Source organism: Pseudomonas sp. B34(2017) (assembly GCF_002112915.1).
Classification (GTDB): Bacteria; Pseudomonadota; Gammaproteobacteria; order Pseudomonadales; family Pseudomonadaceae; genus Aquipseudomonas; species Aquipseudomonas pharyngis.
In genome coordinates this window covers 115,344-172,255 of the sequence record NZ_NEJA01000002.1, presented here as the reverse complement: position 1 = coordinate 172,255, position 56,912 = coordinate 115,344, and the positions used below count along the sequence as shown (strand labels likewise).

At 61.7% G+C, this 56,912-nt stretch carries 52 protein-coding genes (2 of these 52 cut by a window edge); 39 read left to right on the top strand and 13 right to left on the bottom strand.

Going from position 1 to position 56,912, the window contains the following annotated elements; all coding sequences use genetic code 11:
* From CAF80_RS06355 to CAF80_RS06335, 5 genes are all read left to right on the top strand, one after another.
* Positions 1-392, top strand: partial view of a glycosyltransferase family A protein gene (locus CAF80_RS06355; protein WP_085667014.1) — the final stretch only. The gene continues 562 nt to the left of window position 1, outside the view; 392 of the gene's 954 nt are visible here — the last part of the coding sequence; the start codon falls outside the window, past its left edge; it ends in the stop codon at positions 390-392.
* Positions 393-405: 13 nt separating this feature from the next.
* Positions 406-1,824, top strand: coding sequence for an oligosaccharide flippase family protein (locus CAF80_RS06350; protein WP_085667013.1), 1,419 nt, complete (start codon positions 406-408; stop codon positions 1,822-1,824).
* 29 nt (positions 1,825-1,853) lie between these two features.
* Complete coding sequence (gene galE / locus CAF80_RS06345; protein WP_085667012.1) at positions 1,854-2,909, top strand: UDP-glucose 4-epimerase GalE; 1,056 nt, start codon at positions 1,854-1,856, stop codon at positions 2,907-2,909.
* Positions 2,909-4,387 carry a family 16 glycosylhydrolase gene (locus tag CAF80_RS06340; protein WP_085667011.1) on the top strand — a complete coding sequence of 493 codons (1,479 nt, stop codon included), beginning with the start codon at positions 2,909-2,911 and terminating at the stop codon, positions 4,385-4,387. The genes galE and CAF80_RS06340 overlap by 1 nt, the downstream gene beginning before the upstream one ends.
* Positions 4,388-4,514: 127 nt before the next feature.
* On the top strand, positions 4,515-5,564 hold the full coding sequence (locus CAF80_RS06335) for an acyltransferase (RefSeq protein ID WP_085667010.1): 1,050 nt from the start codon (positions 4,515-4,517) through the stop codon (positions 5,562-5,564).
* Positions 5,565-5,675: 111 nt separating this feature from the next.
* Here the strand turns inward: CAF80_RS06335 and CAF80_RS06330 are convergent, their stop codons facing one another.
* The gene (locus CAF80_RS06330; protein WP_074690530.1) at positions 5,676-6,584 is read right to left on the bottom strand and encodes a helix-turn-helix domain-containing protein; all 909 of its coding nucleotides are present in this window, start codon (positions 6,582-6,584) and stop codon (positions 5,676-5,678) included.
* A gap of 161 nt (positions 6,585-6,745) precedes the next feature.
* On the opposite strand from CAF80_RS06330, the gene CAF80_RS06325 reads away from it, so the two are divergent.
* The 5 genes from CAF80_RS06325 to CAF80_RS06305 all read left to right on the top strand — a co-directional run bounded on the left by CAF80_RS06325 (position 6,746) and on the right by CAF80_RS06305 (position 12,992).
* Entirely contained in the window at positions 6,746-8,104 is a 1,359-nt protein-coding gene (locus tag CAF80_RS06325; protein ID WP_074690683.1) for a glutamine synthetase family protein, read from the top strand.
* Positions 8,105-8,268: 164 nt separating this feature from the next.
* On the top strand, positions 8,269-9,357 hold the full coding sequence (locus tag CAF80_RS06320; protein ID WP_085667009.1) for a polyamine ABC transporter substrate-binding protein: 1,089 nt from the start codon (positions 8,269-8,271) through the stop codon (positions 9,355-9,357).
* Positions 9,354-10,655, top strand: coding sequence for an FAD-binding oxidoreductase (locus CAF80_RS06315; protein WP_085667008.1), 1,302 nt, complete (start codon positions 9,354-9,356; stop codon positions 10,653-10,655). The genes CAF80_RS06320 and CAF80_RS06315 overlap by 4 nt, the downstream gene beginning before the upstream one ends.
* Positions 10,656-10,768: 113 nt before the next feature.
* The gene (locus CAF80_RS06310) at positions 10,769-12,424 is read left to right on the top strand and encodes an intermembrane transport protein PqiB (RefSeq protein WP_085667007.1); all 1,656 of its coding nucleotides are present in this window, start codon (positions 10,769-10,771) and stop codon (positions 12,422-12,424) included.
* A gap of 16 nt (positions 12,425-12,440) precedes the next feature.
* Positions 12,441-12,992, top strand: a complete 552-nt coding sequence (locus CAF80_RS06305) for a membrane integrity-associated transporter subunit PqiC (protein WP_085667006.1) — start codon at positions 12,441-12,443, stop codon at positions 12,990-12,992.
* Positions 12,993-13,006: 14 nt separating this feature from the next.
* On the opposite strand, the gene xerC is transcribed toward CAF80_RS06305, so the two are convergent.
* Positions 13,007-13,852: a tyrosine recombinase XerC gene (xerC, locus tag CAF80_RS06300; RefSeq protein WP_256578128.1), complete on the bottom strand. Its 846-nt coding sequence runs from the start codon at positions 13,850-13,852 to the stop codon at positions 13,007-13,009.
* Positions 13,853-14,299: 447 nt separating this feature from the next.
* On the opposite strand from xerC, the gene arnB reads away from it, so the two are divergent.
* The 10 genes from arnB to CAF80_RS06250 are packed head-to-tail and all read left to right on the top strand — an operon-like array spanning position 14,300 to position 25,259.
* Positions 14,300-15,448, top strand: coding sequence for a UDP-4-amino-4-deoxy-L-arabinose aminotransferase (arnB, locus tag CAF80_RS06295; protein WP_085667004.1), 1,149 nt, complete (start codon positions 14,300-14,302; stop codon positions 15,446-15,448).
* Complete coding sequence (arnC, locus tag CAF80_RS06290) at positions 15,445-16,467, top strand: undecaprenyl-phosphate 4-deoxy-4-formamido-L-arabinose transferase (RefSeq protein WP_085667003.1); 1,023 nt, start codon at positions 15,445-15,447, stop codon at positions 16,465-16,467. Before arnB ends, arnC begins: the two co-directional genes overlap by 4 nt.
* On the top strand, positions 16,464-18,455 hold the full coding sequence (gene arnA, locus CAF80_RS06285; protein ID WP_085667002.1) for a bifunctional UDP-4-amino-4-deoxy-L-arabinose formyltransferase/UDP-glucuronic acid oxidase ArnA: 1,992 nt from the start codon (positions 16,464-16,466) through the stop codon (positions 18,453-18,455). The genes arnC and arnA overlap by 4 nt, the downstream gene beginning before the upstream one ends.
* Positions 18,455-19,339, top strand: a complete 885-nt coding sequence (arnD, locus tag CAF80_RS06280) for a 4-deoxy-4-formamido-L-arabinose-phosphoundecaprenol deformylase (protein ID WP_085667001.1) — start codon at positions 18,455-18,457, stop codon at positions 19,337-19,339. Before arnA ends, arnD begins: the two co-directional genes overlap by 1 nt.
* Positions 19,336-20,985 carry a lipid IV(A) 4-amino-4-deoxy-L-arabinosyltransferase gene (arnT, locus tag CAF80_RS06275; protein ID WP_085667000.1) on the top strand — a complete coding sequence of 550 codons (1,650 nt, stop codon included), beginning with the start codon at positions 19,336-19,338 and terminating at the stop codon, positions 20,983-20,985. The genes arnD and arnT overlap by 4 nt, the downstream gene beginning before the upstream one ends.
* The gene (arnE, locus tag CAF80_RS06270) at positions 20,982-21,326 is read left to right on the top strand and encodes a 4-amino-4-deoxy-L-arabinose-phosphoundecaprenol flippase subunit ArnE (RefSeq protein ID WP_039768616.1); all 345 of its coding nucleotides are present in this window, start codon (positions 20,982-20,984) and stop codon (positions 21,324-21,326) included. Before arnT ends, arnE begins: the two co-directional genes overlap by 4 nt.
* Positions 21,323-21,727 (top strand): 4-amino-4-deoxy-L-arabinose-phosphoundecaprenol flippase subunit ArnF, encoded by a 405-nt coding sequence (gene arnF, locus CAF80_RS06265; RefSeq protein ID WP_039768617.1) that lies wholly within the window; start codon positions 21,323-21,325, stop codon positions 21,725-21,727. Before arnE ends, arnF begins: the two co-directional genes overlap by 4 nt.
* Positions 21,724-23,103 (top strand): UDP-glucose/GDP-mannose dehydrogenase family protein, encoded by a 1,380-nt coding sequence (locus CAF80_RS06260; protein WP_064596803.1) that lies wholly within the window; start codon positions 21,724-21,726, stop codon positions 23,101-23,103. Before arnF ends, CAF80_RS06260 begins: the two co-directional genes overlap by 4 nt.
* A complete protein-coding gene (locus CAF80_RS06255; protein ID WP_085666999.1) occupies positions 23,100-24,695 on the top strand; it encodes a glycosyltransferase family 39 protein in 1,596 nt (531 codons plus the stop codon). The genes CAF80_RS06260 and CAF80_RS06255 overlap by 4 nt, the downstream gene beginning before the upstream one ends.
* A gap of 36 nt (positions 24,696-24,731) precedes the next feature.
* Positions 24,732-25,259, top strand: coding sequence for a GNAT family N-acetyltransferase (locus tag CAF80_RS06250; RefSeq protein WP_085666998.1), 528 nt, complete (start codon positions 24,732-24,734; stop codon positions 25,257-25,259).
* Here CAF80_RS06250 and CAF80_RS06245 read toward each other — a convergent pair.
* Positions 25,243-26,208 carry a LysR family transcriptional regulator gene (locus tag CAF80_RS06245; protein WP_039768622.1) on the bottom strand — a complete coding sequence of 322 codons (966 nt, stop codon included), beginning with the start codon at positions 26,206-26,208 and terminating at the stop codon, positions 25,243-25,245. The two genes, CAF80_RS06250 and CAF80_RS06245, sit on opposite strands and share 17 nt — an antisense overlap.
* A 310-nt stretch (positions 26,209-26,518) precedes the next feature.
* Here CAF80_RS06245 and argH point away from each other — a divergent pair, with 310 nt between their 5' ends.
* From argH to CAF80_RS06190, 11 genes are all read left to right on the top strand, one after another.
* Positions 26,519-27,946: an argininosuccinate lyase gene (argH, locus tag CAF80_RS06240; RefSeq protein ID WP_039768624.1), complete on the top strand. Its 1,428-nt coding sequence runs from the start codon at positions 26,519-26,521 to the stop codon at positions 27,944-27,946.
* Between the two features lie 61 nt (positions 27,947-28,007).
* Complete coding sequence (locus CAF80_RS06235; RefSeq protein ID WP_011334265.1) at positions 28,008-28,886, top strand: amino acid ABC transporter permease; 879 nt, start codon at positions 28,008-28,010, stop codon at positions 28,884-28,886.
* 10 nt (positions 28,887-28,896) lie between these two features.
* The gene (locus tag CAF80_RS06230) at positions 28,897-29,661 is read left to right on the top strand and encodes an amino acid ABC transporter ATP-binding protein (RefSeq protein WP_039768627.1); all 765 of its coding nucleotides are present in this window, start codon (positions 28,897-28,899) and stop codon (positions 29,659-29,661) included.
* Positions 29,662-29,700: 39 nt separating this feature from the next.
* Complete coding sequence (locus CAF80_RS06225) at positions 29,701-30,525, top strand: ABC transporter substrate-binding protein (RefSeq protein ID WP_039768629.1); 825 nt, start codon at positions 29,701-29,703, stop codon at positions 30,523-30,525.
* Positions 30,526-30,667: 142 nt separating this feature from the next.
* The gene (locus CAF80_RS06220; RefSeq protein WP_085666997.1) at positions 30,668-31,516 is read left to right on the top strand and encodes a polysaccharide deacetylase; all 849 of its coding nucleotides are present in this window, start codon (positions 30,668-30,670) and stop codon (positions 31,514-31,516) included.
* Entirely contained in the window at positions 31,509-32,399 is an 891-nt protein-coding gene (locus CAF80_RS06215) for a polysaccharide deacetylase (protein ID WP_085666996.1), read from the top strand. The genes CAF80_RS06220 and CAF80_RS06215 overlap by 8 nt, the downstream gene beginning before the upstream one ends.
* Entirely contained in the window at positions 32,396-33,748 is a 1,353-nt protein-coding gene (locus CAF80_RS06210; RefSeq protein WP_085666995.1) for an MmgE/PrpD family protein, read from the top strand. Before CAF80_RS06215 ends, CAF80_RS06210 begins: the two co-directional genes overlap by 4 nt.
* A gap of 16 nt (positions 33,749-33,764) precedes the next feature.
* Positions 33,765-34,943 carry an MFS transporter gene (locus tag CAF80_RS06205; RefSeq protein ID WP_039768637.1) on the top strand — a complete coding sequence of 393 codons (1,179 nt, stop codon included), beginning with the start codon at positions 33,765-33,767 and terminating at the stop codon, positions 34,941-34,943.
* 157 nt (positions 34,944-35,100) lie between these two features.
* Positions 35,101-35,787 carry an HPP family protein gene (locus CAF80_RS06200; protein WP_085666994.1) on the top strand — a complete coding sequence of 229 codons (687 nt, stop codon included), beginning with the start codon at positions 35,101-35,103 and terminating at the stop codon, positions 35,785-35,787.
* Positions 35,788-35,977: 190 nt separating this feature from the next.
* A complete protein-coding gene (locus tag CAF80_RS06195) occupies positions 35,978-37,084 on the top strand; it encodes an enoyl-CoA hydratase/isomerase family protein (RefSeq protein WP_085666993.1) in 1,107 nt (368 codons plus the stop codon).
* A 3-nt stretch (positions 37,085-37,087) separates the two neighbouring features.
* Positions 37,088-38,239, top strand: coding sequence for an acyl-CoA dehydrogenase family protein (locus tag CAF80_RS06190; RefSeq protein ID WP_085666992.1), 1,152 nt, complete (start codon positions 37,088-37,090; stop codon positions 38,237-38,239).
* A 254-nt stretch (positions 38,240-38,493) separates the two neighbouring features.
* Here the strand turns inward: CAF80_RS06190 and CAF80_RS06185 are convergent, their stop codons facing one another.
* The 6 genes from CAF80_RS06185 to CAF80_RS06160 all read right to left on the bottom strand — a co-directional run bounded on the left by CAF80_RS06185 (position 38,494) and on the right by CAF80_RS06160 (position 45,392).
* Positions 38,494-39,267, bottom strand: coding sequence for an enoyl-CoA hydratase (locus CAF80_RS06185; RefSeq protein WP_039768644.1), 774 nt, complete (start codon positions 39,265-39,267; stop codon positions 38,494-38,496).
* A 14-nt stretch (positions 39,268-39,281) separates the two neighbouring features.
* Positions 39,282-40,409 carry an acyl-CoA dehydrogenase gene (locus CAF80_RS06180; protein ID WP_085666991.1) on the bottom strand — a complete coding sequence of 376 codons (1,128 nt, stop codon included), beginning with the start codon at positions 40,407-40,409 and terminating at the stop codon, positions 39,282-39,284.
* A 20-nt stretch (positions 40,410-40,429) separates the two neighbouring features.
* Positions 40,430-41,620, bottom strand: coding sequence for an acetyl-CoA C-acyltransferase (locus tag CAF80_RS06175; RefSeq protein WP_085666990.1), 1,191 nt, complete (start codon positions 41,618-41,620; stop codon positions 40,430-40,432).
* Positions 41,621-41,632: 12 nt separating this feature from the next.
* A complete protein-coding gene (locus CAF80_RS06170; protein ID WP_085666989.1) occupies positions 41,633-42,394 on the bottom strand; it encodes an SDR family NAD(P)-dependent oxidoreductase in 762 nt (253 codons plus the stop codon).
* A 15-nt stretch (positions 42,395-42,409) separates the two neighbouring features.
* Positions 42,410-44,074 carry an AMP-binding protein gene (locus CAF80_RS06165; RefSeq protein ID WP_039768651.1) on the bottom strand — a complete coding sequence of 555 codons (1,665 nt, stop codon included), beginning with the start codon at positions 44,072-44,074 and terminating at the stop codon, positions 42,410-42,412.
* Positions 44,075-44,375: 301 nt separating this feature from the next.
* The gene (locus CAF80_RS06160; protein WP_074690505.1) at positions 44,376-45,392 is read right to left on the bottom strand and encodes an AraC family transcriptional regulator; all 1,017 of its coding nucleotides are present in this window, start codon (positions 45,390-45,392) and stop codon (positions 44,376-44,378) included.
* 179 nt (positions 45,393-45,571) lie between these two features.
* On the opposite strand from CAF80_RS06160, the gene efeU reads away from it, so the two are divergent.
* Genes efeU through efeO (CAF80_RS06140) form a run of 4 tightly spaced genes read left to right on the top strand, consistent with a single transcriptional unit; the run spans position 45,572 to position 49,781 of the window.
* Positions 45,572-46,411 carry an iron uptake transporter permease EfeU gene (gene efeU, locus CAF80_RS06155; protein ID WP_085666988.1) on the top strand — a complete coding sequence of 280 codons (840 nt, stop codon included), beginning with the start codon at positions 45,572-45,574 and terminating at the stop codon, positions 46,409-46,411.
* An 8-nt stretch (positions 46,412-46,419) separates the two neighbouring features.
* Entirely contained in the window at positions 46,420-47,619 is a 1,200-nt protein-coding gene (gene efeO, locus CAF80_RS06150; protein WP_085666987.1) for an iron uptake system protein EfeO, read from the top strand.
* A 17-nt stretch (positions 47,620-47,636) separates the two neighbouring features.
* Complete coding sequence (gene efeB / locus CAF80_RS06145; protein WP_074690503.1) at positions 47,637-48,935, top strand: iron uptake transporter deferrochelatase/peroxidase subunit; 1,299 nt, start codon at positions 47,637-47,639, stop codon at positions 48,933-48,935.
* Positions 48,936-48,956: 21 nt separating this feature from the next.
* Positions 48,957-49,781 (top strand): iron uptake system protein EfeO, encoded by an 825-nt coding sequence (gene efeO / locus CAF80_RS06140; RefSeq protein ID WP_085666986.1) that lies wholly within the window; start codon positions 48,957-48,959, stop codon positions 49,779-49,781.
* A 63-nt stretch (positions 49,782-49,844) separates the two neighbouring features.
* Here the strand turns inward: efeO (CAF80_RS06140) and pssA are convergent, their stop codons facing one another.
* On the bottom strand, positions 49,845-51,188 hold the full coding sequence (pssA, locus tag CAF80_RS06135; protein ID WP_085666985.1) for a CDP-diacylglycerol--serine O-phosphatidyltransferase: 1,344 nt from the start codon (positions 51,186-51,188) through the stop codon (positions 49,845-49,847).
* 257 nt (positions 51,189-51,445) lie between these two features.
* Here pssA and CAF80_RS06130 point away from each other — a divergent pair, with 257 nt between their 5' ends.
* The 3 genes from CAF80_RS06130 (at position 51,446) to CAF80_RS06115 (ending at position 53,854) form a co-directional block, all read left to right on the top strand.
* Positions 51,446-52,012, top strand: a complete 567-nt coding sequence (locus CAF80_RS06130; RefSeq protein WP_039768664.1) for a TetR/AcrR family transcriptional regulator — start codon at positions 51,446-51,448, stop codon at positions 52,010-52,012.
* A 53-nt stretch (positions 52,013-52,065) separates the two neighbouring features.
* The gene (locus CAF80_RS06125; protein WP_039768666.1) at positions 52,066-52,545 is read left to right on the top strand and encodes a nuclear transport factor 2 family protein; all 480 of its coding nucleotides are present in this window, start codon (positions 52,066-52,068) and stop codon (positions 52,543-52,545) included.
* Positions 52,546-53,074: 529 nt separating this feature from the next.
* Positions 53,075-53,854, top strand: coding sequence for a TSUP family transporter (locus CAF80_RS06115; RefSeq protein ID WP_027611974.1), 780 nt, complete (start codon positions 53,075-53,077; stop codon positions 53,852-53,854).
* Here CAF80_RS06115 and nudC read toward each other — a convergent pair.
* The 3 genes from nudC to CAF80_RS06100 all read right to left on the bottom strand — a co-directional run bounded on the left by nudC (position 53,822) and on the right by CAF80_RS06100 (position 56,327).
* Entirely contained in the window at positions 53,822-54,652 is an 831-nt protein-coding gene (gene nudC / locus CAF80_RS06110) for an NAD(+) diphosphatase (protein ID WP_064596865.1), read from the bottom strand. The genes CAF80_RS06115 and nudC overlap by 33 nt on opposite strands.
* 6 nt (positions 54,653-54,658) lie before the next feature.
* The gene (locus CAF80_RS06105) at positions 54,659-55,471 is read right to left on the bottom strand and encodes a crotonase/enoyl-CoA hydratase family protein (RefSeq protein ID WP_011334292.1); all 813 of its coding nucleotides are present in this window, start codon (positions 55,469-55,471) and stop codon (positions 54,659-54,661) included.
* A gap of 82 nt (positions 55,472-55,553) precedes the next feature.
* Entirely contained in the window at positions 55,554-56,327 is a 774-nt protein-coding gene (locus CAF80_RS06100) for a class I SAM-dependent methyltransferase (RefSeq protein WP_039768672.1), read from the bottom strand.
* 158 nt (positions 56,328-56,485) lie between these two features.
* Between CAF80_RS06100 and CAF80_RS06095 the strand changes: the two genes are divergently transcribed.
* Positions 56,486-56,912: the 5' portion of a tetratricopeptide repeat protein gene (locus CAF80_RS06095; protein WP_085666984.1), read on the top strand. It continues 107 nt past the right edge of the window; 427 of the gene's 534 nt are visible here — the first part of the coding sequence; its start codon is at positions 56,486-56,488; its stop codon lies off the right edge, out of view.

The following is a 56,912-nucleotide window of genomic DNA, read 5'->3' as shown; positions in this document are numbered from 1 at the left end:
ACCGTTTCATGTGGACCCGGATCGCCGAGCATTGGGAGATCCACACGGTGCCGGAGGTGCTGCTGGAGCGCACGGTCAATGGCGGCAACATGACCGCGAATCCGAAAAAGTACTACCAGAACAAAATCCGCTTCATCGAGGTGTACCTCGCCCGTTACGGCGCGCAGTTGACCCGGCAGCAGCGGATCGATTTCGTGCTGGGCAACCACACCGATTTTCTTGAGGCGTTTTCCCGACGTGGCGAGCATGACCAGGTCCTCGGCGTGTACCGGCGAATGCTGGATTGCTCCTGGCAGGCCCTGATCTTCGCCAGCGGCAAACCGACCTTGCGCTACCTCTATGCCCGCGCCAGAACCTTGCGCAAGGCAACGGCGTCAACCACGGCTCATTGATACGGTATCCGCCATGGCCAACCACCGTCTGACGACATTGACCTGGATCTTCACCGAGAAATTCGGCCTGATCCTGCTGTCGATGATTACCTTTGTCGCCTACGCCAGGCTGCTGTCGCCTGCCGAGCTGGGTGTGGGCACGGTCATCATTGCCATCGTCGAACTGATCGGTCTGGTGTACTCGTCGGTGCTGGAAGACCCGCTGGTACGGCTTGAGCGGCTGGAGGACAAGCACATCTGCACCGCCTACTGGGCGGCGGTGCTGGTCAGTCTGGCGAGCATTGGCGTCATTTCGGGCGCGGTCATGCTGTACACCCCCGACCCGCTGCTGCAATGGATGACGGCGGTCGCCTCGCTGAAGATCCTGTTCACCATGATGGCGCGGGTCTATGTGGCGCAGATGCGCCGCAGCGGGAACTTCAAGATGCTGGCGTCGCGCACGTTGCTGGGCAAAGTGGCGGGTGGCGTCGGCGGGATTGCCGTGGCGCTTTGGGGACTGGGTGCGTGGGCGGTCATTGCCCAGGCGCTGATCATGGAATTGGTGTCCATCATCGTCCTGATGCGCGCCGACCCGCGACGTATCCCTTTTTACATCGACGGTCCGATCCTGCGTGAATTGTTGAGGTCAGGCGCACCGGTGGCCATCAACGCGCTGAGCTCGCAAACCTTGCAGCGCGGGGTCAACGTGGTGCTGGGCATCACCGCCGGCGCCAACGCGGTCGGCATGTTCAACATGGCGATGCGCATCATCGAACTGCCACGCACCGCAATCTACAACGGCCTGCTGAGCTACGCGCTGCCGGCGTTCTCCCGGCGCAGCGCAGAACCCAAGCGATTGATCGGGATCGTTGGCGATTCAACCGCCGTCAGCGGCTTTCTGTTGACGCCCCTGTTCATCGGACTCGCACTCACCGCAAGCGACCTGATCCTGTTGATCTTCGGCGCCAAATGGGCAGAGGCCATCCCGCTGCTGCAAGTGCTGGCCTGCACCGCCGCCATCGGCAACAGCGCCATGTACGCCACCACCGCACTGGTGGCGGTCAACCGCAGCCACCTCACGATCAAGGCTGAAGTGCTGACCACCGCGCTCGCCCTGGCGCTGGTCTACGCCCTCGGCAACCTGTACGGCGGCATGGCTGCAGCCGTCGCTCTGCTGGCGCGCATGCTGGTCATCACGCCGCTGCAGATCCGTGGCCTGAACACGGCGATCGGTTACAGCTGGCGCGGCTTTTTCGAAGCCAGTTACCGCAGCGTGATCGCTTCCCTGGTCATGGCTGCAACCGTGCTGCTGGTGCTACCGCAGTTGGGTCTCCAGGGTTACCTGCATTTGATCGGCAGCGTCGTGCTCGGCGCACTGAGTTATGCCGTGGGTTACAGCGCCCTGCACCCGCACTGGCCACAGGAATTCAAATCGGTTTTCACCTCCCGCTGAGTTCAGCCCTGAGACAGGAAGGCCTCACCATGCGCAAAACCACGTTGATTACTGGCGGTGCCGGCTACATCGGCTCGCATACGGCTCTGGCCCTCATTAACGCCGGCCACAAGGTGCTGGTGCTCGACAACCTGTGCAACAGCTGTCGAGAGTGCATCCGGCGCCTTGAGCAACTGACCCTGACCCGCGTCGACTTCATCAAGGGCGATATTCGCGACCCGGTCCTGCTCGACGATATCTTCAGCCGATACAACATCGACGCCGTGGTGCACTTTGCCAGTCTCAAATCCGTCGAGGAAAGCGTGCGCAAGCCGCTGGACTACTACGTCAACAACGTTGCCGGCACGCTTGGCCTGTGTCAGGCGATGGCCCGCAATAACGTATTCCGGCTGGTGTTCAGCTCGTCAGCCACGGTGTACGGGGAGCCGACGCGCACGCCGATTGCCGAAGATTTCGGCACCGGCAAACCGGTCAATCCCTATGGCCGCACCAAGCTGATGATCGAAGAGTTGCTGACGGATCTGTGCAACTCCGATCCGCGCTGGAGCATTGGATTATTGCGTTACTTCAACCCGATCGGCGCCCACGAAAGCGGAATGATCGGCGAAGACCCGAGCGGCCGACCCAACAACCTGCTGCCTTGCCTGACCCAGGTTGCCATAGGCCGGATACCCGAACTCACGGTGTACGGCAGCGACTACCCCACCGTGGACGGGACCTGCGTGCGCGACTACATCCACGTGGTCGACCTGGCCATCGGTCATCTCAAGGCACTGCAAGTGCTACAGCACGACAATGGCATTCATTTCTGGAACCTCGGCACGGGCGTCGGCTACAGCGTGCTGCAGATCATCCACAGTTTCGAGGACATCACCGGCATCAGCATTCCCTACCGCTTCGCCCCTCGACGTCTCGGCGACATCGCCAAGTGCTGGGCCGATCCCGCCAAGGCAGGACGCGAACTGGGCTGGAGCGCGCAGCGCGGCCTGGAACAAATGATCACCGATAGCTGGCGCTGGCAGTCGTGCAATCCGCAGGGGTATCAATCTTCATTCAAGATTCCGGCACCCGTTGCGGTGAAGTGATGCCGATGCTCAAGGAATGTCTGCTGGTCGTGCTGTTTTCGGTTGCGCTGGCAAGCAACGCCGCGCAGGCGCCAGCGCCTGTACCGACCACCGGCCTCGTGTTGTGGCTGGACGCGGCCGACTCATCCGCGATGACCCTGGATGCGCAGAACCGGCTCCAGCGCTGGAGTGACAAGTCGGGCAAGGCCAATGACGCGACGGTCGCTGACGCCACCTCACCGCCACAGTGGATAGGAAACAGCCTCAATGGCCATGCGGTGGTGCGCTTCGACGGCAATTCGGGATTACTCGGCCGGGCCCTGCGCACGGCTAAAGGATCTGTGACCGTACTGATCGTGTCCCGGCGGTTGCCGGAACAGGCCGGAGTCGATCCCTGGCAACGCTTGTTCAGTTCACGCCCGCAGGCCGCCAGCAACGACAACGTGCTGCCGAATTTCGCGGTCAGCCTGGCGCAAACCGGGGAGTACGAGCCGACGGTTTCCGTGCTTGAACTGCACGACGTGCCGATCGGCCCCTACGGGGTCGGGCGCAATGCCGTCGGTCACTCGGAAAATTTTCGCGGCGACATCGCCGAAGTGCTGGTGTATGACCGTCCATTCGCCTCGCTCGCCGAGCGCCAGCGCGCCTTTCAATACCTGGCAGACAAATGGTCCGTGACCATCCCCACGCATGCCGATACCTGGACCCGCGTCGGTCCATTGGGGACATCGCCGGCCCGCGTCGACGCCCAACTGCCCTTGTCCGATCAGGCCAATGCCGGTCAATGGGTGCTCAACACGACGCTGTCCGACGAGTTCGATGGCACCACCCTCGACCGCACACGCTGGCACGTCAACAATGCCGTCGGGAATGAGTCGCTGGGCCGCAAGCCGGCGCTGTTCACCGAGCGCAACGCCAGTGTCGGCAATGGCAACCTGAACATTGTCTTTCGCAGGGAAACCCTGCCGCAGAAATACGTCGAGCTCGGCTTCAAGGACTACACCTCAGCCATGGTGCGTACCCTTGAACGCGGCTTCTACGGGTACTACGAAGCGCGGGCCAAACCCATGAATTCCGCGGCGTCCAGCGCCTTTTGGCTGGCATGGACGGGCATGACTGACAACGCTACCGAAATCGACATCTTTGAAATCGGCGGCAAGACCAAAAATGCGCTTTCAGACCGCGCCTACAACATGAACGCCCACCTCTGGGCCACGCCGCACAGCACCGAACATATCGCCAACGGCAGCACCTGGACCAGTCCCTGGCGGCTGGCCGGCGACTTTCATGTCTACGGCTTCGACTGGCAGCCCGATACCCTGCGCTGGTACGTCGATGGTGTGCTGGTCAGAGAATCGAAGAACCATTATTTCTTTTTCCCCATGCAGATCGTCTTCGACAGCGAGGCCATGTGGAAATGGTTCGGCGTGGTCGACGATGCTGACCTGCCCTCCACTTTTGAAGTCGATTACATCCGCATGTGGCAACGCAATCCTTGACCCTCACACCAGGCCTGGGGCCAGACGATGAGCCGCCCCAACCGTCATAGCTTTCGCCTTGAGTCGATTTTCACTCGGCACAGTCGTCAGTTTTCAATTCGCGCGAACACCCCCGGAGCGCATGCACATGAACAACCGACGGCTGACAGAACTGGATTTGCTGCGCTTTCTTGCGGCGTTCGCGGTGGTGATCTTTCACTATGCGTTTCGCGGCTATGCGAGGGGTGAGATGTCGGTCATGCCCTATCCACTTTTGGCTGACGTTGCCAAATACGGGTATCTGGGCGTCGAACTGTTTTTCATGATCAGCGGATTCGTGATCCTGATGACCGCTTCGAGCAACAACCTCAAAGTGTTCTTCATTTCTCGGGTCATCCGCCTCTGCCCGGCGTTCTGGGTGTGCTGCACGATCACCTTTCTCATCACGCTGGCCATCGGGCAGCCACGATTTTCGGCCGATTTCTATCAATACCTGATCAACCTGACCTTTCTAGGCGACCTGCTCGGTGTGCCCCCCATAGACGGGGTCTACTGGTCTCTGTTCGTCGAGATAAAGTTCTACTTGATGATCGCGATCCTGTTGGCTTTCAAGAAGATAGAGAAAATAGAAACCTTCCTTGTACTCTGGCTGCTGATCTCGGCCGCAGCGGAAGTCTTTGCTTTCGAAAAGCTGCGCTCGGTCCTGATCACCGACTACGCGGCCTATTTCATCGCTGGCGCGACGTTCTACATCATCTGGGACAAGGGTTTTACCAAATCCCGTATTTCCCTGCTGGCAGCCGCGCAGGCATTGGCCAGCTTCAACGCGATCAAGTGGGCCGAGTCGATTGAACTGAAATATTCGACTGACTACGACTCCTTGATCATCTGCGGCGTCATTGCCCTGTTTTTCATGACCTTCCTTTTTATCGCGACGCATAAGACGTCAGCCGTGGGGAAGTTCGACTGGACAGCATTGGGCGCACTGACTTACCCGCTTTACCTGCTGCATCAAATGATCGGCTTCATGATCTTCAACATCGCTTATCCGACCATCAATCCACACGTGCTGCTCTGGGGCACCATCGCTTTGATGATAGGTGCGTCCCATGTCATCCATAAGGAAATAGAAACCCCGATGGCCAGACTGATGAAAAGATCCCTTTCGTCCTCCTTCAAGCGTCTCAGAGTTGGTTAGCCGGTAACGCAACAGGCTTGGCAATATCGGCAGATGAAAAAGAGGCGGGAGAGGCTTCGGTGAATACCGAAACCTCTCCCGCCTTTTTTTGTTTGTGGCGCAGAGCACCCGTTACAAGGATGATGAACGCTTCAACGTCTCGCTCGGTAACTCCTTGAACAATGCTCGATAACTGCTTGAAAAACGCCCCAAATGCCAGAACGACCAGTTCATCGCCACTTCCGCCACGGTGGTCTCCGCGGGCGAACGCTTGAGCAATTCGCGCCGCGCACTGTTGAGCCTGCGCAACCGTAGCCAGTGGCTCGGCGACATCCCCGTATAGGCCTTGAAGGTCTGCTGCAACTGGCGCAGGGAAACCCCGGCGACCCGCGATAACTCGAGCAAATTGAGGGTTTCTTCCGGCGAATCCGCCGCCCACTCGCCCACGCGTTTGAGGGTGATTCGCTCTTCGGCGCGACGCTGCAAACCGCCGCCATCCAGACACACGCTCGCGTTGTCGAGGATGAACAGACAATCCTCCAATAGCTGCTGAGTCAGTGCCTCTTTACTCGGCAGATCAAGGGCTTGCGACAACTTCGTGAGAGTCGAGCTTAACCAGCGACTGAACAATCCGTTCTGCGCGCCATTGAGCGGTGCCATGAACAACCCCTCCAGCCGGGCCATGTCCAGTCCGTTGCGCTGGACGAATTCCGGGCCGAACACCACAGCGATTTCCTGGTAGTTCTCCGGGGTGATCCAGATGTTGCGGCTCTCTTCATTGAGCAGATACAGCGCGTTGTCGCTGCGATCGAAACAGAACGCCAGAGCCCCTTGCGGCGCGCTGAAATTCTGCTCGACCCGGGTGTTCATCTGTTCTTCGTAAACCTCCACTCCCTGCAAATCCAGATAGCGGATCTGCCCCGCGAAATGCCCTGGCGACATCTGCTGGTAATGCTGCACCCAACCCGGCGTGGCGCGGATTTGTTCGGTGACATCGGCGGTGTTGAACGCTTGAACCTGAAGCGGATTGCACGTCGTCATGGGGAACCTTGCGCACTCTTTTGGTGCGCTTTGGTGCTGCTGAAAGTGGATAGATGGAACGGCAAGGCCCGCCCAAGATAGTCGTCAACGCGCCACAGGGGAAGCCTGCGAAAGATGAAATCGCGTTCCCCCGCGTCAACAAAACCAACGACGAGGTCTTTATGAATGCCCCATTCGATCAGCTGTTCACATGGCTGAAAGATCACAAGATTACCGAAGTGGAATGCGTGGTCAGCGACCTGACCGGCATCGCCCGCGGCAAGATCGCACCGACCAACAAGTTCCTGCATGAGCGAGGCATGCGCCTGCCGGAAAGTGTGCTGCTGCAAACGGTAACCGGGGACTTTGTCGACGACGACGTCTACTACGACCTGCTCGACCCGGCCGACATCGACATGGTCTGCAAGCCGGTAAGCGACGCGGTGTACGTGATTCCGTGGGCCATCGAGCCGACCGCCATCGTCATCCACGACACCTTCGACAAGTTCGGCAACCCGATCGAACTGTCGCCGCGCAACGTGCTGAAGAAAGTCCTGCAGCTGTACACCGACAAAGGCTGGAAGCCGATCGTGGCGCCGGAAATGGAGTTCTACCTGACCCAGCGCTGCGAAGACCCGGACTTGCCATTGAAGGCACCGCTGGGCCGTTCCGGTCGCGCCGAAAGCGGTCGTCAGTCGTTCTCCATCGACGCCGCCAACGAGTTCGATCCGCTGTTCGAAGACGTCTACGACTGGTGCGAATTGCAAGGCCTGGACCTGGACACGCTGATCCACGAAGACGGCCCGGCGCAGATGGAAATCAACTTCCGCCACGGCGACGCGCTCGATCTGGCCGACCAGATCACCGTGTTCAAACGCACCCTGCGTGAAGCGGCGCTCAAGCACAACGTCACCGCAACCTTCATGGCCAAGCCGATCGGCGATGAGCCCGGCAGCGCCATGCACCTGCACCAGAGCGTGGTCGAGATCGCCAGCGGCCAGCCGATTTTCGCCAATGCCGACGGCAGCATGAGCGACCTGTTCCGCCATCACATTGGCGGCCTGCAGAAGTACATCCCGAAAGTGCTGCCGATGTTCGCGCCGAACGTGAACTCGTTCCGCCGCTTCCTGCCGGACACCTCGGCACCGGTCAACGTCGAATGGGGCGAAGAAAACCGCACCGTCGGCCTGCGGGTGCCGACCTCCGGCCCTGAGGCGATGCGGGTTGAAAACCGTCTGCCCGGCGCCGACGCCAACCCGTATCTGGCCATCGCCGCGAGCCTGCTGTGCGGCTACATCGGCATGGTCGAAGGCATCGAACCGAGCGCCGCCGTCGAAGGCCGGGCTTACGAGCGCCGCAACCTGCGCCTGCCGATCACCATCGAAGAAGCCCTGACCCAGATGGAAGAGTGCGACACCGTCGCGCAATACCTGGGCAGCAAGTTCGTGCGCGGCTACGTCGCGGTGAAACGCGCCGAGCATGAAAACTTCAAGCGCGTGATCAGTTCCTGGGAGCGGGAGTTCCTGTTGCTGAGCGTTTAACCAAAATAAAAACAACCCAACCCAACGATCGTTCCCACGCTCTGCGTGGGAATGCCTCAATGGACGCTCAGCGTCCGCTTTGGGACGCAGAGCGTCCCGGGCTGCATTCCCACGCGGAGCGTGGGAACGATCAGCATGGGAAGATCAATCGAAGAGGTGTCGATATGCGTCTGTTGAAATCCCTGATTCCCGCCACCCTGGCATTGGCATGCAGTGCCGGTGCCTTCGCCCAACCCCAGGTCAGCGTCTACAACTGGACCGATTACATTGGCGAAACCACCCTCGCCGACTTCCAGTCCACCAGCGGGATCAAGGTGATTTATGACGTCTTCGACTCCAATGAAACCCTCGAAGGTAAACTGCTCGCCGGCCGCACCGGCTATGACGTGGTGGTGCCGTCCAACCACTTCCTCGCGCGTCAGGTAAAGGCCGGCGCCTTCCTCAAACTGGACCGCGCGCAACTGCCGAACTGGAAAAACCTCGACCCGAAACTGCTGGCCCTGCTTGAGAAAAACGATCCGGGCAACGAGCACTCGGTACCGTACCTGTGGGGCACCAACGGCATCGGCTACAACGTCGACAAGGTCAAGCAAGTGCTGGGCATCGATCACATCGATTCCTGGGCCGTGCTGTTCGAACCGGAGAACCTGAAGAAACTCACCCAGTGCGGCGTGTCGATGATGGACTCGGCCGATGAAGTGTTCCCGGCGATCCTCAACTACCTGGGCATGGACCCGCGCAGCGAGAAACCCGAGGACTACAAGAAGGCCGAAGAGAAACTGCTGAGCATCCGGCCGTACATCACTTATTTCCACTCCTCGAAATACGTGTCCGACCTGGCCAACGGCGACATCTGCGTGGCCTTCGGTTATTCCGGCGACGTGTTCCAGGCCGCCAACCGCGCCAAGGAAGCCAAGAACGGCGTGAACATCGCGTACTCGATTCCCAAGGAAGGCGCGAACCTGTGGTTCGACCTGCTGGCGATTCCCGCCGACGCCGGCAACACCAGGGAAGCTCACGCCTTCATCAATTACCTGCTCGATCCGCAAGTGATCGCCAAGGTCAGCGCCTCGGTCGGCTACGCCAACCCGAACCCGGCGGCCAAGCAATACATGGATCCGGAGCTGGTCAACAATCCCGAGGTCTATCCATCCCAGGAAGTCCTCGACAAGCTCTACATCTCCTCTACCCCGCCCCAGTCGATCATGCGTCTGATGACCCGGTCCTGGAGCAAAGTGAAGTCGAACAAATGAATCAGTACACCCAGGAACACGCCCGCTCCTATTACGCCGCGTCGGCCCGGGCCAGCACACCTTATCCCCAACTGGAGGGTGACTTGATTGCCGATGTCTGCGTGATCGGTGGCGGGTTCACCGGCGTCAATACGGCGATTGAACTGGCGCAGCGCGGGCTTTCGGTAATTCTGCTCGAAGCCCGGCGCATCGGCTGGGGCGCCAGCGGGCGCAATGGCGGGCAGCTGATTCGCGGGATCGGTCATGACGTCGAAGGCTTCGCCCGGCACGTTGGCAGCGAAGGCGTGCGTTACCTGCACCGGGCCGGGATCGACTCGGTGGAGCTGGTGCGCCAGCGCATCACCGACAACGCCATCGAGTGCGACCTGCGCTGGGGCTTCTGCGAGCTGGCGAACACGCCGGCGCAGTTCGACGCCTTCAAGGCCGAGCAGGACAGCCTGGCGCAGCTGGGTTACCGCCATGAAACGCGGCTGGTTGCCCCGGAGCTGATTCGTCAGCAAGTGGTGAACGCGGGGGTCTACAAGGGCGGCCTGATCGACATGGGTTCAGGGCACTTGCATCCGCTGGATCTGGTGCAGGGTGAAGCGCGGCTGGCAGCGTCCCTCGGGGTGCGGATTTTCGAGCAGAGCCCGGTGCTGGAAATCCTCCACGGTTCGACCGTTCAAGTCCGCACCCGGAGCGGCAGCGTGCGCGCCGGCAGTCTGGTACTCGGCTGCAACGCGCATCTGGACGAACTCGAACAGCAACTCAGCGGCAAGGTCCTGCCCGCCGGCAGCTACATCATCGCCACCGAACCGCTGTCGGCGGAACGCGCCGCCGAGCTGATTCCGCAGAACCTGGCGTTGTGCGACCAGAAAGTCGGCCTCGATTACTACCGGCTTTCGGCGGACCGGCGCTTGCTGTTCGGCGGTGCCTGCCATTATTCGGGGCGGGATCCGGCCGACATCGCCGCCTACATGCGACCAAAGATGCTCAAGGTGTTCCCGCAACTGGCGGATGTGCGCATCGACTATCAGTGGGGCGGCAAGATCGGCATCACCGCCAACCGCTTCCCGCAGGTCGGTCGATTGAAACAGCACCCGAATGTGTTCTACGCCCAGGGCTATTCCGGCCATGGCCTGAACGTCACCCACTGGTGCGCCAAGCTGCTGGGCGAGGCGATTCATGCCGGCCACAGTCAGGGCATGGATGTGTTCAGCAGCGTGCCGCACATGACCTTCCCCGGCGGCCCGGCGCTGCGCTCGCCGCTGCTGGCACTGGGCATGTTCTGGTATCGCCTGCGGGAACTGCTGGGATGAGGCCTGCCGGTTAAAGCGCCCTGCACATTTGCTCTATCGCGAAGCACTTCTATATTGATGAAGTGCTTTTGCGTTCCTGACGCTCAGTGCCCAACACACCCTGGAGGTCATGGATGGAGTCGTCAGCCGCCGATCAACCGCGAGCGCCCGGCCAGGCGCCGGTCAAGACCCGGCGTTTCAGCATTTCGCTGGTGTGGATCGTGCCGATCGTCGCGGTGTTGGTGGGCCTGTCGCTGGTGGTGCACAACCTGATGCAGGAAGGCCCCACCATCACCGTCACCTTCAAGACCGGCAGCGGCCTGACCGCCAACAAGACCGAAGTCAAATACCGCAACGTGGTGATCGGCCAGGTCACGGACGTCGAGCTGAGCGACGACCAGAAAAGCGTCAACGCCACGATCAAACTGGCCAAGCAGGCCGAAACCTTCACCCGCGAAGACTCGCAGTTCTGGGTCGTCCGGCCGCGCATCGGTGCGGGCGGTGTCTCGGGCATCGACACGTTGTTGTCCGGTGACTACATCGGCGCCGACATCGGTCAGTCCAATTCGCGCGCCAAACATTTCAAAGGCCTTGAAAACCCGCCGCCGATTACCTACGGCGAGCCGGGTAAACGCTTCAACCTGCACGCCTCGGACCTCGGCTCGCTGGACATCGGCTCGCCGGTCTATTACCGCAAGATCCCGGTGGGCCAAGTGGTGGCCTATGCGCTGGACGCCGATGGCAAAGGGGTCAACATCGAGGTGTTCATCCATGCGCCGAACGACGCCTACGTCACGGAAAACACCCGGTTCTGGAACGCCAGCGGGATTGACGTCAACGTCGGCGCCAACGGCTTTGCGGTGAAAACCGAATCGCTGTCGACCTTGCTGGTGGGCGGCATCGCCTTCCGCGCGCCGGAGTACAGCCCCAACGATGTCGCCGCCGCCGAAGAAAGAACCTACGACCTGTTCGACGACCAGCAAACCGCCCTCGCCCCGCCCAACGGCAAGGCGCAATACCTGACCCTGCGTTTCGATCAGGCCCTGCGCGGGTTGAAAGTCGGCGCACCGGTGGAGTTTCTCGGCATCGAAATCGGCCGGGTGGTGAGCGTCAACCTGGATTTCGACGCGAAGAAACGCAGCTTCCCGCTCAACGTCGGCATCGTGATTTACCCGCAACGCCTCGGTCAGGCTCACGTCAAGATGCTTAAGGTACTCGAGCACAATCCGGACGACGAAGCCGCCGCCGTGCGCCTGATCGGCACCTTTATCGACAACGGCCTGCGCGCCCAGGCCCGCAGCGGCAACCTGCTGACCGGGCAGCTGTATATCGCGCTGGATTTCTTCCCCAAAGCCGAAAAAGTCGCGTTTGACCCCACCGCTCGCCCGATCAGCGTTCCGACCGTCCCCGGCAGCCTCGAACAGTTGCAGGAAAAACTCGAAGCGATGATCGACAAGCTCAACAAACTGCCGGTGGAACGGATTGCCGGCAACCTCGACAGCAACCTCGTGGAATTGCGCAAAGGCCTGACCCAGTTCAACGCCAGGACCCTGCCCGGCGTGCAGAACACCCTCGCCGACCTGAGCAAGACCCTGCAGTCGGCCAGCTCGACCCTGGCCGAAGATTCGCCGCAACGCGAACAATTGACTCAGACCCTCGACGAGCTCGGGCGCATGTCCCGTTCGCTGCGTGAGCTGTCCGATTATCTGGGCCGTCATCCGGAATCGTTGATTCGCGGCCGCCCCGACAACGCCGCGCCGCTGGACCTCAAAGGGCCGCCGCGCAACTGAGCACAGGAGCTGTCCCATGGCTTTAAAGCTGAAGTTCACCGTGCTCGCGATCGGCCTGTTGCTCGGCGCCTGCAAAAGCGCCCCGATCAGCTTTCACACCCTGACGCCGACGCAACCGATGGCCGGCCGCGCTGGTTCGGAAATCGCCATCGAAGGCATCAGCGTGCCGCCGCAGGTCGACCGGCCACAAATCGTGATCCGCCAAGGCAACAGCGGCCTGGCGATTCTCGAGACCGAATGGTGGGGCGCCAGCCTCAGCGATGAATTGCGCAGCGCACTGGTGGATCAGCTCAGTAATGCCGGCGGCCCGCGCAAAACCTCGGTGCGCATCGATGTGCAACGCTTCGATTCGATTCCCGGGCAATACGGGCTGATCGACGTCAAATGGCGCCTGCGCCAGGCCAACACCGGCGACGACGCGCTGCTCGCCTGTCGCTCGCTGCTGCAAACCCCGTCCGGGCCGAGCATTGACGATCTGGTGATCGCCCAGCAGAACAACGTCAAACGTCTGGCCGCGTTGATCAGCCAGGCGTCCGCCGGCTCACGCGGCTGCCCGCCCGCCTCCTGATCGAAACGCACTGCCTACAAGTCGAAACGATCCACCGCGCGGCGCCTTTCGTTGTCGTCGCGCACGTCGTAGTTGGCGGTTGTCTGGATATTGCTGTGGTGGGCGAGCTTCTGGGCAATCGACAGGTCATGCTCCTCGATCACCCGGGTGATGAACGAACGCCGGAAATCATGGGGCATGATCTTCACCCCGACCTGAGTGCCGCGCTGGCGGGCGATGTAATAGATCGCGTGCTTGGTGATGCGCTCGCGGGTGATGTGGCTGCCACGGCGAATGCGGTTGAACAGAAACGCGTCGTCGCTCTCGCCTTCCTTGAGTTCCGAACGACGAAACTCCAGCCAGGCATTGAGTTTGGCGAACGCCCAGGCCGGCGCGTACTTGATCAGCTGTTTGTTGCCCTTGGCGGTGACACACAGGCTGCGCTCGCTGAAATCCACCTGATTCAAGTCCAGATCCACCGACTCCGACTTGCGCATGCCGGTGCCGTACAACAATGCAATCACCGCCGCATCGCGCAAACCTTGTGGCCGTGGATCAGCGGCGCAGACTTCCATCAATTCATGAATCAGCGTGCGCTTCAGATTGCGCCCCTGGGACAGTCGCGTGCCGGCAATGCCTTTGACCGAGCGCATCTTCAATAGATGGTCCTGGCTGATCAGGCTCATGCGCCAGGCTTCATTCATTACACCGCGAATGGCGTTTACATACAGCGAAGAAGTGTTCGGTGCGTAGTTGTCCGCGCGCAATGCAGCGACTAGCGCAACGACGTCATCCGGTTGCAGCCCGTGCCAGGGAATGTCCTCAAGGTTCACGTCTTCGAACCCGAGGCGGTCGGCAGCGTCCTGCAACACGTAACGCATGGTCAGTTGGCTGGAGGGCGCCAGGCGCGCCAGATAAACAGTCAGCGGATTGCTGTTGGAGGGTGAGGATTCAGTACTCGACAAGTCAATCAAACGAAACGGCCTTGAATAAGAAACAGTTCAACAAAACAACTAAAAACGGCAACAAAACTTAAATAAGACGGGGCACTTCTGTAGGACTTTTCTACTAAAAACGCCGATGAACGGAAGAAGTCTGAACGGTGGCTGTATAAGTTTCAGATAGACGATTCGCCAACCGCTTTTTCATGTTCCTTTCACAAAAACGCGCATAACCTTACTTGCATCCAGTGGGCCCCGAATGGCTCACAACGTGCCGTCCGGGGACGCAAAAGTCAATCAGGCATTCCCCGGGTGGTACTTCAAACCCTTGAAAACACGTGTTTTTCAGACAACTGGCTGAAGGATGGCTGTCGCCCCGAGGTTCTTATGAGTCAAGCGTTTCTCCCGTTTTCCCGCCCCAGTATCGGTGAAGAAGAAATTGCCGCCGTCGAACAAGTATTGCGTTCGGGCTGGATCACCACCGGGCCGAAGAATCAGGCATTGGAAGAACACTTCGGCAACTACGTCGGTAGTCGTCACGCCGTGGCACTTTCCTCGGCCACCGGTGCGATGCATGTAACTTTACTGGCATTGGGAATCGGCCCCGGCGATGAGGTCATCACCCCGTCGCAGACCTGGGTGTCCACCGCCAACATGATTTCCCTGCTCGGCGCCACGCCGGTGTTCGTCGATGTCGACCGCGACACCCTGATGACCGACGCCGCGCGCATCGAAGCCGCCATCACCTCGCGCACCAAAGCGATCATTCCCGTGCATTACGCCGGCGCCGCGTTTGATCTCGACCCGCTCTACGCGCTGGCCGACAAGCATGGCATCGCCGTGATCGAAGACGCCGCCCACGCCGCTGGCACCCGCTACAAGGGTCGTCACGTCGGCTCGCAAGGCACCGCAATCTTTTCTTTCCACGCGATCAAGAACATGACCTGCGCCGAAGGCGCGATGTTCGTCACCGATGATGAAGCCTTGGCCAACCGCGTGCGCATGCTCAAGTTCCATGGCCTCGGTGTCGATGCCTACGACCGCCTGACCCACGGCCGCAAACCCCAGGCCCAGGTGATCGAGCCCGGTTTCAAATACAACCTGGCCGACATCAACGCCGCGATTGCGCTGGTGCAGCTGGAGCGTCTGGACGCAATCAACGCCCGCCGCACCGAGCTGGCCACGCAATACTTGCAAAAACTCGAAGGCCTGCCGGTGCAACCGCTGGCGGTGCCTGCCTACGCGCAAACCCACGCCTGGCACCTGTTCATCCTGCGCATCGACAGCGAACGTTGCGGCATCGACCGCGAAGCCTTCATGAAGGGTTTGCAGGATCTGGGCATCGGCACCGGCATCCACTTCATCGCCACCCACCTGCACACCTGGTATCGCCAGCGTGATCCGCACCTGTCCCTGCCCGACACCGAGTGGAACTCGGCGCGGCTGTGCTCGATTCCCTTGTTTCCCGACATGACCGACCAGGATCTGGACCGGGTCGTCGGAGCCATTGAACACCTGATGGGGAAACGCCCGTGAGACCTTATCCGATTCATTGTGTGTCGATCGTCATCCCGGTCTACAACGAAGAAGACAGCCTGCCGGAACTGCTGCGCCGCACCGAAGCCGCCTGCAAGCAACTGCGTCATGACTACGAAATCGTGCTGGTCGACGACGGCAGCCGCGACGCCTCCGCACAATTGCTCGAAGACGCCGCGTCCGTCGTGGACAGCCCGTTCGTCGCGGTCATCCTCAACCGCAACTACGGCCAGCACGCGGCGATCATGGCCGGTTTCGAGCAGTGCAAGGGCGACGTGGTGATCACTCTCGACGCCGACCTGCAGAACCCGCCGGAAGAAATCCCGCGCCTGGTGGCCGAGGCTGAAAAAGGCTTTGACGTGGTCGGCACCGTTCGCGGCAATCGCCAGGATTCGGCCCTGCGCCGTTATCCGTCGAAACTGATCAACCTCGCCGTGCAGCGCTCCACCGGCGTCGCGATGAGCGACTACGGCTGCATGCTGCGCGCCTACCGCCGCACGATCATCGACGCGATGCTCGCCTGCCGCGAACGCAGCACGTTCATTCCGATCCTGGCCAACAGCTTCGCCCGCCACACAACGGAAATCACCGTGGCCCACGCCGAGCGCGAACACGGCGATTCGAAATACAGCCCGATGCGTTTGATCAACCTGATGTTCGACCTGATCACTTGCATGACCACCACGCCCCTGCGCCTGCTGAGCATCGTCGGTTTCGCCATGGCCGGGCTCGGCGTGCTGTTCGCGGCGGCGCTGATCTTCATGCGCCTGGCGTTTGGCGCCGGATGGGCCGGCGATGGCCTGTTCGTACTGTTCGCCGTGCTGTTCGTGTTCACTGGCGGCCAGTTCATCGGCATGGGCCTGCTCGGCGAATACCTGGGCCGCATGTACAGCGACGTGCGCGCTCGTCCACGTTTCTTCATTGAAAAAGTCCTGCGCGGCCATCCCGCCACGCCGGCCCCCGCCATCACCGTTGACGGCCTCACTTCCAACTCCACGTCCGATCAGGTTCTCTCATGAGCGCAAAAACCGTTGTCTTCGCTTACCACGATATTGGCTGCGCCGGCATTCAAGCCCTGCTCGACAGTGGCTATGACATTGCGGCGGTATTTACCCATGCCGATGACCCGAAGGAGAACACCTTCTACGCCTCGGTTGCACAACTGTGCGCCAACAAAGGCATCGCGGTTCATGCACCGGAAGACGCCAACCATCCGCTGTGGATCGAGCGGATCGCCAAGCTCGACCCGGATTACATCTTCTCGTTCTACTACCGCAACCTGCTGAGCGAGCCGCTGCTGGCGCTGGCAAAAAAAGGCGCGTTCAACCTGCACGGCTCCTTGTTGCCGCGCTACCGTGGCCGCGCGCCGGCCAACTGGGTGCTGGTCAACGGCGAAACCGAAACCGGTGTCACCCTGCACCGCATGGTCAAACGCGCCGACGCCGGCGCCATCCTCGCCCAGCAACGCGTGGCCATCGAACGCAGCGACACCGCGCTGAGCCTGCACGGCAAACTGCGGATCACCGCCAGCGACCTGCTGCGCGATGCACTGCCGGCGATGTTGCACGGCAAACTGCGGGAAACCCCGCAGGACGAATCCCAGGCCACGGTATTCGGCCGTCGCACCCCGGCGGACGGCAAACTGGTCTGGGCGCAACCGGCCGAAAAACTGTTCAATCTAGTGCGGGCCGTGACTCAGCCTTATCCCGGCGCCTTCTGCGCCGTGGGCGAACACAAGCTGATCGTGTGGAGCGCCGACGTGGTCAAGGGCAACGAAGGCCAGGCGCCGGGCCGGGTCATCAGTGTCGATCCGCTGCGCATCGCCTGCGGTGAAGACTCGCTGGTGATCAACGCGGGCCAGCGCAACGACAACGGCCTTTACCTGAGCGGCCCGCAACTGGCCAATGAACTCGGCCTGGTGGACGGCTCGCTGCTGCGCGGTGCCGAGTCCGGTCGTGGCCCGCGTCGCACGCGGGTGCTGATCCTTGGCGTCAACGGCTTCATCGGCAACCATTTGTCCGAGCGCCTGCTGCGTGACGAGCGCTACGAAGTCTATGGCCTGGACATCGGCTCCGACGCCATCGACCGCCTGCGCAGCCATCCGCGTTTTCACTTCGTCGAAGGCGACATCAGCATTCACTCGGAGTGGATCGAGTACCACATCAAGAAATGCGACGTGGTCCTGCCGCTGGTGGCCATCGCCACGCCGATCGAATACACGCGCAATCCGCTGCGGGTGTTCGAACTCGACTTCGAAGAAAACCTGAAACTGGTGCGCTACTGCGTCAAATACAACAAGCGCGTGATCTTCCCGTCGACCTCGGAAGTCTATGGCATGTGCCAGGACAAGCACTTTGACGAGGACAGCTCCAACCTGATTGTCGGCCCGATCAACAAGCAGCGCTGGATCTACTCGGTGTCCAAGCAACTGCTGGACCGGGTGATCTGGGCCTACGGCGCCAAGGGCCTGAACTTCACCCTGTTCCGTCCCTTCAACTGGATGGGCCCACGCCTGGATCGCCTCGATTCGGCGCGCATCGGTAGCTCGCGCGCCATCACCCAGTTGATCCTCAATCTGGTGGAAGGCACGCCGATTCGTCTGTTCGACGGCGGCGAGCAGAAACGCTGCTTCACCGACATCGCCGATGGCGTCGAGGCGCTGGCGCGGATCATCGATAACGACAACGACGTCTGCAACGGCCAGATCATCAACATCGGCAACCCGGACAACGAAGCGAGCATTCGTCAGTTGGGCGAAGAACTGCTGCGCCAGTTCGAGGCTCATCCGCTGCGTTCCAACTTCCCGCCGTTCGCCGGTTTCCGCGACGTGGAAAGCAAGGCGTTCTACGGCGCCGGTTACCAGGACGTCGAGCACCGCAAACCAAGCATCGCCAACGCCAAGCGCCTGCTGGACTGGACGCCGACCATGGAAATGCGCGAGACCATCGGCAACACACTGGATTTCTTCCTGCGTGAGGCCATGGCCGAAATCGAGAGCAAGCGTTGATGCAGGCCGGTTTGCGCATCGACGTCGACACCTTTCGCGGCACCCGTGAAGGCGTGCCGCGCTTGCTGGAAATCCTCGATGAAGCGCAGATCAAGGCGACGTTTTTCTTCAGTGTCGGCCCGGACAACATGGGCCGGCATCTGTGGCGCCTGATTCGTCCGCAGTTCCTGTGGAAGATGCTGCGCTCCAACGCCGCCGGCCTGTACGGCTGGGACATCCTGCTGGCCGGTACGGCATGGCCGGGCAAACCGATCGGTCGCGACCTCGGGCACCTGATGCGTCAGGCCCGGGCCGCCGGCCACGAGGTCGGCCTGCACGCCTGGGATCACCACGGCTGGCAGGCCAATGCCGGGCGCTGGAGCGATGCGCAACTGGTCGAGCAGATCCGTCAGGGCGTCGACACCTTGAGCGACATCCTTGGCGAAAAAGTCACATGTTCGGCCGCCGCCGGTTGGCGCGCGGACGAGCGTGTGATCGAAGCCAAACAGGCCTTCGGCTTTCGCTACAACAGCGATTGCCGTGGGCAGCGGCTGTTTCGCCCATTGCTGTCTGACGGCTCGGTCGGTGCGCCGCAGATTCCGGTGGACCTGCCGACCTTCGATGAAGTGGTCGGGCCGAGTGTGGCAGCGAAGGATTTCAACGCCTTCATCCTCGACCGGTTCCGCCCGGACAACCTCAACGTCTACACCATTCACGCCGAAGTAGAAGGGATTCTGATGGCCGAAGACTTTCGTCGACTGCTGGCCGACGCACGCCAGCGAAACATCAACTTTCAACCGCTGGGCGACTTGCTGCCCGAGTTTCTCAACACCCTGCCCGTCGGCCGTGTGCAACGCGGCGCCCTCGAAGGCCGCGAAGGCTGGCTGGGAGTGCAAGGCGCATGAGCAAACGCTGGGCATTGCCGCTGTTGCTGGGGATTTTTCTGCTGGCTTATCTGCTGCCGCTGGGCAGCCATGGTTTGTGGATTCCCGATGAAACCCGTTATGCGCAGATCAGCCAGGAGATGCTGCTGAGCGGCAACTGGGTGTCGCCGCATTTCATGAACCTGCGTTACTTCGAAAAACCGGCGGCCGGTTACTGGATGATCGCCCTCGGGCAGGCCGTGTTCGGGCAGAACCTGTTCGGTGTGCGGTTTGCCTCGGCCCTGAGCACCGGGCTGAGCGTGCTGCTGTGTTTTCTCATCGCCCGCCGTTTGTGGAATGACCCGCGCAAAAGCTTCGTCTGCGCCCTGCTCTACATGAGCTTCGTCATCGTCGCCGGCCAGGCCGGTTACGCCAACCTCGATCCGCAATTCACCTTTTGGGTCAACCTGAGTCTGGTGGCGCTGTGGTTCGCCCTCGACAGCCGTTCCAACGGTCAGCGCATCGCCGGTTGGGCGGTGTTGGGCCTGGCCTGCGGCATGGGCTTCATGACCAAGGGTTTTCTCGCCTGGCTGCTGCCGGTGCTGATCGCCTTGCCGTGGATGCTCTGGCAAAAGCGCTGGAAAGAATTGCTGCTGTACGGCCCGGTGGCCATTGCGGTGGCGATCATCGTCAGCCTGCCGTGGGTGCTGGCGGTGCACGGTCAGGAACCGGATTACTGGCGGTTCTTCTTCTGGCACGAACACATCCGCCGTTTTGCCGGGGACGATGCCCAACATGACGCGCCGTGGTGGTTTTACCTGCCGCTGCTGGTGGCGTTCAGTCTGCCGTGGGTGGGGATGCTGCCGGTGGCGCTGAAACAGGCGTGGCAGACCCGGCGCGACACCGGCATTGCGTTTCTCGGGCTGTGGCTGCTGATGCCGCTGCTGTTCTTCAGCCTGAGCAACGGCAAGCTGCCGACCTACATTCTGCCGTGCCTGCTGCCGCTGGCGTTGCTGCTGGGCCACGCGCTGGCCGATCGCTTGCGTCTGGAGCAAGGCCGGGCGCTGGGCCTCAATGGTCTACTGAATCTGTTGCTGGGCATCGTCACGCTGATCGGGCTGGTTTACGTGCAGCTCAAGCGTCCGCTGTACGACCACGAATTGCACAGTCTGGTGCTGGTGTTCATCGCCCTGACCGGCTGGATCATCAGCAACCTGCTGCAAGCGTTTCGTCCGTTGCAATGCTGGGCGGCGCCGGCGGTGGGCAGTCTGCTGCTGATCGCATTGCTGCCGGCGGCACTGCCCAAATCGGTGGTGGCGAACAAGATGCCGGACCAGTTCGTCCTCGCCCACCAAGCGGAACTGGCGAGCGCCGCTCACCTGTTGAGCAACGACCTGGGCGCCGCGTCGGCCCTGTCCTGGCGCCTCAAACGCCCGCAGGTGGCGCTGTACAACACGATAGGCGAATTGAAATATGGCCTTGCCTATCCTGACGGCATCCAACAACGGGTCGATCCCGATCAGGTGCAGCAGTGGATGCGCCAAGCCCGCAAGACCGGTTCGGTCGGCGTGGTGATGCGGGTCAAGGGGCAAGACGAACTGGACGAACTCGACAGACTGCCCAAGGACGGCGTTCGTTATGAGCAGGGCAACCTGGTGATCATGATCCTGCCGCAGGAGGCGTCATGAGCCTGTTGCTGCTGTTGGCCGCCTGCCTGCTGACCTGCCTGGGCCAGGTCGCGCAGAAATTTGCCGTCGAGAGCTGGCGCGGCGCGAGCCTGTCGTGGTCGAGCAAATTGCGCTCGCCGTGGCTATGGCTGGCCCTGCTCGCCCTCGGCGCGGGCCTGCTGGTGTGGCTGCTGGTGTTGCAGCGCCTGCCGGTCAGCATCGCCTATCCGATGCTCAGCCTCAATTTCGTGATCATCACCCTGATCGCTCGCTTCGTATTCAGGGAGCCCGTCGACGCTCAGCACTGGTTCGGTGTGGTGCTGGTGATTGGTGGCGTGGCGCTGCTGGGGCAACAGTCATGAACCGGCGTCGTGGAATTGTCTTCGCCCTGGCCAGCGTGCTGTTGGTCAGCGTGGCGCAACTGAGCATGCGCTGGAGCATGACGCGCCTGCCCCGACCGGATCAGTGGCTGGCCCTGCCCAGTGTCGACTCAGTCGCGCTGGTCGTGGTGCTGGCGGCGATCTTCGCCTATGCGCTGTCGATGCTCTGCTGGCTCGCCGCCCTGCGCGATCTGCCGCTGGGCCGGGCCTATTCGCTGCTGAGTATCAGCTACGCGCTGGTGTACCTGCTGGCGGCCAGTCTGCCGCTGTTCAACGAATCCTTCAGTTTCTCCAAATCACTGGGCGTGGCGCTGGTCATGCTCGGGGTCATCACCATCAACACTCGTCCGGCCCGTGCGCCCGAATTGAGGAGTTCGCCATGAAAATCACAGTGTTTGGTAGCGGTTATGTCGGCCTGGTGCAGGCCGCCGTGCTGGCCGAGGTCGGCCATGACGTGGTGTGCATGGACATCGACGAGAAAAAAGTCGAGCTGCTGCGCCAGGGTCACGTCAGCATCTTCGAACCGGGGCTGGCCAGCCTGGTCCGCGAGGGCCTGGACGCCGGGCGCCTGCAATTCACCTGCGATGAAAAACTCGCGGTGCAGCACGGCAAGGTCGCGTTCATCGCCGTTGGCACCCCGTCGAAAGAAGACGGCTCGGCCGACCTGCGTTACGTGCTGTCGGTGGGGGACGCCGTGGCCCGGCACCGTGAACAACCGCTGATTCTGGTGGAAAAATCCACCGTACCCGTCGGCACCGGCGACACCTTGCGCACGCACCTGGACAAAGCCTTGGTCAAGGCCGGACGTCTGTTGCAGTTCGATATCGTCTCCAACCCGGAATTTCTCAAGGAAGGCTCAGCCGTCGCCGATTGCCGCCGGCCCGACCGGATCGTCATCGGCTGCGAACGCGAAGAAGTACGCGACGTAATGCGCGACCTGTACTCGCCGTTCAACCGCAACCACGACCGCATCATGTTCATGGACCTGCGCAGCGCCGAGCTGACCAAGTACGCTGCCAACTGCATGCTGGCGACCAAGATCAGCTTCATCAACCAGATCGCCGAACTGGCCGAACACCTGGGCGCGGACATCGAGTCGGTGCGCCAGGGCATCGGCGCCGACAGCCGTATCGGCTACCACTTCATCTACCCCGGTTGCGGTTACGGCGGCTCGTGCTTCCCCAAAGACATGCGCGCGCTGATCCACAGCGCCGAAGAAGCGCACTGCTCCAGCGATCTGCTGCAAGCGGTGGAAGCGATCAACCAGCGGCAAAAACACAAATTGTTCGAGCGCATCAACGCGTTCTACAAGGGCGAACTGCGCGGCAAGACCTTCGCCGTCTGGGGCCTGGCCTTCAAACCCAACACCGACGACATGCGCGACGCGCCGAGCCGGGTCCTGCTCGAATCGCTGTGGGCCGCCGGCGCCAATGTGCGGGCGTTTGATCCGGAAGCGATGCAGGAAACCCAGCATCTGTACCCGGACGAATCGAAACTGATGCTGATGGGCACCCCGGAATCGGTACTCGCCGGTTCCGATGCGCTGATCATCTGCACCGAATGGCAGCAGTTCAAGGCGCCGGATTTCGACCTGATCCAACAACGCCTCAAGGCCCCGGTGATCTTCGACGGACGCAACCTGTACGACGCCGAACGCCTGGCCCGCAACGGCTTCCATTACTTCCCGATGGGCCGTGGCGAATCGCGCTCCCTGCCGATTCCTTTGCAGCAGTGGCCGCACGCCTCGGACGTGGCTTGATCGCGCTGTCTCCCGTCCGGCGCCGGCAGTCCCTGATCGCAGGGCTGCTGGCGTTTCTGCTGTTCATCGCCGGCGTGTACGGGCAGGCGCCCATCGGTTTTGACTCGCGCTTCGTGTTGTTCGCCCAGGAAATGCTGCGGCACGGGCCCGGTGTATTTCCCACCACTTACGGTGAGCCGTACGCCGATTATTCGTCGCTCTCGACCTTGTTCATCTGGCTGTTGTCGTTGCCGTTCGGGGCGGTCAACAGCCTGACAGCGTGGCTGCCGAGCGCTGTCGCCGGCGCGGTGATCGTGACATTGATGTACCGTTTGCTCGCGCCCACATCCGTGCGTTGGGCGGTGGTCAGCATCGCGCTGCTGATGCTCACCAGCACCTTCATCACCGAGACCCGCGCGGTGTCGCAGGACCTGATGCTCGCCGCCGTGGCGTTTTCGGTGTTCTACCTCGGCTATGCCCACGACCATTTCGCTGCCGGTCGGCGCTGGCCACTGGTGTTCATTCTGTTGCTGCTGGGGTTCGGCATTCGGGGGCCGATCGGGCTGGTGGTTCCAACCGGCATGCTCTGCAGCTACTACCTGCTGGATCGCCAATGGTCACGCCTGTTGACCTTCGGTGTGCTGGCTTCGCTGCTGCTGGCGGCCTGCGTGGGGCTGCTGTTGTGGCTGGCGGAGGTCAGCGGCGGGCCGGCGTTTCGGCAGGACGTGATCCGCATGCAGTTCATGGGGCGCATGGACGGCAGCGAAGGCGTCAGCGGTTCGCTGTATTACTTCACCAGTTCTCTGGGCAACTATGCGCTGGCGTATCCGCTGGCCTTGCTCGCGCTGGCGGCGGTGTGGCTGAGCAAGCCCCGGCAACGCGGCCCGGCCTTGCGCCTGGTGCAGTATTGCGCCGCGGCGGGATTGATCGTGATGGTCGGGCTGTCGATTCCCCAGGCGAAAAAGGCCCGCTATCTGCTGCCGATGCTGCCCATGGCGGCGATTATTGCGGCGTATCCGTTTCAGGTGTTGCATGGTCGGGTGTTTGCCTGGCTGCGCGTCGGCATGCAGGGATTGTGGTTGTTGATTCCTGGATTGTTGATCGTCTTGTTGTGGGTGGCGCAGCGACGGTTTCCCGAGTCGTTGACCGATCTGACGCTGATAATGATCGTGCTGGCATTGCTGCAACTGGCCGCGTTGTCGCGGTTGTGGCTGTCGCGCTGGCGAACCGAAATCCTCGCATTCAGCGCTGTTTTGGCGGTCTGGTCGGCGTACGCGCTGGTGTTCGAGCCGGTGGAGCGCCAGCTGTATGACACGCGAACCTTCAGCCAGGCGGCACTCGCGCGGATCCACGAGCAACCCGCGCCGCTGGTGCTGCACGGCATGGGCAAGGACGCCAAGGCAATCAAGTTCATGGTCAACGTCGATCAGGATCTGCAACCGCTGTTCACTGAAACCGCGCAAGCGCTCGAAGCGCTCAAGGGACCGGCGTGGCTGATGATGGATCGCAGCGACTATCAGGCCCTGCAAGGCACGCCGCTCGCTGCGCTGCAATCGGTGCTGAGCGGGCGTTTCGACAAAAACGATTATGTGTTGCTGTGGCTGGCGCCTTAACCTGCGCGACGTGATTTCCACAGGGACCGCTGACTGATGACCTTTACCGTGCGACAGGCCCTTGCAGCCGATGCCATCGCCCTCCCCACCATCGAGCGTTCGGCCGCCGCGCTGTTTCGCCTCGACCCTTCACTGGCCTGGCTGGCGGATGCCACCGTGCCGCAGGCCTCGGCGCATTTACCGGCCATTGAACAGGGCGCACTGTGGGTCGCGCAAAACAACGACGGGCAACTTGCAGGTTTTTTAAGGGCGGTGACTGTCGACCAACAGTTGCACATTGAGGAACTGTCCGTCAGCCAACACTTTCAGGGCCGGGGCGTCGGTCGCAAGTTGCTGTTGGCGGCGATTGAACAGGCGCGTCTGTGGCAACTTCGGGCGGTGACGCTGACGACGTTTCGCGATCTGCCGTGGAATGCGCCGTTCTATCAACGCATGGGTTTTGCGCTATTGAACGCCGACGACAGCGACGCACGTCTGAACCATGTATTGCGCGATGAAATCGCTCACGGATTGCCCGGCGAGCGACGTTGCGCCATGCGTCTGATCCTTACGCCGTCGCCTTGAGATCGACCCCCAGCGCCTGGGCGAACGCCTTGACCAACGGACTGCGCACGGTGTTGTGCCGCAGGATCAGATTGAACGGCGTGTCGAAGTGGATCAGCTCCGGGCACACCGCGCGAAACTGCCCGGCGGCAACCAGCGTGGCGGCGTAGTGCTGGGGCAGAAAGCCCACGAAACGCCCGGTCTTGATCAACAATGCCACCGCTTCGACCTGGGTCGCCGAGGCGGAAAAACTGTCGTAGCGGGCGAAGTTGAGCTTGTCGCGATGGATCGCGTAGCGGTGGTTGATGCACTCGTAATCCTGCAGCACGTTGCCGCCCATCTGCTCCGCCGGCATCTCGAACAACGGGTGGCCGACAGCGCAGTAAGCCTGCGAGCGTTCCTCATAGAGCGGGTAATAATCGAACTCTTCGCGTTTTTGATAAACCGGGACTATTCCGGCAACTAAGCGCCCTTCAACTACGCCTCTTTCCACTTCATCCAGCTGGGTGGCTTGAAGTTGAAATCTTACTTTCGGCGAATGTTCATTTATCTTTCTGAGCGCAGCAACTAACGGCGAATTATCGTCACTGATCGTATTATCGATCACCCCCACTCCAAGATCGCCGATAAGTTCGTTCTGCGCCGAACTAAGCCGGTCACGAAAGTTGTCGACCGAGGCAAACAGATCAATCGACGCCTGATACACCAGACGCCCTTCTTCGGTGAGATGAAACCCTTCGCGCCCCCGGGTACACAGGCGCATGCCGATGCGGATTTCCAGGTCGGAGATCTGCTTGCTGATCGCGGCCAGGCCCACGTTCAGCTCGTTTTGCGCCGCGCTGAAGCCGCCGGCCTCGACCACCGCCTTAAACACCTTGAGCAGTTTGAAATCCAGTCCGCTGAGGGCCAAAGGTGCCCGGTGAGCGGTTTTGACCGGTGGGTTTCCGGAATTGGAAAGTGGGGTTTCCATAATGCTGATTTACCTCTGGCGCAATGTTCAACAATCTGTGTCCAACAACAAAAACATCGCCGGCTAATAATAATGATCACAGAAAACCAGCCTTGGCAACCGCCAGAAAATCCCGAACATCAGTGCCAACTCACTGATCGCCAAACATTAAAAGCTGACACTTCGATCAGCTCTTGTCTCTTTGCAACTGCCCTCTTGAATACTGCTTTGGCCTGATTCTGTCCGCTGCTGCTGTTCGCTGAATAGCCAGCGCGATTTCAGGGCCCGGCACATCGATTTCAGTTCGCGTTACCGACGAGGAAAACAACCAATGTCTCAAACCACCGACCGTCTCTGGGGTGCCCGTTTCAAAAGCGGCCCGTCCGCAGCCCTGGCGGCCCTGTCCCGTTGCCCCGAGCGCTATTTCCGCCTGACGCCGTACGATCTGGCCGGCTCCAAGGCCCACGCCGGGGAACTGCAACGTGCCGGCCTGCTCGACGAGCAGGAAACCCGCACGATGATCGAAGCCCTGGACGGCATCGGTGCCGATTTTTCTGCCGGGCGCATCGCCCCGACCCTGGACGACGAAGACGTTCACACCTTCATCGAGCGCCTGCTGACCGAACGCCTCGGCGCACTGGGCGGCAAGCTGCGCGCCGGCCGTTCACGCAACGACCAGACCGCCAACGACCTGCGCCTGTTCCTGCGTGATCACGTGCGCACCCTGGCCGTGGAAGTCCTGGCCCTGCAAACGGCGCTGGTGGATCAGGCCGAGCAGCATGTCGAAAGCATCTGCCCGGGCTTCACCCACTTGCAGCAGGCGCAACCGATCGTGTTCGCCCATCACCTGCTGGCCCACGCGCAATCGATGCTGCGCGACGTGCAACGTCTGGTGGACTGGGACGCGCGCACTTCGCTGTCGCCCCTCGGTGCCGCGGCCATGGCCGGTTCCGCGATCGCTCGCCAGCCGCAGCAATCGGCCAGGGAAATGGGCTACGCCGGGGTCTGCGAAAACTCCATCGACGCCGTGGCCAGCCGTGATCACGTCGCCGAATTCCTGTTCATCGCCAGCATGCTCGGGATCAACATCTCGCGTCTGGCCGAAGAGTTCTGCCTGTGGTCGTCGCGCCAGTTCCGCTGGGTCGATCTGGACGACGCCTACGCCACCGGCAGCTCGATCATGCCGCAGAAGAAAAACCCGGACATCGCCGAACTGGCGCGGGGCAAGGCTGGGCGTCTGATCGGCAACCTGACCGGCCTGCTGTCGACGCTCAAATCCCTGCCGCTGTCGTACAACCGCGACCTGAGCGAAGACAAGAACGGCGTGCTCGACAGCGTCGACACCTTGCTGCTGGTGCTGCCGGCCATGGCCGGGATGGTCGCGACCATGACCGTCAACGTCGAGGAACTGCGGCGTCAGGCACCGCTGGGTTTCACCCTCGCCACTGAAGTCGCCGACTGGCTGGCCGTGCGCGGCGTGCCGTTCAAGGAAGCTCACGAAATCACCGGCGCACTGGTTCAGGCCTGCGAAAAACACGACCTCGAATTGTGGGAAGCCTCGCCGGCGCTGCTGGCCGAGATCGACCCGCGCCTCACGGCAGACGTGCGTGACAGCCTGACCCTGGAAGCCGCCATCGCAGCACGCAGCGGCTGGGGCGGCACCGCACCGCAACAGGTGCGCGAGCAGATCGGCCGCCTGAAAACCGCCCTCGCCGCGCAGCAACAGTGGACCGAAAACTACCAGGGCTTCCGCCTCTAAGCCGGGTCCCCCTCCCACCGGGAGGGGGTTGATCGAAAAGTACAGTGTACGGAGAAACACCATGAGCCAGACTCAGGCAGAACGACTCCAGGCGGAGCGCAAACTGGCGGAAAACCAGTTCGACATTACCCAGTACCAGCATGTGCCACGGCGTTATTACGGGCGGATTTTCTTCGCCACCGTGATCGTCATCGCCATCATCGGCCTGGTGCGGGCCTTCGCCGAAGGCAAGATCGAATGGTCGTACATCGGCCAGTTCCTCACCTCCGAAGCGATCATGTGGGGCCTGTTCAACACGATCATCATGGCCGTACTCGCCATGGCGCTGGGCATCGTGTTCGGCGTGATCACCGCGATCATGCGCATGTCGGCCAACCCGATCCTGCGCTACGTGGCCGTGACCTACACCTGGCTGTTTCGCGGTACGCCGCTGATTCTGCAACTGCTGTTGTGGTTCAACCTGGCGCTGATCTTCCCCACCATCGGCATTCCCGGCCTGTTCGAACTCGACACCGTGAGCCTGATGACCCCGTTCGTGGCCGCCCTGCTCGGCTTGAGCATCAACCAGGGCGCCTACACCGCCGAAGTGGTGCGCGCCGGCCTGCTGTCGGTGGACACCGGCCAGTACGAAGCCGCCAAGTCCATCGGCATGCCGCGCTTGCAGGCGCTGCGCCGGATCATCCTGCCGCAGGCCATGCGGATCATCATTCCGCCGGTCGGTAACGAATTCATCGGCATGGTGAAAATGACCTCGCTGGCGAGCGTCATCCAGTACTCGGAACTGCTCTACAACGCCCAGAACATCTACTACGCCAACGCCCGGGTCATGGAGCTGCTGATCGTCGCCGGTATCTGGTACCTGGCCACCGTCACCGTCCTGTCCTTTGGTCAAAGCCGTCTGGAGCGTCGTTTCGCTCGCGGCGCCGGCAAGCGTTCTTGAGGAGTCGAACATGAGAAACATCGTCAAGGCCGTGAGCCTGAACAAATATTACGACCAGTACCACGCGCTCAAGGACATCAACATCGAGGTCGAGCAAGGCGAAGTGCTGTGCATCATCGGCCCGTCGGGCTCGGGCAAGAGCACCCTGCTGCGCTGCGTCAACCAGTTGGAAAAGATCGACAAGGGCGGCCTCTGGGTCGACGGCGAACTGGTCGGCTACCGCGTCGTCGGGCACAAGCTGCACGAACTCAACGAGTCGCAGATCGCCCGCCAGCGCCTGGCCACCGGCATGGTGTTCCAGCGCTTCAACCTGTTCCCGCACATGACCGTGCTGCAAAACATCATCGAAGGCCCGTGCCAGGTGCTCAAGCGTTCGCCCAAGGAGGCGCACGAAGAAGCCCTGGAGCTGCTGGCCCGGGTCGGCCTGGCCGACAAACGCAACAGCTACCCGATTGAACTGTCGGGCGGTCAGCAGCAACGGGTGGCGATTGCCCGCGCGCTGGCCATGCGACCCAAGCTGATGCTGTTCGATGAACCCACTTCGGCACTCGACCCGGAACTGGTCGGTGAGGTGCTGTCGGTGATGCGCGATCTGGCGCAGACCGGCATGACCATGATCGTCGTCACCCATGAACTGGGCTTCGCCCGGGAGGTTTCCAACCGCATGGTGTTCATGGACGGCGGGCAGATCGTGGAGGCTGGAAGCCCCGAAGAAATACTAATAAGTCCGCAAAACCCGCGCACCCAAAGCTTCATTTCTGCCGTTCGAACCTGAGGCCCCTTTGGCCTTCACAACACTCATAAGAGAACGTCCATGAAGAACTTCGTCATTCCAGCAGTACTCACCTCCCTCATGTCTTGCGGTGTCGCCGTGGCCGCCGAGTTGCCGGCCAGCATCAAGGAGAAAGGCGAGATCGTCGTCGCGATCATGCCCAACTATCCGCCGATGGATTTCAAGGACCCGGCCACCAACAAGCTCACCGGCCTTGACTACGATCTGGGCAACGCCCTGGCCGAGCGTCTCGGGGTGAAGATCAAGTGGCAGGAAACCGGCTTCGAGCAAATGATCAACGCCCTGACCACCGACCGCGTGGACATGGTCCTGTCGGGCATGACCGACACCGCCGAGCGCCAGGCCAGCGTGACCTTCGTCGACTACTTCACCAGCGGCCCGCAGTTCTACACCTTGCAGAAGAACACCGCGACCAACGAGATCATCGACCTGTGCGGCAAGAAAGTCGGCACCAGCCGCCGCACCACGTTCCCGGCGGAAATCGCCGAGTGGAGCAAGGCCAACTGTGAAGCCGCCGGCAAACCGGCGATCAACGTGATCGGCACCGAAGGCTCGGCCGACGCCCGTGCGCAACTGCGCCAGAGCCGCATTGATGCGGCGATGCAGGGCAGCGAAACCCTGTCGTACCTCAAGACCCAGGAAAAGGACATGTACAAAACGGTCGGCCAGCCGATCTCCGTGCAGTTCACCGGGCTGGGTGTGAGCAAGAAGAAGCCTGAACTGAGTGAAGCGGTGAAGGTGGCGCTGCAGAGCATGGTGGATGACGGCAGCTATAACGCGATTCTGAAGAAGTGGGATCTGGAGTTGGGTGCGATCAAGGACGTGACCATTAACGCGGGCAAGTAAACCTTCGCCACGGATGCCCGGCTGCGATCTTTTGATTGATCGTTCCCACGCTCTGCGTGGGAATGCAGCCGGGGACGCTCTGCGTCCCGAACAAAGATCGCAGCCTTCGGCAGTTCCTACAGATGAGTATCGGAGCGCTGTGATGTCTTCATCACCCCAACCCACCTGGCCCGACCAGCACAAAGCCTGCCTCGCCCTGGCCTTCGACCTCGATGGCCCCACCGGCGATGCCATGCTTAACGGCTCGATCTGGCACAAACCCGAATACTTCGGCTTCGGCGGCTACGGCCCCTACCGCGCCCTGCCGCGCCTGCTGGATCTGCTCGACACCTTCAAGATCCCGACCACCTTCTTCGTCCCCGCCTGGGTCGTGGAAAACTGGCCGAAACAATGCCAGGCCATCGTCGAGCGCGGTCATGAAGTCGCCTACCACGGCTACAAACACGAATCCTTCTACGCCCTGACGCTGGACCAGCAGCAGGCCGTGATGAACAAGTCCCGCGACGTGTTCTGGCAATACCTGCACATCCGCGCCGAAGGTTTTCGCACCCCGTCGGGTGACTGGCGCGCGGAAACCCCGGCGATGCTGGCCGACAACGGCGTCATCTATTCCAGCAGCATGCGCGGCGATGACCGCCCGTATCTGGTCAACGTCCCCGGCCACGACACACCGCTGGTGGAGATTCCCGGCCGCTGGGAAATGGACGACTACGCCTCCCTCGCCTACACCCGCGCACCGAACTTCCCGTCCGGGCTCGACCGCACCGCCAGCTACGAGCTGACCCTCGACAACTGGCAGCGCGAGTACGACGGCGCGATGGACGAAGGCCTGTGCCTGACCACCCTGTTCCACCCGAAAATCACCGGCAAACCGGGGCGCATCCTGTTGCTGGAGAAACTCTTCGACCACATGCGCCAGCGCGATGACGTGTGGTTCGCCACCTGCCGCGACATCGCCCGCTGGTGGCTGAAGGAGCATCACCATGGCTGACGCTGACAACTTCTGGCCCGCCGGCAAACGCTGCGCGGTGGTGCTGACCGTCGATTACAACGACATCCACGGCATTCTCACCCAGGCCCCGGAAGTCGTCGGGCGCGACAAGACGCTGTCGGTGTGGCGCTACGGCACGCAACGCGGCGTCGAGCGTTTGCTCGGCCTGTTCAGGGAACTCGGGGTGCGCAGCAGCTGGTTCGTGCCCGGCATCGTTGCCGAAGAAAACCCGCAGCACATCGCCGCGATTCTGGCTGACGGGCATGAAATCGCCTGCGCCGGTTACCGCCATCAGGATTACGACACGCTGGATCTGGCGGCGCAAAGCGCCGAAGTCGCCAAGGGCTGTGCGGCGCTGGAAGCACTTACCGGCGTGCATCCAACCGGCTTCCGGATTCCGGCGGGTAACGGCGCGCCGGGCTTCATCGAAGCCTTGAAAGATCACGGCATTCTCTGGTCTTCCTCATGGCGTGGCGATGACCTGCCGTTCTTGCACCCGACCGCGCCCGAAGTGGTCGAGTTGCCGCTGCATTACGAACTGGAAGACGAACCCTACTTCGCCTTCAACCTGAGCCCGGCCGTACCGCCGGCGCAATCGCGGATCGCCTCTTACAGCCACACCCTGGGCAACCTGCAAATGGACTTCGCCGGGTTCCACCGCTTCGGCTTGTGCTACGTGCTGCGCCTGCACCCGGAAATCATCGCCACACCGGGGCGCATCGGCGTGCTGCGGGAATTGCTGCAAGGCATTCAGCAGCATGACGACGTGTGGATCGCCACCGGCGCCGAAGTCGCGCAGTGGTGGGCGCAGACGGCGGTGCCGGTTGCGCAGGATCATCCGGCGTCGGTGTATGAGCGCCATTATCGGGACTACCTCGTATGACCGAACGCATGCAGCGGCTGGCGCAGTTTTGCGTCGAGACCCGCTTTGAAGACCTGCCGCCAGCGTTGGTGGAGCAGGCCAAGCGGCACATTCTCGACACCTTTGGCGCAGCACTGGCCGGGGCCGACAGTGCGGTGGCGCTTCAGGCGCGGCAGGTGTTCGGCGCCGAGCCGGGCACCGCGTTGGTCTGGGGTTCATCGTTGCGGGTCGGCGCGGGGCATGCGGCATTGCTCAACGGCATCGCCGCCCATGCGCTGGAGCTGGACGACACCGGCGGGTGCGATCACTCGGGCGCGGTGGTGCTTCCGGCGGTGATGGCGGCACTGTCGCTGGTGGATCGGCCGGTGGACGGTCGCGAGTTCATCACCGCCGTGGTGATCGGCTACGAAATCGGCCGGCGGGTGCTGGAGGCCTGCGGCAGTTATTCGGCGCACAACGGCGCCGGCTGGCATTCGACCGCCACTTGCGGCGTGTTCGGCGCGGCGGCGGCCTGTGCGCGGATCTTTGCGCTGGATGTCGGGCAAACCGTGTCGGCGCTGGGCATCGCCGGCAGTTTCAGCGGCGGGTTGTGGGCGTTCATCCATGACGGTTCGCAAAGCAAGAAACTGCACAGCGGCCGGGCGGCCGAGGGCGGTTTGCTCGCGGCGCGTTTTGCCCGTGAAGGCGTCAGCGGGCCGTCGGTATTGTTCGAGGATGTCTGGGGTGGTTTTCTCAAGACCCTGGCGCCAAGCAGCGCGCAACCGGATGCGCTGGATGCCGAATTGGGGCGTGTGTGGAAACTCGCGCGCTGTTCGATCAAACCCTACGCCGCTTGCCGTGGCACCCATTCGGCCATCGATGCGCTTGGGTTGTTGCTGGAGCAATTGCAGGTCGGCGCCGATCAGGTGGAAGACGTCCAGGTGAACCTGTGCGGGTTTCTGCTCGACATGTGCGGCGGTCGCGACATCCAAAGTCTGGCCGCCGCGCAAATGAGCCTGCCCTACGCCCTCGCCGCGCGACTGGTGCACGGCCATTGCCGGCTCGAGGCTTACGACGAACAGCCGCGCGACGATCCGCGTATTGCCCATTGGCTGACGCGCATTCGCCTTGAAGTGGATGAGCGACTATCGGAGGATGGCGAGCCGGTGGTCGTGGTGCGAACCCGCGACGGGCGTCAGACGAGTCTGTGTGTCGAGGTGCCGCTGGGCGCGCCGGGCAATCCGCTGAGCGAGGCGGCGCTGGAGGAGAAGTTTTTCAGTCTGGCGCTGCGGGTGATTCCACCGGTCAAGGCCGAGCCGTTACTGGCGCAACTGCGGCAACTGCAAACGCTGGATTCCGTGCGCAATCTTGAGCACCTGTTAACCGAATAAGGACATTTGATTTTCCGTGGCCACCTACTCGCTCGTTATCCGCCGCCTGATGATCGTCTCGCTGACCATCGTCGTCAGCCGCGCCATCACCAGTCCGTTGCTCACGCTGTTTCTGAGCAACAAGCTCGGCCTCAACCAACAGGATGTCGGGTTGTTGCTGGGCATCGCGGTGTTCATCGCCACCCTGCTCGCGCTGTACGGTGGCTACATCATCGACCGGCTGGAAAAGCGCCGGTTGCTGATTCTGGCGATGCTTTCCAGCGCCATCGGCTTCGTGCTGCTGACCTTCGCCAAAGACCTGTATCTGACGACCCTGACGCTGGTCATCACCGAAACCGCTTCGGCGCTGTTCCTGATCGGCTCCAAGGCGATCCTCAGTGAAAACCTGCCCATGGGCCAACGGGCCAAGGCGTTTTCCCTGCGCTACACCCTGACCAACATCGGCTACGCCACCGGCCCGATGCTCGGCGTGGTAATCGCCGGGGTCTACCCGATTGCGCCCTTCCTGATTGCCGCCGGCATCGCTTTCGGCAGCATCTTCCTGATGATCGGGATTCCCAAGGATGCCAGCCCGGTCGCCGCCATCGGCCAGCCGCAAAGTTTCCTGAAAACCCTCATCACCCTGAAAAACGACCGCACGTTGATCATGTTCACCTGCGGCTGTCTGCTCAGCACCGTGGTCCACGGCCGCTTCACCCTGTACCTGTCGCAATACCTGCTGGTGGTCGAGGATTCGCAACGGGCGTTACAAACCATGGCTGCCCTGCTCGCCTGCAACGCCATCGCGGTGATTCTGCTGCAGTACCAGATCGGCCGCTTCCTCAACCGGGAAAAACTGCGCTACTGGATCGCCGCCGGCACCAGCCTGTTCATCGTTGGATTGATCGGCTTCAGCCTGGCCGACAGCCTGGTGTCGTGGTGCATCGCGATGTTCATCTTCACCCTCGGCGAGATGATCATTTACCCGTCGGAATTTCTGTTCGTCGACACCCTGGCGCCCGAAGAACTGCGCGGCAGCTATTACGGCGCGCAGAACCTGGCGGCGCTGGGTGGCGCGTTGAGCCCGGTGATTTGCGGTTTCCTGCTGATGCACACGCCGGCGCCGACCATGTTCTACGCCCTCAGCGCACTGACGGCGATGGGCGGGTTCCTGTGTTTCATGAGCGGGCGTCGCGTGGCTTTACTTCACAAATAATGCACTGAAACTGCATTTATATGAATTTGTCAGCATCGTGATTGCTTGGCACACTGTGCGCGTTCCTCCCCCAATAGTTGGAACACTTCGAAGGACTTTCCGCGCTTACGGACAAGTCCTTTTTTTTGCCCTGAATTTCGCAAAGGATCGATTCTGCATGCTCGCTCGCTGGTTGCCCGCCGCCATCAACACCCGCCCCACTGAATGGAGCCGCGCCGCCATCGGCATGGCCCTGGGCACGTTGTTCAGTGTTTGGGCGTGCAGTCAGGTGTTCGGCATTGAAGTGGCCTACCACCTGATCGGCCCTCTGGGCGCTTCGGCGGTGCTGTTGTTCGCCGTATCGTCCGGCGCCCTCGCCCAGCCGTGGTCGATCATCGGCGGTTACCTGTGCGCGGGCGTCGTCGCGTTGCTGGTGGCCCACGTCCTCGGCCGAACCCTCGGCAGTGCGTGCCTCGCCGCAGGCATGGCGCTGATCCTGATGTGCTGGCTGCGCTGCCTGCACCCGCCGGCCGGCGCCGTCGCGTTGACCATGGTGCTGGCCGACCCGATGACCATCGCCATGGACTGGAAAGCCCTGGAACCGGCGATGCTCAGCGCCGCGTGCCTGCTGCTCGCCGCACTGGCCTACAACAACCTCACCCGCATTCGCTATCCGAAACGCCCCGCAGAACCCGCGCCGGCCGTGGCGCCGGTCGATACTCAGTCCATCACGGCCGAGGATCTGAAACGGGCACTGGCCGATATGGAGGCGTTCATCGACGTCACGCCGGAGGATCTGGAACAGTTGATTCATGCCAGTGAACTGCACGCCAAACGGCGCAGCATTGGTCAGGTGTTCCGCTGAGTCCGGAGCCTGTACCTGTCAGCGTTGTCGATTGAAAAGAAGCCGCGATCCCGTGCATTTGGCCTAAGGTAAAAATGCAGACAGCCCGTGCACATATCCCCGTTGTACACGGCAAATTTGCACTGTTACGATCCGCTAACGCTCGCGCGCGAGCTTCTCGAATAAAGACAATAAAAGCAGGGAGTTAGTGATGACTGCTCAGGCTTCATCCCCGCGGACTTCGTCCATGGATGCCACGCCGCACGAAGTGCTGGCCGAGGTTCGCAATCACATCGGTCATCTGACCCTCAACCGCCCCGCCGGCCTCAATGCCCTGACCCTCGACATGGTGCGCCAGCTCCAGCAGCATCTGGACGCCTGGGCCGCCGATGCCGATATCCACGCGGTGGTGCTGCGCGGTGCCGGCGAAAAAGCCTTTTGCGCCGGTGGCGACATTCGCTCGCTCTACGACAGTTTCAAAAGCGGCGACACGCTGCACGAAGATTTCTTCGTCGAGGAATACGCCCTCGACCTGACGATCCACCACTACCGCAAACCGGTGCTGGCGCTGATGGACGGTTTCGTCCTCGGCGGCGGCATGGGCCTGGTGCAAGGCGCCGACCTGCGGGTGGTCACCGAGAAGAGCCGTCTGGCGATGCCGGAAGTGGCGATCGGTTATTTCCCGGATGTCGGTGGCAGTTATTTCCTGCCACGGATTCCCGGTGAACTGGGGATTTATCTGGGCGTCAGCGGCGTGCAGATCCGTGCGGCGGATGCGCTGTATTGCGGCCTCGCCGACTGGTATCTGGACAGCAGCAAACTCGGCATCCTCGACGAACAGCTCGATCACCTGGAGTGGCACGACACGCCGCTCAAAGACCTGCAAAACCTGCTGGCCCGCCACGCCGTGCAAACCCTGCCCGATGCGCCGCTCGAAGCCTTGCGTCCGGCCATCGACCACTTCTTCGCTTTGCCTGACGTGCCGAGCATCGTCGAGCAACTGCGCGCCGTGACCGTCGCCGACAGCCACGAATGGGCGACCACCACCGCCGACCTGCTGGAAACCCGCTCGCCGCTGGCCATGGGTGTGACCCTGGAAATGCTCCGTCGCGGCCGCCATCTGAGCCTGGAACACTGCTTCGCCCTCGAACTGCATCTGGATCGCCAGTGGTTCGAACGCGGCGACCTGATCGAAGGCGTGCGCGCCCTTCTGATCGACAAAGACAAATCACCACACTGGAATCCGCCGACCTTGACCGCGCTGCACGCCGAACAGGTCGCGAGTTTCTTCCACGGTTTCGCAGAGAGCGGGAGCTGAGCCATGCACGATCTCGAATTGACTGAAGACCAGATCATGATCCGCGACATGGCCCGGGACTTTGCCCGTGGCGAAATCGCCCCCCACGCACAAGCCTGGGAAAAGGCCGGCTGGATCGATGACGCTCTGGTGGCAAAGATGGGCGAACTCGGCTTGCTGGGCATGGTAGTGCCGGAAGAATGGGGCGGCACCTACGTCGACTACGTGGCCTATGCGCTGGCGGTGGAAGAGATTTCCGCCGGTGACGGTGCCACCGGCGCGTTCATGAGCATCCACAACTCGGTGGGCTGCGGGCCGGTGCTCAACTACGGCAGCAAAGAACAGAAACAGACCTGGCTGGCGGACCTGGCCAGCGGCGCGGTAATCGGCTGCTTCTGCCTGACCGAACCCCAGGCCGGCTCCGAAGCGCACAACCTGCGCACCCGCGCCGAACTGCGCGACGGGCAATGGGTGATCAACGGCGCCAAGCAATTTGTCAGCAACGGCAAGCGGGCGAAACTGGCGATCGTGTTTGCGGTGACAGATCCGGATCTGGGCAAGCGTGGCATCTCGGCGTTTCTGGTGCCGACCGACACGCCGGGCTTCATCGTCGATCGCACCGAACACAAGATGGGCATCCGCGCTTCCGATACCTGCGCAGTGACGCTGAACAATTGCAGCATTCCCGAAGCCAATCTGCTGGGTGAACGCGGTAAAGGTCTGGCGATTGCCCTTTCCAACCTGGAAGGCGGACGTATCGGTATCGCCGCGCAAGCATTGGGCATCGCCCGTGCAGCGTTCGAAGCGGCGCTGGGTTATGCCCGTGATAGGGTGCAGTTCGGTAAAGCGATTGTCGAGCATCAGAGCATCGCCAACCTGCTGGCGGACATGCAGATGCAGATCAACGCGGCCCGCTTGATGATCCTGCACGCGGCGCGGCTGCGCACGGCGGGCAAACCGTGTCTGTCGGAGGCTTCGCAGGCCAAGCTGTTTGCGTCGGAGATGGCTGAAAAGGTGTGTTCGTCAGCGATTCAGATTCATGGCGGGTATGGGTATCTGGAGGATTACCCGGTTGAGAAGTACTACCGGGATGCGCGGATTACCCAGATTTATGAGGGGTCGAGCGAGATACAGCGGATGGTGATTGCTCGGGAGTTGAAGAACTATCAGTTGTAACCGTGTCGGCCCCTTTCCCTCACCCCAGCCCTCTCCCGGAGGGAGAGGGAGCCGACCGAGGTGTCTCAGGTTTGACATCGACCTGAAACATCCCGGTCGATTATGGAATTGCCAAACGAAGACACCAATCTCGCGCTATTCAAGCCTGAGTTCAACTCGGTAGCTCAGGTCGGTGCAACTCCCGAAAACAACTCGGTCAGTCCCCTCTCCCTTTGGGAGAGGGTTAGGGTGAGGGGGCTCTTGAGGGCGCCGCGTTATTTGCCCTGGAACTCGGCAGGCCGCTTGGCCACAAACGCCGCCATCCCTTCCTTCTGATCCTGCGTCGCAAACGCCGCATGGAACACCCGACGCTCGAAGCGCACGCCTTCAGTCAGGTTCACTTCGAATGCACGATTCACGCTTTCCTTGACCATCATCGCAATCGGCAGCGATTTGCTGGCAATCACTGCCGCGACTTTCAGCGCCTCATCCAGCAACTCGGCACTCGGCACGATCCGCGCGACGATGCCGCAGCGCTCGGCTTCCACCGCGTCGATCATGCGACCGCTCAGGCACATTTCCATGGCCTTGGCCTTGCCCACCGCACGGGTCAGGCGCTGGGTGCCGCCCATGCCCGGCAGCACGCCGAGGTTGATTTCCGGCTGGCCGAATTTGGCGTTGTCGCCGGCCAGAATGAAGTCGCACATCAGCGCCAGTTCACAGCCGCCGCCGAGGGCAAAACCGTTGACCGCCGCGATGATCGGCTTACGGCGGTTGGCCACGCGGTCGCTATCGCTGAACAGGTCGTCCATGTAGATCTGCGGGTAGGTCAGATCGGCCATTTCCTTGATGTCGGCGCCGGCGGCAAAGGCTTTGGTCGAGCCGGTAATGACGATGCAGCCAATGTTCGCGTCGGCTTCAAACCCATCGAGCGCGCGGTTCACTTCGCTGACCAGTTGCGCATTCAGGGCATTCAGCGCCTGCGGGCGATTGAGGGTGATCAGGCCGACGCGGCCATGGGTTTCCAGCAAAATCGTTTCGTAACTCATGTGCAGATTCCTTCTCAAAGATTGCGCGAAATGACCATGCGCTGAATGTCGCTGGTGCCTTCGTAGATCTGGCAGACCCGCACGTCGCGGTAGATGCGCTCCAGCGGGAAGTCGTTGAGGTAACCGTAACCGCCGAGGGTTTGCAAGGCCATGGAGCAGACCTTCTCGGCCATTTCCGAGGCGAACAGTTTGGCCATCGACGCCTCGACCAACGCCGGCTGACCGCTGTCGCGAAGGGCGGCGGCGTAATGCACCATCTGCCGCGCCACGGCGATCTGGGTCGCCATGTCTGCCAAGCGGAACGCCACGGCCTGATGCTCGATGATCGGCTTGCCGAAAGTGTCACGTTCACGGGCGTAATCGCGGGCCGCTTCGAACGCGGCGCGGGCCATGCCCACCGCTTGCGAAGCGATACCGACGCGCCCGCCTTCGAGGTTGGCCAGGGCGATCTTGTAGCCCTCGCCCTCCTCGCCCAACCGGTTGGCTACCGGCACTTTCACGTCTTCGAACAGAATCTGGCAGGTGTCCGAGGCGTGTTGGCCGAGTTTGTCCTCGATGCGGGCTACTTTGTAGCCCGGCGAATCGGTCGGCACGATGAAGGCGCTGATCCCGCGCTTGCCGGCGCTCGGATCGGTGACCGCAAACACGATCACGATCCCGGCATTCTGCCCGGAGGTGATGAACTGTTTGCAGCCGTTGAGCACGTAATGATCGCCTTCAAGGCGTGCCCGGGTTTTCAGGCTGCTGGCGTCGGAGCCGGCCTGGGGTTCGGTCAACGCGAAAGCACCAAGCATCTCGCCGCTGGCCAGCGGTTTGAGGAAACGCTCACGCTGGTCGTCGTTGCCGAACTTGAGGATCGGCACGCAACCCACCGAGTTGTGCACGCTCATGATCGTCGAGCAGGCGCCGTCGCCGGCGGCGATTTCTTCCAGGGCCATGGCGTAAGCCAGGTAACCGGTGTCGCAACCGCCCCACTGCTCCGGCACCAGCATGCCGAAGAAGCCCAGCCCGGCCATTTCGCCGATGGCTTCTTTCGGGAAGCGGTGTTCGCGATCCCACTCGGCGGCGAACGGTTTGAGCCGTTCCTCGGCAAACTGCCGGGCCATGTCGCGGATTTGTTGTTGGTCGTCATTGGGAATCATGGCAAATCCTTAACTCGGGTTCAGACGCACTCGACAGCCATTGCCGTGGCCTCACCGCCACCGATACAGATCGCCGCAACGCCGCGTTTCAGGCCTTTCTGGCGCAGGGCCGAGAGCAAGGTCACCACAATCCGCGCGCCGGACGCACCGATCGGATGACCCAACGCGCAGGCACCGCCGTGGATATTCAGCTTGGCGTGAGGAATTTCCAGGTGGGTCATCGCCGCCATGCCGACCACGGCGAACGCTTCGTTGACCTCGAACAGATCGACCTGATCCAGCGACCAGCCGGTTTTCTTCATCAGCTTCTTGATCGCCCCAATCGGTGCCACCGGGAACAGGCCCGGGGTGTCAGCGAAGGCTGCGTGGCCGTGAATCACCGCCAGCGGTTTCAGACCCTGTTTATGCGCTTGCGACTGACGCATCAGCACCAGCGCAGCGGCGCCGTCGGAGATCGAGCTGGAGTTGGCCGCAGTTACCGTACCGCCCTCGCGGAACGCCGGTTTCAGCGAAGCGATCTTGTCCAGTTTGGCTTTTGGCGGCTGCTCGTCGTTGCTGATGACCACTTGTTCCTTGCCGACGGTCACGGTCAGCGGAACGATTTCGTCCTTGAAGCTGCCGTCCTTGATCGCCTGCTGGGCGCGGGTGGTCGAGGCAATGGCGAAAGCATCCTGAGCCTCGCGGCTGAAGCCGTTGGTTTCAGCGCAATCCTCGGCGAAGGTGCCCATCAGGCGGCCCTTGTCGTAGGCGTCTTCGAGGCCGTCGAGGAACATCGAATCCAGCACCCGGCCGTGGCCCATGCGGTAACCGGCACGGGCGCGATCCAGCAGGTACGGCGCGTTGGACATGCTTTCCATGCCGCCGGCGATCACCACATCGGCACTGCCGGCCAGCAGCATGTCGTGGGCCAGGATGGTGGTTTCCATGCCCGAGCCGCACATCTTGTTGACGGTGGTGCAGCGGGTGGACTTGTCCAGTCCGGCGCCCAGCGCAGCCTGACGCGCAGGTGCCTGACCGAGACCGGCCGGCAACACGCAGCCGAACAGCACTTCATCGACCGCATCGGCGGCGACACCGGCGCGTTCAACCGCAGCCTTGATTGCAGCTGCGCCCAGTTGCGGCGCGGTCAAGCTTTTCAGTTCGCCCTGAAAACCGCCCATCGGGGTGCGGACGGCGCTGACGATGACAATCGGATCATTGGAGATGGTCATGGGAAATCCTCCTTACTTGGCGGCCATGCGCAAGGCACCGTCGAGACGGATCACCTCGCCGTTGAGCATGCTGTTTTCAATGATATGCCGCACCAGCGCGGCGTATTCGGCAGGTTTGCCCAGACGCGGCGGGAACGGTACGCCGGCGGCCAGCGAGTCGCGCACTTCCGGGGTCATGCCGGCCATCATCGGGGTTTCGAAAATGCCCGGGGCGATGGTCATCACCCGGATGCCGAAGCGCGCCAGCTCACGGGCCGCAGGCAGGGTCAGGCTGGCGATGGCGCCTTTGGACGCCGAATACGCGGCCTGACCGATCTGGCCGTCGAACGCAGCGACCGAGGCGGTGTTGATGATCACACCGCGCTCGCCGTCAGCGTTGGCTGCGCTTTCGGCAATCGCAGCGGCTGCCAGACGCAGCATGTTGAAACTGCCGATCAGGTTGACGTTGATCACCTGCGCGAAACTGGACAATGCGTGCGGGCCGTTCTTGCCGAGGATTTTCTCGCCGCGAACGATGCCGGCGCAGTTCACCAGACCATTCAGGCTGCCGAAGGCTTTAACGGTCGCCTGCACGGCGGCTTCGGCGGCGGCTTCGTTGCTGATGTCGGCCACCACGCTCTGCGCACCGAGGCGCTGGGCCTGGGCGGCGACGGCGTCGGCGTTCATGTCCACCAGCATCACTTTGGCGCCGGCACTCACCAGCAACTCAGCGGTGGCGACGCCCAGGCCGGACGCGCCGCCGGTGACGATAAAAACCTTGTTCTCGATCTGCATGACTGACTTCCTGATTCAAGCTGAAACGTTGTGCGCCGCGGCCTCTTGAGCCTTGGCGATTTCCTGGTTGCGCAAGATAAAGCGCTGCAATTTGCCGCTCGGGGTTTTCGGCAACTCGCTGACAAATTCGATTTCACGGGGGTACGAATGCGCGGCCAGACGTTTGCGCACGTGTTGCCGCAGTTCTTCGGCCAGCGCCGGTTCGGCACGGTATTGCGGGTTGAGCACGACGAAGGCTTTGACCAGTTCAGTACGTTCCGGATCGGGCTTGCCGACCACTGCGGCTTCAACGACGGCTGGGTGTTCGATCAGTGCACTTTCCACGTCGAACGGGCCGACGCGATAACCGGACGTGGTGATCACGTCATCGCTGCGGCCGACGAAGCTGATGCTGCCGTCCGGGTTCCACTCGACGGTGTCGCCGCTCAGGTAGTAATTGCCGACGAAGGCTTTGGTCGGCGCGCCTTCGTAACCGGCGAACCAGCACATCGGCGACTGTGTGCGGTCGATGGCGAGGATGCCGGGCTGGCCGACGCCGAGTTCATTATTCTGCTCGTCGAGCACCACGATGCGATGGCCCGGCGAAGCAAAACCGGCAGCGCCGAGGTGGATCGGGTGTTCGAGGCCGTGGTGGTTGCACAGGACCATGCCCAGTTCGGTCTGGCCGTAGTGGTCGTGAATGACCACGCCGAGGTTGTCGGCGAACCAGCGAATCACTTCCGGGTTCAACGGCTCACCGGCGCTGCTGACGATGCGCAGTTTGCCCTTGATCGACCTGGCGAACTCATCGCCGCCGGCAATCAGCAGACGATACGCCGTCGGCGAACCGGTGAGGTTGGTGATCCCGTACTTGTTGATCACCCGGCAGGTGCTTTCGAGGGTGAACGGGCCATCGTAGAACGTGATCGGATGGCCCATCGACAACGGACCGGTCACGCCAAAATAGATGCCGTAGGCCCAGCCCGGATCGGCGACGTTCCAGAACGCATCTTCCGGGCGCAGGTCCACGGCGTCACGGGTGTAACTCTGGAACGCGACGATGGCCTTGAGCGGCACCGACAGCGCTTTCGACGGGCCGGTGGTGCCCGAGGTGAACATCAGCAGGAACGGGTCTTCGCCGGTCAGCATCAGCGGTTCGCAGACATTGGAATGGTTGGGCAGCTCGGCCCAGAAACTGAAATCGCCACGGACGATGCCCTGGCCTTTCGGACCGCCGACAGTGACCAGCGTCGGGCAGTCGGCGACTTCACTGAGTTTTGGCCGATTGACTGCATCGGTGACCACGACTTTGGCACCGGAGCAGTTCAGGCGATGTTCGAGGGCCTTGGGGCCGAACGCGGTGAACAGCGGTTGATACACCGCGCCGATGCGCCAGGTGGCGAACACGGTGATCAGCAATTCGATATTGCGTGGCAGCAGGCCGGCGACCTTGTCGCCCTTCTGCACGCCCTGGGCGAGAAGGAAATTGGCGAAACGCGCGGCTTTGTCCTGCAGGTCGCTGAAAGTGTACGTCGCACTGGCGCCGTCGCGGCCTTCCCAGAACAGCGCGATGCGCCCCGGCAAGGCGTGGCGGTCACAACATTCGACGCAGGCGTTGAGCGCCTCGAGCGTGCCGCTGAGCGCGGCATCCACGGTGTGCTGATAATCAAACTGTGCGGTGGCAGACAAGTAATCGCGCATTGCCAGAATCCCTCTGTTCTTATTAGGTTGGGGAACCGTAAACAACAGAGGAATACTCGCGCCGCACGCCGGCTGCGGCAATGGTCAAAGCCCTCAAAGTGGATGACTGGTTTGGCCAAGGTTCCGGACTTTGATCGCTCCCACGCCGTGCCGCGATGATCGTTCCCACGCTCTGCGTGGGAATGCCTCAAGGGACGCTCCGCGTTCCAGCTCTGGAAGGGACGCGGAGCGTCCCGGGCTGCATTCCCACGCAGAGCGTGGGAACGAGAGTCGGTGGTGAGCAGCGAGCGTCAGCGGTGGATCAGACCGCTTCGTTGAGGATCAAGCTGCGATAGTGCCCAGGATTGGTCCCCGACCACTTGCGAAACGCCTTGTAGAACGAGCTCGCATCGGCAAACCCCAAGCGGGTGGCGATGTCGGCAAAACTGATCGAAGGTTCCGCCAGCCAGGTGATCGCCAGCTCTTTGCGCACGCTATCCTTCAGGCCCTGATAGGTCTGCCCTTCTTCAGCCAGACGCCGGCGCAGGGTCGAGGCCGACATGCACAACTGCTGGGCCAGCGCGTCGGTTTCCGGCCACTGTTCGGCGGGCAACTGCCGCAGATCCTGCTTGATCCGGCTGGCAAGGCTTTCCGGGTCGCGATACTTCACCAGAATGTTGGCCGGGGCATGGGCCAGAAAGCGTTTCAACTCCTCGGCGCTGCGCTTGATCGGCAGATCCAGCACATCGGCGGCGAAGATCATCCGCGTGCGCGGCCGGTCGAAACGCAGGTTTTCCGAGAACATCACCCGATAGTCATCGCAAAAATCCGGCGCCGGGCAGCGCAGTTCGATGGCCAGGATCGGAATCCGCCGCCCCGCCAGCCAGCACGCCACGCCGTGGACGATCATCCAGTAGGTGAAATAGGTGAAGGCGCGGCGCGGTTCCGGGTCGTCTTCCAGCAGCACGATTTCCGCCAGACTCTGCTGGTGCACCAGTTGCGCCGGCATGCGCTCGAGCATCAGCGACAGAAAATTCAGACCGCTGCCCAACCCGGCCGCCAGGTTCGGCTGGGCCATCGCGCTGCGGCAGAGGAATTCGAGGCTGCCGGATTTCAGCTTGCGCGGGTCCATGCCGAAGAACTCGTCATCGCCGCGCCGCGCCAACAGGCGCCACAACCGCGCGTACTGGCTGGCCGGCACACGGGCGTCATCGGTGGGCAGCAACGCCGGATCGATCCCGACCTTGCTCAAGACTTCTTCCGTGGCCACGCCAGGGGCACAACTTTGCAGCAGTGCTTCGCGCACCAGTTGAATGGCGATGGTGTCTTTTTCCGACATGGAACCCGCTGAGTCCTGTTGTTGTTCGAGTGGCGGGCATCTTAGCGCAGCTGGCTGGGCGGCGTGGATGTTCAGACTCGTTCAGCTGAGGTTCAGCTAAATGTCAATGAATGCCATGTGAGAATGACTTTCATTATGTTACAACTTGTAACCTCATTTCGTTACACAGTGACCGCCGAATGCTCGTTCCCTTTTTGATCATGTTGCGCGAAGGCATCGAAGCCGCGCTGATCGTTGGCATCATCGCCAGCTACCTGCAACAGACCGGCCGTGGCCAGTGGATGCCGGCGGTGTGGATCGGGGTGTTTCTCGCTGCTGCGCTGGCGTTGCTGGTCGGCGGTGGCCTGGAGCTGGTCAGTGCCGAATTCCCGCAAAAGCAGCAGGAACTGTTCGAAGGCGTGGTCGGGCTGGTGGCCGTGGGCATTCTCAGTTCGATGGTGTTCTGGATGCGCAAGGTGGCGCGTTCGATCAAGCATTCACTGCAAGCCTCCCTCGATCATGCGCTGACCGCGTCGAAGCATCAGGTCATCGCGCTGATCGCCATGGTGTTTTTCGCCGTGGCACGGGAAGGCCTGGAAACCGTGTTCTTCCTGCTCGCCGTGTTCCAGCAGAGCGAAGGCCCGGCCGCGCCGATCGGCGCCCTGCTCGGCCTGATTCTGGCGATCGTCGTCGGCTTCCTGATCTACAGCGGCAGCATGCGTTTGAATCTATCGGCGTTCTTCCGCTGGACCGGGCTGTTCATCCTCGTGGTCGCCGCCGGGATTCTCGCCAACTCGGTGCAGGCCCTGCATGAAGCCGGGGTGTGGAACCACCTGCAAACCGTGCTCTTCGACTTCAGCGCGACGCTGCCGACGGACGGCCCGCTGGGCTCGGTGCTGGCCGGCATGTTCGGTTATCAGGACGCACCAACCGTCAGCACCCTCGGCGCGTACCTGATTTATCTGCTGGTGGCGCTGGTCATGTTCTTCATGCCGGCGCCCAAGCCTGCTGCCCAATCGTCTTCCGTTTCCAGCCAATAAGGGCCTTCATGTCAAAGCCTAAAATTCCTCAGGCCTCGCCTCCCCGCGCCTTGCGCTGGGCGGTGGCCGGTTCGGTGGTCGTGATGATCGCCGCCGGTGGCCTGTTCTACTACGCCTCGAAACTGGCCGCCGCCAAACGTCAGCACAACCGTGACGAAGTGGTGGTCAACATCCATCCGCACAGTTGCGAACCGAACGCCCTGACGGTCCCGGCCGGCCACGCCAGTTTCCGCATCGTCAACCGCTCTGACCGGGCGGTGGAGTGGGAAATCCTCGACGGCGTGCTGGTGATCGAAGAGCGTGAGAACATCGCGCCGGGCCTGAGCCAGGTGATCAACGCCAACCTGCAACCCGGCGACTACGCCATCACCTGCGGCCTGCTGAGCAACCCGCGCGGCACCCTGCACGTGACGCCAACCGCCGCTTCCGATGCCGCCGCCAAGGCCAAGCCGTCGATGGTTGCCTTCGTCGGGCCGCTGTCGGAGTTCCGCGTGTATCTGGCCAGCCAGGGCAGCGCGCTGATCAAAGCCGTGACGGCGCTGAATCAAGCCATCGACAGCGGCGATCTGGCCCAGGCCCAGGCGTCGTATTTGCCGGCCCGCGCCGCGTATCAGCGTCTGGCCCCCGCCGCACAACGCCTGGCCGAGCTGGACAACAGCATCAACGCCCGCGCCGATTACTTCGAAAAACGCGAGCAGGATCCGGCCTTCGTCGGATTCCACCGCCTCGAATACGCGCTGTTCCAGCAACGCAAACTCGATGGGCTGACACCGATTGCCCAAGGCTTGCTCGACAACGTCACCACGCTGAAACAGCAACTGCTGGCCCAGTCGCTGCCACCGGAGCAACTGGTGGAAATCGTCGTGCGCAACCTCAACACCCTCGCCGACGTGCGCGCCGCCAGCGGCGAAGAGGAACGCTACAGCCACAGCGATCTCAACGGCTTCGCGGCCAATCAGCAAACCGCGCACAAAGCCGTCGAACTGCTGCGCCCGCTGCTGAGCAAATCCGCCGCCGACCTGCTGCCGAAAATCGACAGCGCGCTGGCTGATTTCGATACCACGCTGAACGGCTTCAAGGTCAAGGACGGCTACGCCAGTTACGACACCGTCAACGGTGAGCAACGCAAGCAGATCGCCGACAAGGCCAAGGCTCTGGCCGACGCCCTCGACGCCATTGATCCCGCCCTCGGCCTCTCCGGCCTGTAAGCAGAAGACGAATACCGATGAACGATTCCGAACACTTCAACCTGCAACGTCGCCGCGTACTGATGGGCATGGGCGCCGCCGGCGTCGCACTGGCCGGTACTGCCCTGAGCTGCCCGGCAATGGCCGCCGCCCCTGCGCAAGTCACCGAAGCGCCGAGCAGCGACAAGACCCAGGATCACCACGATTTCCATGGCGTGCACCAGACTGGCATCGTCACCCCGCGTCCGGCGGCCGGCATGCTGGTGTCGTTCGATGTACTGGCCAGCGACCGTGAAGACCTCGAACGCCTGTTCCGCACCCTCAACGAGCGCATCGCGTTCCTGATGAAGGGCGGCCCGGTGGCGCAGATCGATCCGAAGCTGCCGCCGCCGGATTCCGGAATCCTCGGCCCGGTGGTGACGCCGGACAACCTGACCATCACCGTGTCCGTCGGCGAATCGTTGTTCGATGAGCGCTTCGGCCTCGCGTCCGCCAAACCCAAGCGTCTGGTGCGCATGGTCGGTTTCCCCAACGATGCGCTGGAAGCCGATTGCTGCCACGGCGATTTGAGCCTGCAGTTCTGCTCCAACACCGCCGACACCAACATCCACGCCCTGCGCGACATCGTGAAGAACCTGCCGGACCTGCTGCTGGTGCGCTGGAAACAGGAAGGCAGCGTGCCGCCGCAAGCCCCGGCCAAGCCCGGTGTGCCGGCGCAATCGGCGCGTAATTTCCTGGGTTTCCGCGACGGTTCGGCCAACCCGGATTCCAACGACGGCAAAGCCATGGACCGCATCGTCTGGGTGCAACCGGGCAGTGATGAACCGGCCTGGGCGGCCCACGGCAGTTATCAGGCGGTGCGGATCATCCGCAACTTTGTCGAACGCTGGGACCGCACGCCGTTGCAGGAACAGGAAAGCATCATTGGCCGGGTGAAAACCACCGGCGCGCCGATGGGCGCCAGCCATGAGACCGAAGTCCCGGATTACAGCAAGGACCCGGAAGGCAAGCTGACCAAGCTCGACGCGCACATTCGCCTGGCCAATCCGCGCACCGCCGCGAGCCAGGCCAACCTGATCCTGCGCCGGCCGTTCAACTACTCCAACGGCGTGAACAAGAACGGCCAGCTCGACATGGGCCTGCTGTTCATCTGCTATCAGGCGGATCTGGAAAAAGGCTTCATCACCGTGCAGACCCGCCTCAACGGCGAACCGCTGGAGGAATACCTCAAGCCGGTCGGCGGCGGTTACTTCTTCACCCTGCCGGGTGTCACGGGCGACAAGGACTTCATCGGTCGCTCGCTGCTCAACGCTACTCAACCAAAAACAACTGCATAGCATTCAACAGGAGCCGCCCCCATGAAAAAGACGCCACTCGCGTTATTGCTGACCCTTGGTTTGCTCAACACCCCGCTGTCGGCGTTCGCCGCGACCGCGCCTCTGGATCTGGTGGGGCCGGTGTCGGACTACAAGATCTACGTCACCGAACAATTGGATGAACTGGCCAGCCACACTCAGCAGTTCACTGACGCGGTGAAAAAAGGCGACCTGGCCACCGCGCAGAAGCTCTACGCGCCGACCCGCGTTTTTTATGAGTCGATCGAGCCGATCGCCGAGCTGTTCAGTGACCTCGACGCGTCCATCGACTCTCGCGTCGACGACCACGAGCAAGGCGTAAAAGCCGAAGACTTCACCGGTTTCCACCGCATCGAGTACTCGCTGTTCTCGGAAAAGAGCACCAAGGATCTGGACGCCCTGGCGGATGGCCTGAACAAGGACGTGAAGGACCTGCAAACCCGCGTCGCCGGCCTGACCTTCCCGCCGGAAAAAGTCGTTGGCGGCGCCGCTGCGCTGCTCGAAGAAGTCGCCGCGACCAAGATCTCCGGTGAAGAAGACCGATACAGCCACACCGACCTCTATGACTTCCAGGGCAATATCGACGGCGCGAAGAAAATCGTCGACCTGTTCCGTCCGCAGATCGAGAAACAGGACAAGGCCTTCGTCGCCAAAGTCGACAAGAACTTCGCCACCGTGGACAAGATCCTGGCCAAGTACAAGACCAGGGACGGCGGTTTCGAGACTTACGATAAGGTGAAGGACAACGACCGCAAGGCGCTGGTCGGCCCGGTCAATACCTTGGCTGAAGACCTGTCGACGTTGCGTGGCAAACTCGGTCTGAACTGAGTCCGCGCATAAAAAAATCCCCCGGACGCGTGCTGCGTTCGGGGGATTTTTTGTGGGCCGGTTTTAGAGAATGCGATAGAGCAACCGCTCGACCCGCACCCGGCTCACGCGCTTGAGGAACTTGGCCACACCAGCCGGGTAGTCCGGCAGGGCTTCCAGGTCCTGGAATCGCTCGATCCGCGTGGTGTGTTCGAAGATGTTTTCCAGCTCCAGACGGCGCGGCTCCAGCCACTCGCCTTTCGGGTCATCGATCAGCAAGGCGTTTTCCAGATCGAGCCGAAACGCCCGCGGGTTCAGGTTATTGCCGGTCAGCAACGTGTAGCGCTGGTCGATCCACATGCCCTTGAGGTGATAGCTGTTGTCGCCTTCACGCCACAGGTGCAGGTTCAACTGGCCGCTGTCGATGTTGCGCTGATGACGCTTGGCGAAACGACGCAGGCTGATCTCATAGAGATACGGCAGCGCAGCGATCACCTTGAACGGCTCGGTCGGCGGAATGTAGAAGTCGTTGGCGGTCTTGTCGCCGACCACGATGTCGATCTTCACGCCGCGCGCCAGTGCGCGGTTGATCTCGCGGATCACCCCCAGCGGCAGGTTGAAGTACGGCGTGCAGATGGTCAGTTGCTTCTGGGCACTGGCGATCAGCTCGAGAATCACCCGGTTCAGCGGATTGTTCTTGCCCACACCCAGCAACGGGCTGACCGACAGGCCAGTGTGCGCCGTGCTGCCGGCACTGGTGTCGTACGCCGCGTACTTCAGGCGGCTGCGCAGGTCGCCGATGTCGTTGCGCAGACTGCGGGTGGTCGGCAGGTTCGGCAGGTCGAGGCGATGCACCGCTTTCGATTCGATCAGGCCGTGCTTGACCAGATGGTGCATCGAGTCCGCCAGTTCGCGGCTTTGCAACACGTGATAACGGTCGAAACGGTACTTGTCGAACTTGTGCAGGTAGACGTTGTTCAGGCTCGCACCGCTGTAGACCACGCAATCGTCGATCACGAAGCCTTTGAGGTGCAGCACGCCGAACAGCTCGCGGGTCTGCACCGGCACGCCGTAGACCGGCACCACGCTCTGGTGGGTGCGGGTCATTTCCTGATACCACGCCGAGTTGCCCGGCTGCTTGCCGGCACCGATCAAGCCACGCTGGGCCCGCAGCCAGTCGACGACCACCGCGATTTCAAGCTCGGGACGCTTGAGTTTGGCGGCGTGCAAGGCATCGAGAATTTCCTGGCCGGCTTCATCGTTTTGCAGATAAAGCGCGACGAGGTAGATGCGCCGGGTCGCCTGGGCGATTTTCTCCAGCAGGCAACGACGGAAATCGGCGGCGCCGGGCAGTATCGTCACGGCCTCGGCGGTCAGCGGAAAGCTGCGCAGTTTGGGCAGCAGAGAGCGTTTGAAAAGCAACGGCATAGGGCTCGCAATGGGTCGAATCCGAAGAACCCGAGAGCTTACACCATCAACTCCTTCGGGTCTTCCCGCCTGATTGATCGTTCCCACGCTCTGCGTGGGAACGCAGCCCGGGACGCTCCGCGTCCCTTCCAGAGCTGGAACGCAGAGCGTCCCTTGAGGCATTCCCACGCAGAGCGTGGGAACGATCAAGTAGAACGCGAGAGCGATCATAAAATAATTGCTTGACCAAGGAGAACGATCGTTCTACTGTTCGCCACATGAACGAAATCACACGCAACGACACGACCCGAGACATCATTCTGGATGTCACCGAAAAGTTGATCTACAAAAGTGGCATCGCTGCCACCGGCATGGATCTTCTGGTGAAAACCGCCGGCGTTTCCAGAAAGAGTATCTACCGCTACTTCGCCAACAAGGAGGAGCTGACCGTCGCCGCCCTGCAACGCCGCGACGTGCGCTGGATGCACTGGTACAGAAGCGCCGTCGATCAGGCCGAGACCCCGGCCGACCGCCTGCTCAACCTGTTTACCGTGCTCAAGGGCTGGTTCGCCTCGGAAGGTTTCCGGGGCTGCGCCTTTATCAACACCAGCGGTGAGACCGGCGATCCGCAGGATCCGGTTCGCCAGGTCGCCAAAGACCACAAACAGAAACTGCTCGACTACCTGTGCGAGCTGTGTACCGAACATGGGGCCGAGGACCCGCAACTGCTGGCCAAACAGTTGCTGATCCTGATTGACGGCGCCATTACCGTAGCGCTTGTGATGGGTGATCACAGTGCCGCCGATAATGCGCAATGCATGGCGCGAAAGTTATTGGACCTGTAACGCCTTAATAAGCCTGACAAGTTGTTTAACTGTTAACAGATCGGGAGACAAACATGTCTACTGCAGCCGAAGTTCGTCCGCCATTGCCACCGTTCAACCGTGAATCGGCCATTGAAAAAGTTCGTCTGGCCGAGGATGGCTGGAACTCCCGCGACCCGGAACGCGTGTCGCTGGCTTACACCCTGGACACCAAATGGCGTAACCGCGCCGAATTCGCCAACAACCGCGAAGAAGCCAAGGGTTTCCTGACCCGCAAATGGGCCAAGGAACTGGATTACCGCCTGATCAAGGAACTCTGGGCTTACTCCGACACCCGCATCGCCGTGCGCTACGCCTACGAGTGGCACGACGACTCGGGCAACTGGTTTCGCTCCTACGGCAACGAGAACTGGGAATTCGACGACAACGGCCTGATGTTCCAGCGTTACGCCTGCATCAACGACATGCCGATCAAGGAGAGCGAACGTAAGTTCCATTGGCCGCTGGGTCGCCGTCCGGATGATCATCCGGGGTTGTCCGAACTGGGTCTGTAAACATTTATCTGCAGGAGCTGCACTTAGCAGCTCCTGCAGTTTTTTCGCTGATCATATTTGAGTCACAGAGATTTTAGTAACGGGGACCGCTTGAGGGGACATAGTTAGGATCATTCTCAAGCGTATAGGTCACCGTTGCCGAATGACTCTCTGGATTCAACTGCACATTGGATATTGAAACAATCTTGCCCGCCTTCTTAGCAAGGATTCGGCCTTGTTTTTAGCATCTTGTTCGGTCTCCGAAGTGCCGTTTAAATCGACGATAATTTCCATATGAAACCTCATTTTGTCCGTGCCCAATTCGAGTAACCGGGTGCACGAATTGTTTCATAAGGAAAGCAGTGCATAACCTGTCAGATCTGAGAGGCAGTTAGTTGAATTGGGAATGATGTTCCTCAATCTGATAACCATTGGATTGGTAAAGGCTTTGCTGGCAGAACCAAGACAGGTCGCCGCGACATGAGGAAATGAGTAACATGACTGCCCTCCCCGCAGCCCAGCTCTGCAACCTGCCGAATAAGCCGATTCCATGCCTTTCGAACTCAGCGTTGACCTCACCACCTTGGCCGTTCTGGCCCTTGTCGCTTTCATTGCCGGATTCATCGACGCCATCGCCGGCGGTGGCGGACTGTTGACCACGCCTGCGTTGCTCACCGCCGGCCTGCCGCCGCACCTGGTGCTGGGCACCAACAAGTTGAGTTCGACCTTCGGCTCGGCCACCGCCAGTTTCACCTTCTACCGACGCAAGCTGTTTCACCCACGGCAGTGGATGCACGCTATCGTCGGCACGCTGGTCGGTGCGCTGACCGGCGCCATTGTCGCGCATTACCTGCCCGCCGAATGGCTGAACAAGATGCTGCCGGTGATCGTCTTCGCCTGCGGCCTGTACCTGTTGTTTGGCGGCACGCCGAAAGCGCCGCTGGACAGCGACGCACCGATCAAGAAAAAGTGGCAATCGACCCAAGGCTTCAGCCTCGGTTTCTACGACGGCGTAGCCGGTCCCGGCACTGGCGCGTTCTGGACCGTCAGCAGCCTGCTGCTGTACCCGATCGATCTGGTCAAGGCCAGCGGCGTGGCACGCAGCATGAACTTCGTCAGCAACATTGCGGCGCTGTCGGTGTTCGTGTTTTCCGGGCAGGTGGACTGGATCATCGGCCTGAGCATGGGCCTGTCGGTGATGGTCGGCGCATTCTTCGGGGCGCGCACCGCGATCAGCGGCGGCGCCAAGTTCATTCGTCCGGTGTTCATCACCGTGGTACTGGGATTGACCGTGCGTCTAGCCTGGCAGCACTGGTTCAGCGTGGCCTAAACGCCGCGCCACGTAGACGTCGATCAGGTAACGGGCAATCGATTTGGACGCCGGCAACGGCGGCAGAGCGTGCACGTTGAACCACTGGGCGTCTTCGATCTCGTCTTCCTGGCAGACAATCTCGCCACCGGCGTATTCGGCATGGAAGCCGAGCATCATCGAGTGCGGGAACGGCCAGCACTGGCTGCCCATGTACTGAATGTTCTTCACCTCGATCTGCACTTCCTCGCGCACCTCGCGAATCAGGCAATCCTCGGCCGACTCACCCGGTTCGGCAAACCCGGCCAGCGTGCTGTAGACCCCGGTGACGAAACGCGGTGAACGCGCCAGCAAGATCTCATCGCCACGGGTCACCAGCACGATCATGCTCGGGGAAATCCGCGGATAACTACGCAAATCACACGGCTGGCAATACATCGCCCGCTCCCGCGGCACCTGGGTCATGGCCTGACCACAGTTGCCGCAGAAACGGTGTTCGCGCGCCCAAGTGCCAATCTGTGCGGCATAACCCAGCACTTTGTAGATCGTGTGATCGCCGTCGAGCATGAACGCCCGCAAGCCTTTCCAGTTGCACCCCGGCACCTCGCTGGTGCTGTGCAGTTCCAGCAGATACACCGGTTCGCCATCGAGATGGCCGATACCGTGTTCGGCCAGGATCGACAAGTCCTGGCGCTTGAGCCATTCCCGGGGGAACAGCGCGCCGTTGTCATCGAACAGGAAACCCTCGGGGCTGCGCGCCACGGCCCAGCCGCCGGGTTGATCGGTGTCCAGTACTGCAGTGGTCCAGCGAGATGTCATGGTTTCTCAATCCAGAAATTCGGGTTTCTGTTTGCTCATATGGGCGGCCATGGCCACACGCAAATCGTTGGATTGCAGCATGGCGGCGTTCCAGGTGGCAACGTACTCGAGACCGTCGTCGATGCGATGGTCGCGCATGTAGCTGATCATTTCCTTGGTGCCGGTGACCGCGATTGGCGACTTGCCGGCGATATCCCGGGCAATGTCCATCACACCTTCGATCAGGCCGTCCTTGTCGCTGTAGACGCGATTGACCAGGCCGATGCTGCGCGCCTCTTCAGCGCCAAAGGTGCGACCGGTGTAAGCCAGCTCACGCAGCATGCCGTCACCGATGATCCGTGGCAACCGTTGCAGGGTGCCGACGTCCGCCGCCATGCCGATGTCGATTTCCTTGATCGAGAATTGCGCGTCTTCGGCGGCGTAGCGCATGTCGCAGGCGGCGATCAGGTCGATGGCGCCGCCCAGGCAATAACCCTGGATCGCCGCGAGTACCGGTTTGCGGCAATTGTCGACCGCGTTGAAGGATGCTTGCAGGGTCAGGATTTTTTTACGCAGCAGACGTGCATTGCGACCGACATCCTTGCCCAGCTCATTGGCCACGCCGGCCAGCATCATCAGGTCGATGCCCGAGGAAAAGTGTTTGCCGGCGCCGCTGAGCACCACCACCCGCACTTCGTCGGTGTCGTCGATCCACTGGAACACCTCGACGATTTCACTCCAGAACGCGGCGTTCATCGAGTTGATCTTTTCCGGACGATTGATCTGCACATGGGCGATGTTGTCGGCCAGTTCGACGCTGAAGGCGGTGTATTGAGTCATGGCAGAAATCCTTTACCGGGCTGAAAATGAGGCCCGAACTATAACAAGGCATCAGCACGGCGGTTCGGCCAAATGCGGGACTCTAGCCGTTCTTCACCGCGACGAAGGCGGCGGTCTCGTAAGGCACCGTCACTATCTCCCTGCCCCGCAGCTGCGGCTCGCCGGCAATCAGTTGAGCAATCTGCTCGTCGATCTTCGCGCGCTGCTGATCGCTCAGCGCGGCAATGAAACTGGTGGAGCGCACCCGGTTGAAGATCACATCTTCCGGCGCGCCGGTATGCCCGTGCTGGAAATGCTGCGCCTGCAACGGCCCGAACGCCGGATGGGGAAAGGCCTTGCGCCATTCACCGGTGTAGAAACGCGGCGTGTCGCCTTCCAGCGCATTGACGATGGCGTCCAGTTTGGGCACCCAGTCGATCCGGGTGTCGCGCAGGTTCCAGATCAGGCCCAGTTTGCCGCCCGGTTTGAGGACTCGAGCAATTTCATCCAGCGCCTCGGTGCTGGCAAACCAGTGAAAGGCCTGTGCGCAGACCACCGCATCCACCGAGGCGTCGGGCAGCGGCAAATCCGTTGCAGTGCCGCTGACGGCCAGCACCTGCGGCCAGGCCAGCGACAGTTTTTCCAGCATCTGCGCCACCGGTTCCACGGCAATCACCTGAGCGCCGGTCGCCACCAGCCGTCCGGTGAACTTGCCGGTGCCGGCGCCGAGGTCGATAACGGTCTTGTGGGCATCGAGGCCCAGTGTGCCCGTCAGCCATTCGCTGACGGCCGGCGGGTAGTCGGGCCGGCCTTTGACGTAGGTGTCGGCGGCGGTTTTGTAGCCGCTGGCGGCCGAGTGGTGAACCTGATCTTTCATGGCCAAACTCCCATGGTAGAACTGCAGATCGACAACGAATGCTGACGAGCATAGCGCCGGAAAAAGGGCTTTCCTTTAACAAAGCCTGACAAAGCAATGAATAAATGTTCACCCTGCGGTGTTCAAAGTGAAACATGACCCCTTGTGGAGCCTTGCCCATGACTATCCGTTCCGTTATGTTCGCCGCCCCGTTGCTGGTGGCCGCCGTTTTCGCGAGCCCCCTCGCCTTCGCCAACGGCGAGGAAGAGGCGCCGGTGCAGAAACCCAACTGCCCCAAAGGCCAGGTATTCGACACCAAAACGCAGAAGTGCGTCATGCAGACCAGCAGCCTCGTACCAGACGCCGACCGGACCGATTACGCCTACCGTCTGGCAAAGGCCGGCCGTTACGAAGAAGCCCTGGCCCTGCTCGATACGCTGGAACAACCGAACACCGCCAAGGCTCTCAACTATCGCGGTTACGCGACGCGCCAACTGGGGCGCACCGACGAAGGCATCGGTTATTACCTGCAATCGGTGAAGCTTGATCCGCAGTACGCGCAGGTCCGCGAATACCTGGGCGAGGCTTACGTCATCAAGGGCCGCG

What these genes read in the sequence shown, in the direction of transcription:
- CAF80_RS06350 (WP_085667013.1), top strand. Translation starts at nt 406, where the DNA reads ATGGCCAACCACCGTCTGACGACATTGACCTGGATCTTCACCGAGAAA.
- galE (WP_085667012.1), top strand. Translation starts at nt 1,854, where the DNA reads ATGCGCAAAACCACGTTGATTACTGGCGGTGCCGGCTACATCGGCTCG.
- CAF80_RS06340 (WP_085667011.1), top strand. Translation starts at nt 2,909, where the DNA reads ATGCCGATGCTCAAGGAATGTCTGCTGGTCGTGCTGTTTTCGGTTGCG.
- CAF80_RS06335 (WP_085667010.1), top strand. Translation starts at nt 4,515, where the DNA reads ATGAACAACCGACGGCTGACAGAACTGGATTTGCTGCGCTTTCTTGCG.
- CAF80_RS06330 (WP_074690530.1), bottom strand. Translation starts at nt 6,584, where the DNA reads ATGACGACGTGCAATCCGCTTCAGGTTCAAGCGTTCAACACCGCCGAT.
- CAF80_RS06325 (WP_074690683.1), top strand. Translation starts at nt 6,746, where the DNA reads ATGAATGCCCCATTCGATCAGCTGTTCACATGGCTGAAAGATCACAAG.
- CAF80_RS06320 (WP_085667009.1), top strand. Translation starts at nt 8,269, where the DNA reads ATGCGTCTGTTGAAATCCCTGATTCCCGCCACCCTGGCATTGGCATGC.
- CAF80_RS06315 (WP_085667008.1), top strand. Translation starts at nt 9,354, where the DNA reads ATGAATCAGTACACCCAGGAACACGCCCGCTCCTATTACGCCGCGTCG.
- CAF80_RS06310 (WP_085667007.1), top strand. Translation starts at nt 10,769, where the DNA reads ATGGAGTCGTCAGCCGCCGATCAACCGCGAGCGCCCGGCCAGGCGCCG.
- CAF80_RS06305 (WP_085667006.1), top strand. Translation starts at nt 12,441, where the DNA reads ATGGCTTTAAAGCTGAAGTTCACCGTGCTCGCGATCGGCCTGTTGCTC.
- xerC (WP_256578128.1), bottom strand. Translation starts at nt 13,852, where the DNA reads ATGCGTTACGTGTTGCAGGACGCTGCCGACCGCCTCGGGTTCGAAGAC.
- arnB (WP_085667004.1), top strand. Translation starts at nt 14,300, where the DNA reads ATGAGTCAAGCGTTTCTCCCGTTTTCCCGCCCCAGTATCGGTGAAGAA.
- arnA (WP_085667002.1), top strand. Translation starts at nt 16,464, where the DNA reads ATGAGCGCAAAAACCGTTGTCTTCGCTTACCACGATATTGGCTGCGCC.
- arnD (WP_085667001.1), top strand. Translation starts at nt 18,455, where the DNA reads ATGCAGGCCGGTTTGCGCATCGACGTCGACACCTTTCGCGGCACCCGT.
- arnT (WP_085667000.1), top strand. Translation starts at nt 19,336, where the DNA reads ATGAGCAAACGCTGGGCATTGCCGCTGTTGCTGGGGATTTTTCTGCTG.
- arnE (WP_039768616.1), top strand. Translation starts at nt 20,982, where the DNA reads ATGAGCCTGTTGCTGCTGTTGGCCGCCTGCCTGCTGACCTGCCTGGGC.
- arnF (WP_039768617.1), top strand. Translation starts at nt 21,323, where the DNA reads ATGAACCGGCGTCGTGGAATTGTCTTCGCCCTGGCCAGCGTGCTGTTG.
- CAF80_RS06260 (WP_064596803.1), top strand. Translation starts at nt 21,724, where the DNA reads ATGAAAATCACAGTGTTTGGTAGCGGTTATGTCGGCCTGGTGCAGGCC.
- CAF80_RS06250 (WP_085666998.1), top strand. Translation starts at nt 24,732, where the DNA reads ATGACCTTTACCGTGCGACAGGCCCTTGCAGCCGATGCCATCGCCCTC.
- CAF80_RS06245 (WP_039768622.1), bottom strand. Translation starts at nt 26,208, where the DNA reads ATGGAAACCCCACTTTCCAATTCCGGAAACCCACCGGTCAAAACCGCT.
- argH (WP_039768624.1), top strand. Translation starts at nt 26,519, where the DNA reads ATGTCTCAAACCACCGACCGTCTCTGGGGTGCCCGTTTCAAAAGCGGC.
- CAF80_RS06235 (WP_011334265.1), top strand. Translation starts at nt 28,008, where the DNA reads ATGAGCCAGACTCAGGCAGAACGACTCCAGGCGGAGCGCAAACTGGCG.
- CAF80_RS06230 (WP_039768627.1), top strand. Translation starts at nt 28,897, where the DNA reads ATGAGAAACATCGTCAAGGCCGTGAGCCTGAACAAATATTACGACCAG.
- CAF80_RS06225 (WP_039768629.1), top strand. Translation starts at nt 29,701, where the DNA reads ATGAAGAACTTCGTCATTCCAGCAGTACTCACCTCCCTCATGTCTTGC.
- CAF80_RS06220 (WP_085666997.1), top strand. Translation starts at nt 30,668, where the DNA reads ATGTCTTCATCACCCCAACCCACCTGGCCCGACCAGCACAAAGCCTGC.
- CAF80_RS06215 (WP_085666996.1), top strand. Translation starts at nt 31,509, where the DNA reads ATGGCTGACGCTGACAACTTCTGGCCCGCCGGCAAACGCTGCGCGGTG.
- CAF80_RS06210 (WP_085666995.1), top strand. Translation starts at nt 32,396, where the DNA reads ATGACCGAACGCATGCAGCGGCTGGCGCAGTTTTGCGTCGAGACCCGC.
- CAF80_RS06200 (WP_085666994.1), top strand. Translation starts at nt 35,101, where the DNA reads ATGCTCGCTCGCTGGTTGCCCGCCGCCATCAACACCCGCCCCACTGAA.
- CAF80_RS06195 (WP_085666993.1), top strand. Translation starts at nt 35,978, where the DNA reads ATGACTGCTCAGGCTTCATCCCCGCGGACTTCGTCCATGGATGCCACG.
- CAF80_RS06190 (WP_085666992.1), top strand. Translation starts at nt 37,088, where the DNA reads ATGCACGATCTCGAATTGACTGAAGACCAGATCATGATCCGCGACATG.
- CAF80_RS06185 (WP_039768644.1), bottom strand. Translation starts at nt 39,267, where the DNA reads ATGAGTTACGAAACGATTTTGCTGGAAACCCATGGCCGCGTCGGCCTG.
- CAF80_RS06180 (WP_085666991.1), bottom strand. Translation starts at nt 40,409, where the DNA reads ATGATTCCCAATGACGACCAACAACAAATCCGCGACATGGCCCGGCAG.
- CAF80_RS06175 (WP_085666990.1), bottom strand. Translation starts at nt 41,620, where the DNA reads ATGACCATCTCCAATGATCCGATTGTCATCGTCAGCGCCGTCCGCACC.
- CAF80_RS06170 (WP_085666989.1), bottom strand. Translation starts at nt 42,394, where the DNA reads ATGCAGATCGAGAACAAGGTTTTTATCGTCACCGGCGGCGCGTCCGGC.
- CAF80_RS06165 (WP_039768651.1), bottom strand. Translation starts at nt 44,074, where the DNA reads ATGCGCGATTACTTGTCTGCCACCGCACAGTTTGATTATCAGCACACC.
- CAF80_RS06160 (WP_074690505.1), bottom strand. Translation starts at nt 45,392, where the DNA reads ATGTCGGAAAAAGACACCATCGCCATTCAACTGGTGCGCGAAGCACTG.
- efeU (WP_085666988.1), top strand. Translation starts at nt 45,572, where the DNA reads ATGCTCGTTCCCTTTTTGATCATGTTGCGCGAAGGCATCGAAGCCGCG.
- efeO (WP_085666987.1), top strand. Translation starts at nt 46,420, where the DNA reads ATGTCAAAGCCTAAAATTCCTCAGGCCTCGCCTCCCCGCGCCTTGCGC.
- efeB (WP_074690503.1), top strand. Translation starts at nt 47,637, where the DNA reads ATGAACGATTCCGAACACTTCAACCTGCAACGTCGCCGCGTACTGATG.
- efeO (WP_085666986.1), top strand. Translation starts at nt 48,957, where the DNA reads ATGAAAAAGACGCCACTCGCGTTATTGCTGACCCTTGGTTTGCTCAAC.
- pssA (WP_085666985.1), bottom strand. Translation starts at nt 51,188, where the DNA reads ATGCCGTTGCTTTTCAAACGCTCTCTGCTGCCCAAACTGCGCAGCTTT.
- CAF80_RS06130 (WP_039768664.1), top strand. Translation starts at nt 51,446, where the DNA reads ATGAACGAAATCACACGCAACGACACGACCCGAGACATCATTCTGGAT.
- CAF80_RS06125 (WP_039768666.1), top strand. Translation starts at nt 52,066, where the DNA reads ATGTCTACTGCAGCCGAAGTTCGTCCGCCATTGCCACCGTTCAACCGT.
- CAF80_RS06115 (WP_027611974.1), top strand. Translation starts at nt 53,075, where the DNA reads ATGCCTTTCGAACTCAGCGTTGACCTCACCACCTTGGCCGTTCTGGCC.
- nudC (WP_064596865.1), bottom strand. Translation starts at nt 54,652, where the DNA reads ATGACATCTCGCTGGACCACTGCAGTACTGGACACCGATCAACCCGGC.
- CAF80_RS06105 (WP_011334292.1), bottom strand. Translation starts at nt 55,471, where the DNA reads ATGACTCAATACACCGCCTTCAGCGTCGAACTGGCCGACAACATCGCC.
- CAF80_RS06100 (WP_039768672.1), bottom strand. Translation starts at nt 56,327, where the DNA reads ATGAAAGATCAGGTTCACCACTCGGCCGCCAGCGGCTACAAAACCGCC.